This window comes from Streptomyces sp. NBC_01190, from assembly GCF_045039895.1.
In the GTDB taxonomy this organism is placed as follows: Bacteria; Actinomycetota; Actinomycetes; order Streptomycetales; family Streptomycetaceae; genus Actinacidiphila.
The window spans coordinates 6,460,686-6,518,356 of record NZ_CP108580.1 but is presented as its reverse complement, the minus strand read 5'-3'; the positions used below and the strand labels follow the sequence as shown (position 1 = coordinate 6,518,356).

At 72.4% G+C, this 57,671-nt stretch carries 47 protein-coding genes and 1 pseudogene (2 of these 48 cut by a window edge); 32 read left to right on the top strand and 16 right to left on the bottom strand.

All coding sequences use genetic code 11. The features are described 5' to 3' along the window. The 5 genes from OG519_RS27365 to OG519_RS27345 form a co-directional block, all read right to left on the bottom strand. Positions 1–587: the 5' portion of a dipeptide ABC transporter ATP-binding protein gene (locus OG519_RS27365; protein ID WP_405589179.1), read on the bottom strand. It extends 1,585 nt beyond the left edge of the window; the window shows 587 of its 2,172 coding nt (coding positions 1–587); it begins with the start codon at positions 585–587; its stop codon lies off the left edge, out of view. After that, positions 584–1,540, bottom strand: coding sequence for an ABC transporter permease (locus OG519_RS27360; protein ID WP_405589176.1), 957 nt, complete (start codon positions 1,538–1,540; stop codon positions 584–586). The genes OG519_RS27365 and OG519_RS27360 overlap by 4 nt, the downstream gene beginning before the upstream one ends. Then, complete coding sequence (locus OG519_RS27355) at positions 1,527–2,480, bottom strand: ABC transporter permease (RefSeq protein WP_405589173.1); 954 nt, start codon at positions 2,478–2,480, stop codon at positions 1,527–1,529. Before OG519_RS27355 ends, OG519_RS27360 begins: the two co-directional genes overlap by 14 nt. 10 nt (positions 2,481–2,490) lie before the next feature. After that, positions 2,491–4,326 carry an ABC transporter substrate-binding protein gene (locus tag OG519_RS27350; protein ID WP_405589170.1) on the bottom strand — a complete coding sequence of 612 codons (1,836 nt, stop codon included), beginning with the start codon at positions 4,324–4,326 and terminating at the stop codon, positions 2,491–2,493. A 251-nt stretch (positions 4,327–4,577) separates the two neighbouring features. Continuing rightward, positions 4,578–4,997: a BlaI/MecI/CopY family transcriptional regulator gene (locus OG519_RS27345; protein WP_405589166.1), complete on the bottom strand. Its 420-nt coding sequence runs from the start codon at positions 4,995–4,997 to the stop codon at positions 4,578–4,580. 169 nt (positions 4,998–5,166) lie between these two features. Here OG519_RS27345 and OG519_RS27340 point away from each other — a divergent pair, with 169 nt between their 5' ends. Beyond that, a complete protein-coding gene (locus tag OG519_RS27340; protein ID WP_405589164.1) occupies positions 5,167–6,222 on the top strand; it encodes an undecaprenyl-diphosphate phosphatase in 1,056 nt (351 codons plus the stop codon). Positions 6,223–6,255: 33 nt separating this feature from the next. On the opposite strand, the gene OG519_RS27335 is transcribed toward OG519_RS27340, so the two are convergent. Both OG519_RS27335 and OG519_RS27330 read right to left on the bottom strand, forming a co-directional pair. Next, positions 6,256–8,448 (bottom strand): BTAD domain-containing putative transcriptional regulator, encoded by a 2,193-nt coding sequence (locus OG519_RS27335; protein ID WP_405589161.1) that lies wholly within the window; start codon positions 8,446–8,448, stop codon positions 6,256–6,258. A 224-nt stretch (positions 8,449–8,672) separates the two neighbouring features. Next, the gene (locus OG519_RS27330; RefSeq protein ID WP_405589158.1) at positions 8,673–9,365 is read right to left on the bottom strand and encodes a hypothetical protein; all 693 of its coding nucleotides are present in this window, start codon (positions 9,363–9,365) and stop codon (positions 8,673–8,675) included. Positions 9,366–9,692: 327 nt separating this feature from the next. On the opposite strand from OG519_RS27330, the gene OG519_RS27325 reads away from it, so the two are divergent. Continuing rightward, on the top strand, positions 9,693–10,379 hold the full coding sequence (locus OG519_RS27325) for a hemerythrin domain-containing protein (protein ID WP_405589156.1): 687 nt from the start codon (positions 9,693–9,695) through the stop codon (positions 10,377–10,379). 107 nt (positions 10,380–10,486) lie between these two features. On the opposite strand, the gene OG519_RS27320 is transcribed toward OG519_RS27325, so the two are convergent. Continuing rightward, complete coding sequence (locus OG519_RS27320; RefSeq protein ID WP_405589153.1) at positions 10,487–11,242, bottom strand: lysophospholipid acyltransferase family protein; 756 nt, start codon at positions 11,240–11,242, stop codon at positions 10,487–10,489. Positions 11,243–11,450: 208 nt separating this feature from the next. Then, a complete protein-coding gene (locus OG519_RS27315; protein ID WP_405589151.1) occupies positions 11,451–13,730 on the bottom strand; it encodes a PIG-L family deacetylase in 2,280 nt (759 codons plus the stop codon). A 364-nt stretch (positions 13,731–14,094) separates the two neighbouring features. Here OG519_RS27315 and OG519_RS27310 point away from each other — a divergent pair, with 364 nt between their 5' ends. From OG519_RS27310 to OG519_RS27290, 5 genes are all read left to right on the top strand, one after another. Then, a complete protein-coding gene (locus OG519_RS27310; RefSeq protein ID WP_405589148.1) occupies positions 14,095–14,862 on the top strand; it encodes a phytanoyl-CoA dioxygenase family protein in 768 nt (255 codons plus the stop codon). A 238-nt stretch (positions 14,863–15,100) separates the two neighbouring features. After that, positions 15,101–15,529, top strand: a complete 429-nt coding sequence (locus tag OG519_RS27305; RefSeq protein ID WP_405589145.1) for an SRPBCC family protein — start codon at positions 15,101–15,103, stop codon at positions 15,527–15,529. A 439-nt stretch (positions 15,530–15,968) separates the two neighbouring features. Next, complete coding sequence (modA, locus tag OG519_RS27300) at positions 15,969–16,820, top strand: molybdate ABC transporter substrate-binding protein (protein WP_405589144.1); 852 nt, start codon at positions 15,969–15,971, stop codon at positions 16,818–16,820. Between the two features lie 92 nt (positions 16,821–16,912). Beyond that, entirely contained in the window at positions 16,913–17,713 is an 801-nt protein-coding gene (gene modB, locus OG519_RS27295) for a molybdate ABC transporter permease subunit (RefSeq protein ID WP_405593049.1), read from the top strand. Then, a complete protein-coding gene (locus OG519_RS27290; protein ID WP_405589141.1) occupies positions 17,710–18,810 on the top strand; it encodes a sulfate/molybdate ABC transporter ATP-binding protein in 1,101 nt (366 codons plus the stop codon). The genes modB and OG519_RS27290 overlap by 4 nt, the downstream gene beginning before the upstream one ends. A 144-nt stretch (positions 18,811–18,954) precedes the next feature. On the opposite strand, the gene OG519_RS27285 is transcribed toward OG519_RS27290, so the two are convergent. Then, positions 18,955–20,202, bottom strand: a complete 1,248-nt coding sequence (locus OG519_RS27285; protein WP_405589138.1) for a ThuA domain-containing protein — start codon at positions 20,200–20,202, stop codon at positions 18,955–18,957. Between the two features lie 252 nt (positions 20,203–20,454). On the opposite strand from OG519_RS27285, the gene OG519_RS27280 reads away from it, so the two are divergent. Further along, entirely contained in the window at positions 20,455–20,892 is a 438-nt protein-coding gene (locus tag OG519_RS27280; RefSeq protein WP_405589135.1) for a VOC family protein, read from the top strand. Between the two features lie 56 nt (positions 20,893–20,948). On the opposite strand, the gene OG519_RS27275 is transcribed toward OG519_RS27280, so the two are convergent. Both OG519_RS27275 and OG519_RS27270 read right to left on the bottom strand, forming a co-directional pair. Next, on the bottom strand, positions 20,949–21,644 hold the full coding sequence (locus OG519_RS27275) for a helix-turn-helix domain-containing protein (RefSeq protein WP_405593047.1): 696 nt from the start codon (positions 21,642–21,644) through the stop codon (positions 20,949–20,951). 353 nt (positions 21,645–21,997) lie between these two features. Next, positions 21,998–23,218: pseudogene (locus tag OG519_RS27270) on the bottom strand (YihY/virulence factor BrkB family protein); the annotation flags it as partial. Between the two features lie 18 nt (positions 23,219–23,236). Between OG519_RS27270 and OG519_RS27265 the strand changes: the two are divergent. The 18 genes from OG519_RS27265 to OG519_RS27180 all read left to right on the top strand — a co-directional run bounded on the left by OG519_RS27265 (position 23,237) and on the right by OG519_RS27180 (position 43,434). Further along, positions 23,237–24,889 (top strand): acyl-CoA dehydrogenase family protein, encoded by a 1,653-nt coding sequence (locus OG519_RS27265; RefSeq protein WP_405589132.1) that lies wholly within the window; start codon positions 23,237–23,239, stop codon positions 24,887–24,889. A 323-nt stretch (positions 24,890–25,212) separates the two neighbouring features. After that, positions 25,213–26,484: a GAF domain-containing protein gene (locus tag OG519_RS27260; protein ID WP_405589129.1), complete on the top strand. Its 1,272-nt coding sequence runs from the start codon at positions 25,213–25,215 to the stop codon at positions 26,482–26,484. 112 nt (positions 26,485–26,596) lie between these two features. Further along, on the top strand, positions 26,597–27,217 hold the full coding sequence (locus OG519_RS27255) for a GNAT family N-acetyltransferase (protein WP_405589127.1): 621 nt from the start codon (positions 26,597–26,599) through the stop codon (positions 27,215–27,217). A gap of 60 nt (positions 27,218–27,277) precedes the next feature. Beyond that, positions 27,278–27,361: a putative leader peptide gene (locus OG519_RS27250; RefSeq protein WP_322935262.1), complete on the top strand. Its 84-nt coding sequence runs from the start codon at positions 27,278–27,280 to the stop codon at positions 27,359–27,361. 155 nt (positions 27,362–27,516) lie between these two features. Continuing rightward, positions 27,517–29,241, top strand: coding sequence for a nitrite/sulfite reductase (locus tag OG519_RS27245; RefSeq protein ID WP_405589125.1), 1,725 nt, complete (start codon positions 27,517–27,519; stop codon positions 29,239–29,241). Then, positions 29,238–29,429 (top strand): hypothetical protein, encoded by a 192-nt coding sequence (locus OG519_RS27240; protein ID WP_405589123.1) that lies wholly within the window; start codon positions 29,238–29,240, stop codon positions 29,427–29,429. The genes OG519_RS27245 and OG519_RS27240 overlap by 4 nt, the downstream gene beginning before the upstream one ends. Then, positions 29,426–30,130 carry a phosphoadenylyl-sulfate reductase gene (locus OG519_RS27235; RefSeq protein WP_405589120.1) on the top strand — a complete coding sequence of 235 codons (705 nt, stop codon included), beginning with the start codon at positions 29,426–29,428 and terminating at the stop codon, positions 30,128–30,130. Before OG519_RS27240 ends, OG519_RS27235 begins: the two co-directional genes overlap by 4 nt. 20 nt (positions 30,131–30,150) lie before the next feature. After that, positions 30,151–30,774, top strand: coding sequence for an adenylyl-sulfate kinase (cysC, locus tag OG519_RS27230; RefSeq protein WP_405593045.1), 624 nt, complete (start codon positions 30,151–30,153; stop codon positions 30,772–30,774). Further along, positions 30,771–31,706 (top strand): sulfate adenylyltransferase subunit CysD, encoded by a 936-nt coding sequence (cysD, locus tag OG519_RS27225; RefSeq protein WP_405589119.1) that lies wholly within the window; start codon positions 30,771–30,773, stop codon positions 31,704–31,706. Before cysC ends, cysD begins: the two co-directional genes overlap by 4 nt. Positions 31,707–31,708: 2 nt before the next feature. Further along, positions 31,709–33,142 carry a sulfate adenylyltransferase subunit 1 gene (locus OG519_RS27220; protein WP_405589116.1) on the top strand — a complete coding sequence of 478 codons (1,434 nt, stop codon included), beginning with the start codon at positions 31,709–31,711 and terminating at the stop codon, positions 33,140–33,142. A 259-nt stretch (positions 33,143–33,401) separates the two neighbouring features. Further along, positions 33,402–34,547, top strand: coding sequence for an aliphatic sulfonate ABC transporter substrate-binding protein (locus tag OG519_RS27215; protein ID WP_405589114.1), 1,146 nt, complete (start codon positions 33,402–33,404; stop codon positions 34,545–34,547). 72 nt (positions 34,548–34,619) lie between these two features. Beyond that, a complete protein-coding gene (locus OG519_RS27210) occupies positions 34,620–35,414 on the top strand; it encodes an ABC transporter ATP-binding protein (RefSeq protein ID WP_405589111.1) in 795 nt (264 codons plus the stop codon). Further along, positions 35,401–36,384 (top strand): ABC transporter permease, encoded by a 984-nt coding sequence (locus tag OG519_RS27205; protein ID WP_405589109.1) that lies wholly within the window; start codon positions 35,401–35,403, stop codon positions 36,382–36,384. Before OG519_RS27210 ends, OG519_RS27205 begins: the two co-directional genes overlap by 14 nt. Beyond that, entirely contained in the window at positions 36,381–37,184 is an 804-nt protein-coding gene (locus tag OG519_RS27200) for a sirohydrochlorin chelatase (RefSeq protein WP_405589106.1), read from the top strand. Before OG519_RS27205 ends, OG519_RS27200 begins: the two co-directional genes overlap by 4 nt. A gap of 193 nt (positions 37,185–37,377) precedes the next feature. Beyond that, the gene (locus OG519_RS27195; protein ID WP_405589103.1) at positions 37,378–38,586 is read left to right on the top strand and encodes an acyltransferase family protein; all 1,209 of its coding nucleotides are present in this window, start codon (positions 37,378–37,380) and stop codon (positions 38,584–38,586) included. 221 nt (positions 38,587–38,807) lie between these two features. Further along, positions 38,808–41,129, top strand: a complete 2,322-nt coding sequence (locus OG519_RS27190) for an MMPL family transporter (protein WP_405593043.1) — start codon at positions 38,808–38,810, stop codon at positions 41,127–41,129. Between the two features lie 174 nt (positions 41,130–41,303). Next, entirely contained in the window at positions 41,304–42,317 is a 1,014-nt protein-coding gene (locus tag OG519_RS27185) for a sigma-70 family RNA polymerase sigma factor (protein WP_405589100.1), read from the top strand. 253 nt (positions 42,318–42,570) lie between these two features. Beyond that, entirely contained in the window at positions 42,571–43,434 is an 864-nt protein-coding gene (locus OG519_RS27180) for an aminoglycoside phosphotransferase family protein (RefSeq protein WP_405589097.1), read from the top strand. Between the two features lie 131 nt (positions 43,435–43,565). Here the strand turns inward: OG519_RS27180 and OG519_RS27175 are convergent, their stop codons facing one another. The 3 genes from OG519_RS27175 to OG519_RS27165 form a co-directional block, all read right to left on the bottom strand. Continuing rightward, entirely contained in the window at positions 43,566–46,619 is a 3,054-nt protein-coding gene (locus tag OG519_RS27175) for an alpha-L-rhamnosidase C-terminal domain-containing protein (protein WP_405589094.1), read from the bottom strand. A gap of 215 nt (positions 46,620–46,834) precedes the next feature. Further along, the gene (locus OG519_RS27170; RefSeq protein WP_405589092.1) at positions 46,835–47,551 is read right to left on the bottom strand and encodes a 3'-5' exonuclease; all 717 of its coding nucleotides are present in this window, start codon (positions 47,549–47,551) and stop codon (positions 46,835–46,837) included. A 99-nt stretch (positions 47,552–47,650) separates the two neighbouring features. Next, positions 47,651–48,901 carry an SAV2148 family HEPN domain-containing protein gene (locus OG519_RS27165; protein WP_405593041.1) on the bottom strand — a complete coding sequence of 417 codons (1,251 nt, stop codon included), beginning with the start codon at positions 48,899–48,901 and terminating at the stop codon, positions 47,651–47,653. Between the two features lie 157 nt (positions 48,902–49,058). Between OG519_RS27165 and OG519_RS27160 the strand changes: the two genes are divergently transcribed. From OG519_RS27160 to OG519_RS27135, 6 genes are all read left to right on the top strand, one after another. Continuing rightward, positions 49,059–49,229 carry a hypothetical protein gene (locus OG519_RS27160; RefSeq protein WP_405589089.1) on the top strand — a complete coding sequence of 57 codons (171 nt, stop codon included), beginning with the start codon at positions 49,059–49,061 and terminating at the stop codon, positions 49,227–49,229. 28 nt (positions 49,230–49,257) lie between these two features. Beyond that, on the top strand, positions 49,258–51,396 hold the full coding sequence (gene glgX, locus OG519_RS27155) for a glycogen debranching protein GlgX (protein ID WP_405589086.1): 2,139 nt from the start codon (positions 49,258–49,260) through the stop codon (positions 51,394–51,396). Between the two features lie 62 nt (positions 51,397–51,458). Then, the gene (gene treY / locus OG519_RS27150) at positions 51,459–53,981 is read left to right on the top strand and encodes a malto-oligosyltrehalose synthase (protein ID WP_405589083.1); all 2,523 of its coding nucleotides are present in this window, start codon (positions 51,459–51,461) and stop codon (positions 53,979–53,981) included. A gap of 358 nt (positions 53,982–54,339) precedes the next feature. Then, the gene (locus OG519_RS27145) at positions 54,340–54,879 is read left to right on the top strand and encodes a hypothetical protein (protein ID WP_405589080.1); all 540 of its coding nucleotides are present in this window, start codon (positions 54,340–54,342) and stop codon (positions 54,877–54,879) included. Positions 54,880–55,131: 252 nt separating this feature from the next. Then, entirely contained in the window at positions 55,132–56,871 is a 1,740-nt protein-coding gene (gene treZ, locus OG519_RS27140; RefSeq protein WP_405589077.1) for a malto-oligosyltrehalose trehalohydrolase, read from the top strand. Then, the gene (locus OG519_RS27135) at positions 56,868–57,107 is read left to right on the top strand and encodes a hypothetical protein (protein WP_405589075.1); all 240 of its coding nucleotides are present in this window, start codon (positions 56,868–56,870) and stop codon (positions 57,105–57,107) included. The genes treZ and OG519_RS27135 overlap by 4 nt, the downstream gene beginning before the upstream one ends. Before the next feature lie 45 nt (positions 57,108–57,152). On the opposite strand, the gene OG519_RS27130 is transcribed toward OG519_RS27135, so the two are convergent. Then, positions 57,153–57,671, bottom strand: partial view of a PPK2 family polyphosphate kinase gene (locus OG519_RS27130; RefSeq protein WP_405589072.1) — the 3' portion only. It continues 474 nt past the right edge of the window; 519 of the gene's 993 nt are visible here — the last part of the coding sequence; its start codon lies beyond the right edge, outside the window; the stop codon is at positions 57,153–57,155.

Here is a 57,671-nt window from a genome sequence, read left to right as displayed (position 1 = left end):
ATGGCGATCAGTACCCGCTGCCGCTGGCCGCCGGACAGCTGGTGCGGGTAGTCGCCGAGGCGTTCGCGGGGGTGCGGCAGACCGACCAGGCCGAGCACCTCGGTGGCCCGTTCGGCGGCTTCCCGCCGGGTGCCGCCGCGGTGCAGCAGTACGGGTTCCGCGACCTGGTGGCCGATCGTCTTGGTGGGGTCCAGGGAGGTCATGGGGTCCTGGAAGACCATGGCGATGTCGTTGCCGCGGACCTTGCGCAGCTCACGCTCGGGCAGCCCGACCAGCTCGCGCCCGTCGAGGACGACGGAGGAGCCGTCGACCAGCGCGCCGCCGGGTGGCAGCAGTCCCATCAGGGACAGGCCGGTCATGGACTTGCCGCAGCCGGACTCGCCGACCAGGCCCAGGGTCTCCCCCGCCTCCAGGGTGAAGGACACGTCCTCGACGGCCCGTACGGTGCCGCGGCTGGTTCTGATGTGGGTGGTGAGGTTCCGTACCTCAAGGAGGGGAGCCATGCCGTTCCTCGCGTTCTTGGCGTTCTTCGCGGTCGCGCCGGCCGCCGGCTCCCGCGCGGGGGCCGGCGGGCCGGGGGCGGTCACGGACCTTGCAGGCGGACGTCCAGGGCGTCGTGGACGGCGTCGCCGATGAGATTGAAGGCGATCACCGTGAGGATGAGGATCGCCGCCGGCGGATAGACCAGCCACCAGTAGCCGTCGTAGAGGTAGTTGAGGCCGTTGGAGAGCATGGTGCCCCAGTCGGCGTGCGGCGGCGGCAGTCCGAGGCCGAGGAAGCTGAGCGTCGACAGGGTGAGGATCGAGTCGGCGACGGTGAAGGTGGCGCTGACGATGATGACACCGGCCGCGTTCGGCACCAGATGGCGCAGCACCACGCGCCGCCCGGTGCCGCCCATCATTCGCGCGGCCTGCACGAACTCCCGTGTCCGCAGCGTCAGTACCTCACCTCTGACCAGGCGGGCCGCCGCGAGCCAGGAGAGCAGCGAGAGCAGGACGATGATCATCCACAGGCTCGGGGTGAACATCGTCACCATGATCAGCAGCAGCACCAGGCCGGGGATGGCGAGCAGGGTGTCGATGACCCGCATCATGACCGCGTCGACGATGCCGCCGACGTATCCCGCCACGGCGCCGTAGAGGGTGCCGATCACGGTCGTGGCGATGGCCACCGCGAAGCCGAGTTCCAGTGAGGACTGCCCGCCGGTCATCAGCCGCCCCAGCACGTCGTACCCGGAGGTGTCGGTGCCGAGCGGGTACGTGCCGCCGGGCGGCAGTTCCTCCAGGTCGAGCCGGACGGTGACCTGGTCGGTCCGGTGGAGCAGCGGTCCGATGAAGCAGAACGCGGCGATGACCACGACCATGCCGATGCCGACGAGCGCCCGGCGGTTGCGCAGGAACGCGGCGGCGAGCAGCCTTCCGGAGCCGCGCCCGGCGGTCGGCGTGCCCGCGGGCGGCGGTGGACCCGCGGCGGGTCGTCCGAGCGGCTCGGCCGGGTCCGGTGGTCCGGCCGCTGGCCGGCCGGCGTCATGCGTGGTCATAGCGGATCCGGGGGTCGAGGAGGCTGTAGGCGATGTCGGCGACGAGGCTGCCGACGACGGTGGCCACCCCGACCACCAGCGTCGAGCCGAGCAGGATCGGATAGTCCTTGCTGGTGGCGGCCTGGAAGAACAGCAGCCCCATGCCCGGGTAGTTGAAGACCGATTCGGCGATCACCGCGCCGGTGACGATGCCCGGGGCCGCGAGTCCGAGGACGGTGATGACCGGCAGCAGGGAGTTGCGCAGGACGTGCCGGAACAGCACCAGACGTTTGGGCAGTCCCTTGGCGCTCGCCACCAGCACGTAGTCCTGGGCGAGGGTGTTGATGGCCGAGGACCGCATGTAGCGGCTGAAGCCGGCCACGCTGACCAGGGTCAGCGTGACCACCGGCAGCACCAGGGCGCGCGGGTCGCCCAGGATCCCGGCGACCGACTCGGCCTGCGGCGCCTGGGACGGCAGCAGGTGGAGCTGCACCGAGAAGAGCGCGACCAGCAGCAGCGCGAAGAAGAAGTCCGGCATCGAGTACAGCACGAAGGCGACGATGGTGAAGGCGTGGTCGGCGACCCGGCCCCGCCGGACCGCCTGGTAGATCCCCATCGGCAGGGCGATCACCAGGGCGGTCAGCGTGGACAGCCCCAGCAGCACGGCGTCGCGCGGCACACGCTGGGCGATCAGTGTGGAGACCGGCTGGTGCAGCGAGTACGACGTGCCGAAGTCGCCCTCGCACGCCTGCTTCACGAAGGTGGCGAACTGCGCCGCCAGCGGCCGGTCGAGGCCGTTGGCGGCGTTGAACACCGCTATCCGCTCGGCGTTGGCCTTGGTCCCGAGGGTGGCTCGGGCGGCGCTGCCGGGTTCGAGGTGGATCAGCAGGAACGTCACCAGCATGACGCCGATCACCACCACGAGCGCCTGGCCGGTCCTGCGCAGAAGGTAGCTGGTCACAGCGGGCCCGTCATGACGTGTAGGACCAGTCCTCGAAGTTGAGCCCGCCACTGAACGGGTTGAGCGGCACGACGCCTTGCAGCTTGGTCCGGTAGACCAGGATGCTGCTGCGCAACGGGAGCCACAGCCAGGGCAGTTGCTGCGCGGCGTAGTCCTCGTAGTCGAAGAACGCCTGGGTCGAGGAACCGTACTCGGTGGCCTTGATCAGCGCGTCCATCTTCGGGTCGGAGTAGCCGCCGGAGTTGCCCGAGCCGCCGGTGTTGAAGAACCCGTCTCCGTTGGGGTAGAGCTCGTACGGTTCGTAGCCGAAGCTCGCCAACTGCCAGCCGCACCCGCCGGCCGGGTGGGACTTCGCGGTGCAGGTGCCGATCTGGCCGATCAGGGTGTTGAACGGCTCCGACTTGAGGTTGAGGGTGATGCCGGCGCTCGCCTCGGAGGATTTGATCGCCGCGTTCTGCTGGTCCGTGGTGGTCCGGCCGGAGGAGTAGAGCAGGTTGAAGGTGAGCGGCTGGCCCGCGGTGATGCCGGCGCCGCACTGGGCCGGACCGGTGCCGGGGCGCTGGCACGTCGAGGCGCCGCCGGGCACCACCTTCCAACCGTGCGACTGGAGCAGCGACTTGGCCTTCTCCGGCGAGAACGGGTAGGGCCCGCCCGCCTTTTCGAGCGCCGAGGCCCACGTGCCCTGGGCCTTGACCGGCACCGGTCCGTTGCCCGGGTCGGCGTAGCCGCTGTAGACCTTGGAGACGAGCTGCGGGCGGTTGATCAGCGACTGGAGGGCCTGGCGGATGTAGAGCTGGCGCAGCAGCGGCCCGGCACTGGAGTTGTAGAGGTTCGGAATGATCTCGGCGACGCCGGGGATGGCGACGCTCGCGATCGAGTACCCGCTCGACCGCAGCGCCTCCGCCTGCTTGACGTCGTTGAGCGGCAGTCCGGCCACGTCGAGGGAACTGCCCGAGCGCAGCGCGTTGATCTCCGGGGTGTCGGAGGTGAAGGGCGTCTCGACCAGCTTGTCGATGGCCGGCTTCGCGGGTCCTGAGTACTGCTTGTTGGGCACGTAGCTGTAGTAGCCGTTGCTGCGGAACTCCGAGAGCTGCCAGGGTCCGTCGACCACCTTCCACAGCGGGTTGGTGGCGAAGTCCTTGATCTTGGCGCCCTCCTTCTGGAGGAAGGAGTAGACCGCCTTCGCGCCCGCGGTGGTGGTGTCCTGGTCGCCGACGGCGCCGGTGGCGGAGGTCTTGTCCCAGGCGTGCTGGGGCAGCAGCGGGATGGTGGCGAGGACGTCGTCGGTGTAGAAGTCCGGGTTGTACGCCTGGGTGAGGTCCAGGACGACGGTGTGGGCGTCGGGTGTGGTGACCTTGGAGACGTCGTCGGGGAAGAGTCCCTGGATGTGGGACGCCCAGTTGGCGGCGTTGGCCTTGAGCAGGTTGTAGACGAAGGTGAAGTCCCGGCTGGTGACGGGCTTGCCGTCGGACCAGTTCCAGCTCTTGAGGTGGATGGTGAGCCACCGGTTGCCGCCGGAGTAGTCGAGGGAGGAGAAGAGGCTCTTCTCCTTGTTCACCACCGACTTGGCGCCGTCGCCCGAGTAGACGAGGTACGGCCACAGGTTCTCGCTGAGGTTGGCGTTGTAGCCGTTCTGGTTGGTCGCGGGGACCAGCGGGAAGATGAAGTCGGGCGACGCCCCCACCTCGGCGACGGTGACGGTCCCGCCGTGCTTGACCGGTCCCTTGGACGCGGTCGCGCTCTGTCCGCTGGCGATCGGGCTGTGACTGCCGCCCGTGCACGCCGCGGCGGCCATCGCCAGGACCACGCCCACGACGGCGGCCCTCGTTCGTCGGACAGCGCGCATGCGTCCGGACACCCTCACCGCTCCCACGACACCACTCCCAAAAACGCCAATAGCGAACGTACTGGTCAGGGGCACGACAATGTGCTTTCGGGGTCTACCCGCTGTCTCAGCGGTCCACCCCCGGGATCGTCCATCTTTTGATCAACAACAGCTTGGGGCGCGATTGTTGCGGGGCCACGACAGCGACATGTCACCCCTGGCGGCTTCCAGGAGTCCGCGCTCCTGGGCATCCGGCCGATGGCGGTGTTCGGCTAGTCGCGGCCCTCGGCGGTGGGGGCAGTGTCGGCGGCGTCAGCCGCGTCGGCGGCGAGGAGCTGGCGGAGGAGGTGTTCGTCGGCGGCCGGGAGGTTGGCGACGAAATGCGTCAACACCGCTTCGCGGTCCGGGAGTTCGTCCAGGACACCCTGCATACGGCGGGCCGCGAGGCCGGACTCGTCGGTGGCCGGGCTGTAGGCGTAGGCGCGGCCGCGCTGCGCGCGGTCGAGGAGCCGCTTGGTGTGCAGCCGGCTCAGCACCGTCACCACCGTGCTGTAGGAGAGCCGCCGGCTCAGCCGGTCGACCACTTCACCGGCGGTCAGCGGCGTCCCCGCCCGGTGGAGGGCCGCGAGTATGTCGGCCTCCAGCGCGCCGTTAGGCCGCTTGCGGCCCGGATCGTGGATGTCGTCCGGCATGCGTTTGCCATTCCTCCGGTCGTCTTCTAGATTCGCCATGAGCTTCTACACCGGTGTAGAAGTTCGCCCGCTCTGCCAGTGTGCCACGCCGCCCCGGCCGCGGGGTGCGCCGGGCTCGACCCCCAGCCCCATCGCGTACGGCTCGCTCCTACGTCCCCGAGGGATCCCCGTGTCCGATCTGTCCTACCTCCAGGCCGTGGTGATCGGCGGCCTCCAAGGGATCACCGAGCTCTTCCCCGTCTCCAGCCTCGGCCACTCGGTCCTCGTGCCCGCCCTGATCGGCGGCTCCTGGCAGCACCTGGTCACCGAGAACGCCGACGGCAACTCGTCGGGTTCCCCCTACCTCGCCTTCGTCGTCGCCCTGCACGTGGCCACCGCGCTCGCCCTGCTCGCCTTCTTCCGGCGGGACTGGGCCCGGATCATCCGCGCGTTCGGCACCACGCTGCGTACGCACAAGGTGCGGACGTCCACCGAACGGCTCGCCTGGCTGATCGTGGTCGCGACCGTGCCGGTCGGGCTGACCGGCCTGGTCCTGGAGCGCACCTTCCGCACCCTTTTCGCCAAACCGCTGGCCGCGGCGGTCTTCCTCACCCTCAACGGACTCCTCCTGCTCCTCGGCGAGCGGCTGCGCCGGACCTCGCAGGCCCGCGCTGTCACGGCGCCCGCGGTGGAGACCCTGGAGACCGTGTCCGTCGGCGACGGCCCGGTGCCGGCCGGGCCCACCGGGAGTCTCTACGGAGTGACGGACCGCCCGGCGGCCCAGCCGAGCCCGTCCGCCCCGCCAGCCCCATCAAAATCCTCAAGCCCCTGGGTCGACGGACTCCGCCCGGGAGCGCGCAGCCGGACCCTGGACACGCTCAGCTACAAGGAAGCGGGCGTCATCGGCCTCTTCCAGACCCTGGCCCTCTTCGCCGGCATCAGCCGCTCCGGCATCACCATGGTCGGCGGGCTGCTGCGCGGCCTGGACCACGAGGACGCCGCCAAGTTCTCCTTCCTGCTGGCCACCCCGGTCATCCTGGCCGCCGGCCTGCTGAAGCTGCCCAGCCTGACCGGCCCGGCCGCGGCCGACATCCACGGCCAGGTGCTGGCCGGCTTCCTCACCGCGGGTGTCGCCGCCTACGCGGCCGTCCGTTTCCTCTCCCGGTACTTCACCACCCGCACCCTCACCCCGTTCGCCGTCTACTGCCTGCTGGCCGGCGCGATCAGCATCGTGCGCTTCGCCTGACGGCCCGCCGGCGCACGGCTATCCACGCCCGGCTCAGCGGCCGGGAAGAGCGTTCAGGAACCAGCTCAGCCGCCATGCCTCGCCGTCCGCCCGGTGATCGGCCGCCCACTTGACCGTGGCGATCAGCACCGAGAGCTCGGCGTGCAGCCACGCCAGCGCCTGGCCCTCGTCCGCGAACGTCTCGGGTTTGACCTTCGGCACCCGCCGGCCGGCCGGCACCATCTGCCGCCTCGGACCGGTGGTGATCAGGCGGCTGGCGGCGTCCGCGGAGAACACGTAGTAGCTGAGCAGCCGGTCGACGGTCTCGGCCCGCTCCGCCTCGGTGTCGCCCGCCCGGCTCAGCTCGTCCCCATAGGCGCCGAGCAGGTCGTGGCAGGTGTAGCGGCCGGGGACGGGTTCGTCGAGCAGGTGGACCCGGCGCAGTTCGTCGAGCAGGATCCGGGCCCGGCGCACCGGGAGGTCGGCGGCCACCGCGGCCGCCGCCGGGGTGATCTCCGGGCCGGGGTGGAGGGAGAGCAGCCGGAAGAGGCGCGCGGTCTCCGGCGCGAGGGAGTCGTACGACCAGGAGAACGCGATCCGCGCGTTCTCCGACGGGTCCCCGCCGAGCGAGAGGGCGTCGAGGCCCTCGTGCGTGTCGCGCAGCGGTCCGCTGATCCGGTCGAGGCCGGCGCCGGGAAGGTGCGCGGTACGGGCCGTGACGATGGCGAGGGCGAGCGGCAGCCCGGCGCAATAGGCGATGATCTCGTCGGCCGCCTCCGGCTGGGCGGTGATCCGGCTGTCGCCGAGCGCCCGGACCAGGTATTCATGGGCCTCGGCGGTGTCGAAGGGCCCGAGGTGGACGTTGTGCGCCTGGTGCGCGACGGTCAGCCCGGGTATCTGGTTGCGGCTGGTGACCAGGGTCAGACAGCCGGGTGTGCCGGGGAGCAGCGGCCGGACCTGGTCGATGTCGCGGGCGTTGTCGAGCAGGAGCAGCACCCGCCGCTCGGCGACCGCGCTGCGGTAGAGCGCCGACCGGGCCGCCAGGGAGGCGGGGATCTCACCGGGCGGCACACCGAGGGCGCAGAGGAAATCAGCGAGCGCGTCGGCCGGTTCGACGGCGGCGACGTCGTCGACACCGTGCAGGTTGACGTAGAGCTGCCCGTCCGGGAAGTGCTCCTTGACCAGGTGCGCGGCCTGTGTGGCGAGCGTGGTCTTGCCGACGCCCGGCATGCCGTGGATCACGCAGGTGACGGCGGTGTCGGGGGCGGCCGGGTCCAGCGCCAGGGCGATCACCCGGTCGCAGGGCTCCTTCCGGCCGACGAACCGAGGCAGTGGCGCGGGCAACTGCGCCGGGGTGATCCGCGGTACGGCGCGAACGGCCCGCCGGTCGCCGGGGAGGCGGCCGAGGCCGTCCCGATGACGGATGAGGGCGGGATCGGCGGCGAGGACGCGCCGATGGGTCGCTTCCAGTCCGGGCGCCGGATCGACGCCGAGCTCCTCGCGCAGCAGCCGCCTGGTCTCGCGGAAGACGGCGAGCGCGTCGGCCTGCCGCCCGCTGCCGTACAGCGCCAGCATGTGCAGCTCGCGGAACCGTTCCACCAGCGGGTGCTCGGCGATGAGGCCGGTGAGTTCCGAGGCCGCGTCGGCGTACTGGCCGGAGTCGACCAGACACGCCAGCCACTCCTCGGTCGCCAGCAGCCGGTGGCTGTCGAGCCGGGCCCGCTGGGTGGCGGCGTACGGCCCGGCTATCCCCGCCAGCGGCGGCCCCGACCACAGCGCGAGGCCCTCCAGGTACAGGGCCGCGGCGGCGGCCGGGTCGCCCTCGTCGCGCTTGGTCCGCGCCTCGGTCACCAGACGTTCGAAGGCGGTCAGATCGAGCCGTACGGGGTCGGCGTCGAGCACGTATCCGCCGTCCTTCGAGCGGATCCGTGCCGCCAACGGCGGCCCGAGGCCCTTTCTCAGCTTGTGGATGTACGTGCGGACCAGGGCTCCGGCGGAGGGCGGCGCCTCAGCTCCCCACAGGCTGTCGACGAGCTGCTCGCTGGTGGCCCGCCCGCCGCGGCGCAGCAGAAGACAGGCCAGCACGGCGCGCACCTTCGCGTGGCCGATGTCCACCTCGACCCCGTCGCGCCAGGCCCGCACCGGGCCGAGCAGCGTGAACCACATCTCCTCGGCTGCGGACTCCCCGCCCGCGGGCGGGCGGGGGGAGGTCCCGGGCGGCGCTGTCGGCGCGGTGCGGTCGGGCATGGGACGGGTCCTCGGGAGCGGGAGCGGTTGTGCGAGCGGTCATGCGAGCGGTCACGCGCGTCATGCGCGGGACGTCGGCGAGGGGTCGGAGAAGCCGTACGCGGCTCCCGCGCTCACCGCGACGGCCGACGGGCTTCCATAGTGCACACGTGCGGGCGCCCAAGGCCAAGCGGCGGGGCGCCCCGCGCCGGGCCAGGTCCGAACGGGCGGATTCCGCCCGCCCGTCACGCTCTCCCGCGCGGCGGCGTGGCCGTCCCGTGCACGAGCCGCGCGTGCGTGGCGAACGCCTTCGCCGCCACCTGCTTCAGCACGGACTGGACGTCGGGGGGCATGTCCCGGATCATTCCGTCGATCACCCCGGGTCCGGCCTCGTACATCATCATGCCGAAAAGGAGTGCCACATCGTCGGGCGGCGTTCCGGCGACCTCCTGCTGCACGATTTCCGCCCATTCTGCCACCGTGATGTACTCCTCGACCAACGGCAGCAGCGACTCCTCCTGCGCGGTCGCATACGCGCCGACGCCGGCGTCCAGGCGGTCAGCCGCGACGGCCACCCGCTCACCGGCGGCGGATCGCAGGCGCCATTCCCCGACAGCGGCCAGCAGATCGGCGGTGAGCGCACGCATATACGTGTCATGCGCGGCCGTGGCGCGGAGGTCGTCCTTCTTTTCGTCCGGCACTCTGTCCAGCAGTCTCGGCCGCAGCGAGGCGTCCGAACCGTGCACGTGTTTCACCAGGGTCAGCACCACGAGTTCGATATGGCGCGCGACAATCTCCCGGCGCTCGTCGTCGCCCGGCGGAACGCCGCGCACGAGGGCCGGCAGGAGGCCGAATTCGCGCCGGAAGGTGGCATGGGCCATTCCCATCTCACGGAATTCGGCCGGCGGCTCGGTCTTCCGCGCCGCGTCTTTCGGCATCTCTCGTCCCCGTCACTCTCCGGCAGTGGATGACCCGTCTCCGTATCGACCCGGCAGGCCCGGGAGGCAGATCAGAGACATGGGCTCCTTGGCCCGGAACCCCATGCTAGGAGAGTCCGGCGCGGCTCGTGGCGGGGGGCGGCCGGTGCGTCGGGGCCATTGCGCGGCCGCTTCGCGGGGACGCACGGCGGATCTACAGATCCTCTACGCCGACGCGTGATCGTGGTTCGTATGCGCCGCCGGGCGCGCCGCCCCGCGGCGACGCGCGGCTCTCCCGGTGCTTTGCCCGAGGGCGCCTCATCACTTTCCAGAGGAAGAAATACCGCGATGAACGACACTCCGATGTTCGACCGGCGCGAGATGCTCCTCGTGCACGACATGCTCCGCCGCGAGATCGGCCTGCTGCCCCGTACCGTGCGGTCGATCGCCCCGGAGGACACCGAGCGGGTGCGGGTCGTCGGCGGCCACATCGCGACGGTGACCGGCCTGCTGCACCACCACCACGCCAGCGAGGACGAACTGCTCTGGCCGCTGCTGGAGAAGCGCTGCTACGACAGGATCTCCGGGACCGTGACCCTGATGGAGGACCAGCACCGGCGGGTCGACGCACTCGTGAAGGACATCGGCGGGAAGCTGCCCGCCTGGACCGCGGACCCCGCCCCGGTGTCGCGCGACGCGCTCGCCGACGCCCTGGACGAACTGCTCGTCGCGCTGAAGGAGCACCTCGGCGCCGAGGAGAGCCAGATCCTGCCGGTGATGGAGGAGCACATCACCGCCGACGAGTGGAACGCCGTCGTGCGGGAGGGAGCGGCCACCGCGGACCCCGCGACCATGCCGCTCATGTTCGGCATGGTCATGTACGAGGGGGACCCGGAACTGGTCGAGGCGGCGCTGGCCAACATGCCGCCCGAAGTCGGCCCGTTCATGCGGCAGACGGCCCCGCAGGCGTACGCCGCCCACGCCCAGCTCGTCTACGGCACGCCCACCCCGGCGCGCGGCACCGAACTCTCCTGAGAACTCGGCCGCTCCGGCGGATGCCGCGGCTCGCCGGGGCATCCGCCGGAGCGGCCCGGATTCGGCGGGCGGAGCCGGAGCCGGGGTCCATAAGCCGATGTCCACGGTCAGATCTCCGCGCGCGGCCGGTCGGGCCGGGCCGCGGGAGGCGCGGGAGGCGCGGGCAGATCGCCGGCGGCGGGGCGGAACGGCGCGGACTCGCCCCGTATCCCTTCGAGCAGTTCGGTGACGGCCGCCATCATCAGCCCGGTGATCTCGGTGAGCATCTCGGACGTGACGGGCCGGTCGTAGTAGGCCGACAGGTCGAGCGGCGGCCCCGCCACCACATGGTGGGTCTTGCGGGGGAAGAGGCTCGGCTTCTTCCCGTAGGGCGGAAGAACGAGGTGGGCGCCCCACTGAGCCACCGGGACGACCGGACATCGCGTCTCCAGGGCGACCCGGGCGGCGCCCGTCCGGCCGGCGGCGGGCCAGAAGTCGGGGTCGCGGGTGAGCGTTCCCTCCGGATAGAAGACGACGCCTTCACCGCGTTCCACCGCCTCCACCGCCGCCCGCAGCGCCCACCGGACGTCCCTGCTGTCCCGGCGGACCGGTATCTGGCCCAGCCCGCGCAGCATCGCCCCGATCAGGCCGGTGCGGAAGAGTTCGGCCTTGGCGAGGAACCGCGGCGCCCGGCCGGTGCTGTACTGGAACTGACCGTAGGCGACCGGGTCCAGATACGAGTTGTGGTTGACCACCGCGATGAATCCCCCGCTGCCCGGTATGTGCTCGCGGCCGTGCCAGTCCCGCCGCAGCAACAGGGCCAGGGGCGGACGCGTCACAGCGGCGGCCAGCCGGAACCCGAGGCCGATTTCACGATGCGGCATGCGAGAACTCCTTCGTACGGATGTCGTACTGATGTGCCGTATGGACGGCATCGACAGCGGCGACAACATTGCCAACGTGCGTGTTCGGAGGATGTCAGCCTCCCGCGCGGCGCGGTCGGGCGGTCCGGGGCGAGCGGCCGTGAGGCGAGGCCGGACACCGGCCGGACGCGGTGGCCACGGCGGGTACGGTCCGGGAGCGGGGCCGGCGCTACGCCGGGTTCCCGGTGGCCTTGGGCACGGGCGCGCCCGCCGCTCGGGCGGGCGTGGCATGGGCCGTGCGCACCGCGGCCGCCCACCGGGCCGGTGTGCCGTCGGTGACGCCGGCGCCGTAACGGGCCGTCCACAACTCCGCGTCGCTGCCGATGGCGAGCGCGACCGTATCGCCCTGGGCGTCCTGGACCAGGGCCGCCGCGTGCACGTGCAGGGCCGAACCGGGTGACCAGCGGCCCGGTGCCGGCAGCGCGGAAGCGACCGAGACGCTGCCCAGGCCGTTGCGGGTGGCCAGTAGGCCGCCGGGCGCCGAACCGGGGCCGGGCGCGGGGCCGGTGGCCGGCACCGCCACCCGTCCGAAGCCGCCGTCGGGGTCGCCCAGGCCGACGACCCGGCCGGTGTCGTCGCCCGCCGGCAGCTCGGCCAGTACGACCCGGGCGGTGCCCGGCTCGCGGTAGGCCAGCCGCAGCGAGCCGTCGGGCAGGGCGACCGCGGTGACCGGGCCGGCCGAACCGGGCAGCCCGGCGGGGCCGGTGAGCGCGAAGGGCGAGCCGGGACCGGGCGCGGACCAGTGCGCGATGCCGCGCTGCGCCGGGGCGAAGATGTGCGCGCGGCCGGCCGGGTCGACCGCCACGCCGAGCCCGTCGAGCAGGCGGACCCCCGACTCGGCGGCCCGCGGCAGCCGCGCCCAGGGCGCCCACCGGCCGGCCGCCGTCCGTACCCGGACGGCCACCCCGCCGGCCGCGTCGCGCACCGCCAGATACACCGTGCCGTCGGGAGCGACCGCCGCCTCCGGGTATCCCGTCTCCATCGACGCGACCGGGGTCGGCTCGCAGGAGCCGAGGCCGGTCCAGCCGGAGAAGAGCGGCCGGCCGCCGGGCGCCGTGCCGTACTGGGCCGCGGTGACCACCTCGCGGCGGTGGGCGCCCTTGCCGCGCGCGTCCGGCAGCAGGGTGCGGACGGAGAAGAGCCGCAGGGCCCCGCCCTTCCCCGCCACCACGCCGATCTGGCCCTCGAGTCCCGCGCCCGGCAGCGCCACCGGCCCGGCCCAGGTGCCGCCGCCGGTCTCGTACCAGAGCACGGCCTGCCCGCTGAGCAGGGCGAAGGCGGCGATCCTGCCGTCGGCCAGCGGGGCGGCCCAGGCGGCCGCGCCCGGCGCGCGGTACCGGGTGCTCTGCACCCACTTTCCGCGCAGCGCGCCGCCGCCGACCTTCAGATCGCCGCAGCCCGACGGATCGCCGCAGGGGCGGTGGTCGCTCCAGCCGTAGGCGTCCAGCAGGCTCGCCTTGTGCCGGACGGCCGGGGCGTCGAGGTTCCACGGCAGCCGGGCGTTGACGTAGCCGACGTAGTGCTCGACCGAGGCGCGGGGCGTGGGGTGGCTCGCCCAGTGGGACGCCAGCGCCTGTTGGACGAAGTACGTGGCGTGGGTGTGGTCCTGGTGGTCGAAGTAGGCAGGGCCGTGGCCCGGTGCGTATCCCTTGTGGCCGGTGTGGGCGGGATCGTGGTCCGGGTTGGGGTCGAGGGTGCGGACCACCGTCGGGCGGTACGCGCGCAGGACCGCCGCCAGGCACGCCACGATCTCGCCGCGGGTCAGCCGGGACGCGGCGTGCGGTACCGGCGAGTGCGCGGGCAGCAGTTGGGGCAGGGCGGGCACCGCGCCCTGCCACAGCCCCTTCAGGCTCACCGGGCGCCAGGCGGCGACGGCGCGGGCTTCGACCAGGGCGAGGAACAGCAGCCGGATCCGGGGCATGGCGCGCAGGGTGTGCAGTTCGGCGCCCCAACCCGGCACCGGGTACACGGCCTTGACGTCCCACGGGCTGGTCTCGTCGCCGGTGGCCATCAGCGCGTGCGCCCGGCGCAGCCCGTTGACGCGGGCGCGGGCGAAGGCGGGGCGGTCGCGCACGGCGAAGCGGGCGCGCGGGTCGTGCGGCCGGTAGTTGCGCCCGTCGGCCTCGCCGCTGGTCAGGCAGACGGTCAGCACCGCGTGGCCGGCCGTGATCTCCTGCTCGGCGTCCGGGTTCATGAAGTACAGGCCGTCGTCCGGGTGGGCGATGAACTGCACGACGCTGACGGTGGAATCGCGGATCCCGGCGATCAGGGGCAGGCCGCCCCCGACTGCGGGCACGTCGTCCGAGGCGCCGTCCGGCGCGCCGGCCCCCGCGGTCCCGCCACCCCGGAGCCGGACGCCGGCCAGCACGGCGCCCGACAGGCCGGCCGCCCCCGCGGCCAGCACACCGCGCCGGGCGATCTTCGAGCGCCGGTGCCGAGACTCCGTCATGCCTGCCTGACCTCCGGTCCGGCGACGACGTCCTGCCGCGCTGCGGGCGCGGCAGGGGCCGGGATCGCCGTCGACTTCCTGGCTGGGGGACGCGGACCGTCCACCGCCGACTTCCGCTTCGTTTGACGTGGATTCACCCGGTGTCGTTCGCCGCGAAAGGTCACGGTTCTGTCCCCGCCCGGGGGCCGGTGTGTCACGGACCCGCGGATCGCCGGGGAGCGGGGTGGTGGACCGGCGCGCGGGAGGGCGCGGAGCGGCGGATCATCGTGACCCTGCGTAGTGCTGACACGGTGGAAATCGGTTGCCCTCGCCCCTCGGCGCCCGGGATGCTGTTGCGCCGGTTGTCGAGTTCACGGAGTTGCCGATGTTGACCGATCAGGAAGTGGCGACTTTCGTCGAGGACGGGTTCGTCCGGCTGCCCGGCGCCGTGCCCCCGGCCATCGTCGACCGGTGCCGGGCCGAGTTGTGGGAGGCGAGCGGCTGCGCGCCCGACGACCCGTCGACGTGGTCGAAGCCGGTCATCCGACTGGGTGGTTTCGCCACCCCGCCGTTCCGCGAGGCGGCCAACACGGCCGCCCTGCACACGGCGTACGACCGGCTTGTGGGGGCGGGCCGGTGGAACGCGCCGCTGGGACTGGGCACTTTCCCGCTGCGCTTCCCCAGCGAGGAGGACCCCGGCGACGACGGGTGGCATCTGGACGCCGGCTTCTCCGGGTCCGGCGGGGAGTACCGGGTGAATCTGCGGTCGCGCGGGCGGGCGCTGCTGATGCTGTTCCTGTTCTCCGATGTCGGTCCTGACGACGCCCCGACCCGGATCCGGGTCGGTTCACACCTGGACCTCCCGCTGTTGCTCTCGGCGGCTGGGGACGAAGGGCTCGACTGGTTCGCGCTGTGCCGGGACGCGGTCCCCGCGAGCGCGGACCGCCCCGAGGTCGCGGCCACCGGAACGGCGGGCGATGTCTATCTGTGCCATCCGTTTCTCGTCCACGCCGCCCAGAGGCATCATGGGAAGGTCCCCCGGCTGCTGGCCCAGCCACCGCTCGCCCCGGTGGGCCCGCTCGACCTCACCGGTGCGTCGCCGACACCCGTGGAGCGGGCGGTACGGTCGGGCCTGGAGCGGCGCCGCCGCTGAGCGGCGGTGCGGGGCCGGGGCAACATCACTCCACGCCACTCCCGCTTAACGTGCTTCCTGACGGAACGTCATGGAAGTCGTCACCGATGTCTGCTACACGGACGCGCCACCGGACACACCGTCAGTGAACACGTCGTCACCCTCACGGTCGATCGGCCTTGTCGAAGATTCATCGATGTGTCATTATGTGACACATCATCGACGCATTATCGGCACAGCGGAGAGGAAGCGGCTGTCCATGAAATTCGAGAACCGCGTGGAGATCGCGAAGCCGGCCGGCGTGGTGTTCTCCTATCTGGCGGATCTGGGGAACTTACCGGCGTGGAACTACGCTATTAAAGAAACCGTCAAGCAGTCCCCGGGGCCGGTCGCGGTCGGGACGCTCTACCAACAGACACGTACCCTTCCGCACCCGATGACCGAAGAACTCCGGGTTACCGCCCTTGAGCCCGATTCGCTGCTCCGCATCACCGGCGGCTTCGGTCAGTTCACCGGTTCCTCCACGTATGAATTGACCGCGCTGAGCCCTTCCAGGACGCTGGTCACGAATTCGATGGACCTGGAAACGCGCGGGTTTCTCGCGGCCCTCGCCAGTCTGGCCACGGCGAGCATCAAATCGGCCGTCGGCGAGAATCTGGTCGTCCTCAAGGGAATTCTCGAACGCTGACCTCCGTCCGGGGGGCGCCCGCGCCTCCTTCGACTGAGGAGGGCGCCGGCCATCCCGGCGCCGTAAGGCCTTGCCACCCCGCGGGGACCGAAGTGTCCGTCCCCGTAAGGGTGGTTTCGGTATGTCTGGCCCCTGCTGCCGGCTCGACGCCGACGCACACCGCCCGACGTCCGCTCGACGTCCGCTCGACGTCCGCTCGACGTCCGCTCGACGCCAATTCGACACGGGCCCGACGTTCGCCCACCTCCGCTCGATGTCGGCGCCCGGACCGGCTCCCGCCAGGTGACCGCACAAGCGGCGACAGGACTCCTTACCGTTCGGTTATGCGAGGCCGCAGCCGACATTTACCTGGCAGATGCGGGGTTATCATCGCGGACACCGAGGTAGACCGAGGTAGGCGGATCCACGTCACCGAACGCGGCAGAGAGGCAGACATCCTGTGACCACCCGTTTCGTGCGGCGTACCACCACGTGCCTGGGGGTCGGCTCGGCCGCCCTGCTGGCGCTCACCGCCTGCTCCTCGGACACGGACCACTCCTCCGGCGCCCCGTCGGCCAGCGCGACCGGGTCCCCATCGGCCTCCGCGCCGGCGTCCGCGCCGAGTTCGCCGAAGGTGTCCGGCACGATCGTGGTGTTCGCCGCCGCCTCGCTGAAGGAGAGCTTCACCACTCTGGGCAAGGAGTTCCAGACCGCCAACCCCGGCACCACGGTGCGGTTCAACTTCGCCGGCAGCGACACCCTGGCGGCCAGCATCACCAGCGGCGCCCCCGCCGACGTATTCGCGGCCGCCAGCCCCAAGACGATGCAGACCGTCACGGACGCGGGCGACGGCAGCGGCACCCCGGACACCTTCGTGCGCAACCAGTTGGAGATCGCCACACTGCCGGGCAACCCGAAACACATCGCCTCGCTGAAGGACCTCACCAGGTCCGGACTGAAGGTGGTGCTCTGCGCCAAGACCGTGCCGTGCGGCGCGGCCGCGGACAAGGCGCTCACCGCGAGCAGCCTCCACCTCACCCCCGTGTCGTACGAGCAGGACGTCAAGTCCGCGCTCACCAAAGTGGAGTTGAAGGAGGCCGACGCGGCGGTCGTCTACCAGACCGATGTGAAGGCCGCCGGCGGCAAGGTGGCCGGGGTGGACTTCCCCGAGTCGGCGAAGGCGATCAACGCCTACCCGATCGTGGCGCTCAAGGACGCCCCCAACGCGACGGGCGCGCAGGCGTTCATCGCGCTGGTGGAGTCCGCGGCGGGCCGGAAGGTGCTGAACGAGGCGGGCTTCCTCAACCCGTGAGCCCCCGCAGCACCGAGGAGCGCACCGCCGCGGGCGCCGCGCCGAGGCCGTCGAAGGTCCCGGCGCGGCGGCCGGGCGGCCTCGGTCGGCGCTTGGGGGCAACGGGTCGCCGCGCCGGCGGCGCGCCGCTGCCGCTGCTGGTGCCCGCGCTGATCGGTCTGGCGTTCCTGCTGCTGCCGCTGCTCGCCCTGCTGATCCGGGCGCCGTGGCGCACCCTCCCCCGGCAGCTCGGCAGCGCGTCGGTCTGGCAGGCGCTGCGGCTGTCACTGGAGACGGCGACGACCGCGACCGCGGTCGCCCTGGTGCTCGGCGTGCCGCTGGCCTGGCTGCTCGCCCGCACCGTTTTCCCCGGCCGGCGGATCGTCCGGGCCCTGGTGACGCTCCCGCTGGTGCTGCCCCCGGTGGTGGGCGGTGTGGCGCTGCTGCTCGCGCTCGGCCGCAACGGCGTGGTGGGGCGGTTCCTCGACGCGTGGTTCGGCCTCACGCTGCCCTTCACCACCGCGGGGGTGGTGGTCGCCGAGGCGTTCGTGGCGATGCCCTTCCTGGTCATCAGCGTCGAGGGCACCCTGCGTGCCGCCGACACCCGCTACGAGGAGGCCGCGGCCACCCTCGGCGCCTCGCGGTTCACCGCCTTCCGCCGGGTCACCCTGCCGATGATCATGCCGGGGGTGGCGGCCGGCGCGGTCCTCGCCTGGGCCCGCGCGCTGGGCGAGTTCGGCGCCACCATCACCTTCGCCGGCAGCTTCCCCGGCCGCACCCAGACGATGCCGCTCGCCGTCTACCTCGCCCTCCAGGACGACCCGGCGGCGGCCATCGCGCTCAGCCTGGTGCTGCTCGTCGTCTCCGTCGCGGTCCTCGCGGCGCTGCGGGACCGCTGGACGGGATCGGTATGAGACCGCCCACGGGAGCTGCGGGTGCCAGGCCGGGCGCCGGCCTTGCCGCTCATCTCGTCCTGGACCGGGGAGCGTTCACGCTCGATGTGCGGCTGACGGTGGCGCCCGGTGAGGTGCTCGCCCTGCTGGGGCCGAACGGAGCGGGGAAGACCACCTCGTTGCGGGCGCTGGCCGGGCTCGCACCCCTGACCGGCGGCTACCTGCGGCTGGACGGGACGACGCTGGAGGAACCCGCCGCGCGGCGCCGGACGCCGCCGGAGCGCCGGCCGGTCGGGGTGATCTTCCAGGACTATCTGCTCTTCCCGCACCTGACGGCGCTGGACAACGTGGCCTTCGGGCCGCGCTGCCACGGCGCTTCCCGGGCCCGGGCCCGGGCGGTCGCGGCGGATCTGCTGGCGCGGATGGGGCTGGCCGACCACGCCGGGGTGAAGCCGCGCCGGCTCTCCGGCGGCCAGGCGCAGCGGGTCGCGCTGGCCAGGGCGCTGGCCATCGAGCCGCGGCTGCTGCTGCTCGACGAACCGCTGGCGGCGCTCGACGCCCTGGCCCGGCTGGACGTACGCGCCGAACTGCGGCGCCGTCTCGCCGCCTTCGAGGCGGTGGCGGTCCTGGTCACGCACGACCCGCTGGACGCGATGGTGCTCGCCGACCGGCTGGTGGTGATCGAGCACGGCCGGGTGGTGCAGGAGGGCACGCCGGCCGAGATCGCCCGCCGGCCGCGTACCGACTACGTCGCCCGGCTGGTCGGCCTCAACCTCTATCAGGGGGTGGCGGACGGCGCCACCGTACGGGTCGGGTCCGCTCTGGCGTTCACCACCACCGAGCAGGTGAGCGGGGCGGCCTTCGTGGCCTTCGCGCCGAGTGCGGTGACCCTGTCCGTACGGCGGCCGGAGTCGAGCGCGCGCAACGCCTGGCGGGCCCGGATCACCGGACTCGAGTCGCACGGCGACCGGATCAGGGTGGCGCTGGCCGGAGCCGCCGACGGACTGCCGCTGGCCGCCGATCTGACCACCGTGGCGGTCGCCGAACTCGGCCTGCAGACGGGCGCGGAGGTGTGGGCGCAGGTGAAGGCGGCCCAGACACACGCCTATCCGGCCTGATCGGGGCGGGCGCGGCGACCCCGCCCAGCCCGTGCTCCCGGCGGCGAGGGGTGTCGTCGGGGGCACGACGGACGCGGCGCCCGGGAGCCCCCGGGTGCCGCGTCCGTCGTTCAGCCCGTCCCGGACCGGGTCAGCCGGTCCTCGTCAACTCGGCAGCGTCCACTGCTGGTTGGCGCTGGTCCCGCAGGTCCAGATCTGGAGCCTGGTCCCGTTGGCCGAGCTGGGCCCGGTCGCGTCGAGGCACTTGCCGGATCCGGCGTTGACCAGCGTGCCGCCGCTGCTCGTCCACTTCTGCGCGGCGCTGCCGTTGCAGTCGTAGAGCTGCACCTTGGTGCCGTTGGCGGTGCCCGCGCTGGTCACGTCCATGCACTTGCCCAGGGCCTGGAGCGAACCGTCGGAAGCGACCGTCCAGTTCTGCGCGTTGGTGCCGTTGCAGTCGTAGAGCTGCACCGCCGCGCCGTTGGCGCTGCTCGCGGCCGCGAGGTCGACGCACTTGCCGCCGTAGCCGTGGATCGCCCCGGTGGGCTGGGCCGGCGGCGGGGTGACGGGCCCTGACTGGCCGGCCGCCCAGCGGATCTCCTGGATCAGCAGCTGGTTCTGCTGCGCGCTGGCGAAGGTGGACGACAGCGTGGTGTTGGTGGAGTAGTCCATCGCGTTGTGGCCGAAGTTGTTGTAGACCATCTTGTAGTTGCGGTTCGACCAGACGATCGGGTAATACCCGCTGTACCAGGTCTGGTTCGGGTCGGTCCCGATCGGGAAGGTCGACTGGTCCATCGAGGCGAGGATGTCGATGGCCGGGTTCTGCCGCAGATCGTTCTGCCAGCTGTACCACTCGCTGACCGACGAGGTGATGGTCGACGGGAGCCCGGCGGTGGCCGGGTGGTTGGGGTCCTCGATCTTCAGCGTCTCGGCGGTCGGGCCCCAACTGTTGCTCTTGAACGTGCCGGTGCCGAGGAAGGTGTTGTGATACCAGGACCAGTCGCTGGGCACCGCGTCGTTGTACGCCGAGACGTGGAAGCCGATCCAGCCGCCGCCGTTCTGCATGTACGTCTGGAAGGCGGTGCGCTCGGCCGCGGTCTGGGGATAGTTGTCCAGGAACATCACCACCTGGTACTTGGCCAGGTTGGCGGTGTTGAGCTGGCTCCAGTCATTGGTCGAGGTGTACGAGAAGCCGTACTGGGCGGCGTGCTGCGGGAACCAGGTGTTCGCCTCGTGCACGAAGCTGATGTGCGCGGCATCGTAGGTGCCGTCGTACAGGGCCAGCACCTTGACCACGGAGTCGGCCTGGGCCTTGTGCGAGGGCGCGGCCTGGAAGCCGAGCACCACGGCGAAGAGCGCCAACAGCCTTATCAGTGTGCGGGACCAGGGAGCCGCAGGGCGGGATCCGATCATGGGTGGGGGGCCTTCCTCATCGCGCCTGTGGGGGGGTGTACGCGTCAGTAGGGTGGATTCAAAGGTCTAGACTATGTTCATGTCAATGACCTAGGGTCGACTCTCCGGCCTTTCCAGCGCGGACGCCCGGTCAGTGAACTGATTTCCGTTCACCTCCTTGACTCGGTGCGGACCTTGCGGAGATCCTTCGGGCGTGGGCGGGTGTCCGTTTCCTTCACGACGCGCGGGCCCGTCCTGTCTAACGTGGACGGCATGACAGCACGCAGCGCAGTACCCCGTTTCGACATGATCGGCCTCACCGTGGCGGACATGGCCGCCTCACTGGCCTTCTACCGGCGGCTCGGTATCGACCTGCCCGCCGAGGCGGACGGCCGGCCGCATGTGGAGGCCGCGCTGCCGGGCGGCCTGCGGATCGGCTGGGACACCCAGGAGACGATCCGCTCCTTCGACCCCGGGTGGTCCCCGGCCACCGGCGCCCGGGTCTCGCTCGCCTTCGACTGCGGCACCCCGGAGGGCGTGGACGCGCTCTGGACCGAGCTGACCGAGGCGGGCCACGCCGGTCACCTCAAGCCGTGGGACGCCTTCTGGGGCCAGCGGTACGCGGTCCTGCACGACCCGGACGGCAACACCGTGGACCTCTTCGCGGCGTCCGGCGCGAGTTCCGGCGCGGCGGCCGGCCCGGAGGCGTAGGGCCGCTCGGACGGCGAGCGGGAGCGGGTGCTGAGCACGGTCCCCCGAACTGCCCGCTATTCCGCGAGCAGTTCGGTCAGCGGCACCCCGGTCAGCGCCCGTACCTCACGGGAAAGGTGGGGCTGGTCGGCGTAGCCGGACTCGGCGGCGACGGTCGCGTAGGGGGTACCCGCCCGGGCCAGGGTCAGCGCGCGCTGAAGGCGGAGCACCCGGGCCAGGGTCTTGGGCCCGTATCCGAACGCGGCCGCACAGCGGCGGCGCAACTGCCGCTCACCCAGCCCGGTACGGGCGGCCACCGCGGCGACGGGGTGGCCCGCGCCCAGGGCGGCGGCGACCGCGGCGGTCAGCGGGTCGGCCGGTCCGGCGGCGCGGATCCGCTGCCGCGCCCACGTCTCGAGGCCGGCCGCCGGGTCGGCGGCGATCCGCTCGGTCAGCAGCCGCGCGGCGGTCCCGGCCCACGCCGCGTCCAGCGGTACCCGTGAGTTCCGCAGTTCCCGGGCCGGGACGCTCAGCAGCGCGGGCCCCGCGCCGGGGGCGAACCGCAGCCCGGCGTACCGGCCGCCCGGCTTGTCGTCCGCGAGCTGCGCGACCGTGTCGGGCCCGGCGATGAGCAGCCCGCCGTCGTACCAGATCAGGTCCATGCAGCCGTCCGGCAGCACCCGGTACCGCCCGCCGCCACTGCCGCGGGTCCACACCGTGACCCCGGGCAGCCGCGTCTCCCGTTCCCGATATCCGTCGGCCATGTCCCCCATGGTGCAGGACATGGCGCAGACATGGCACACGGCGACCGGACGGTTCAGCGGTCCTGGTCCTCGCCCGGCCAGGGGGCGACGGCCGGCGGGTACGGCGGGGACGGCGACTGGGGCGGCGGGACCACGGGACGGGCAGGCGCTACCGAAGGCCCGGGATGGGCAGGATGCGCCGGAGGTTGGACGGGCGGGGCGGAACGCGGCTGCCGCGGCCCGGGCGGTGACCCGGCCGGGGGGTGTTCAGGGCTCGGGAACGCCGGCCGCCGCGGAGGCGGGCCCGCGGTCAACTCCTGCTCGGACCAGGCCAGCGGCCCCGCCCCTGACCACATATCGGGCCACGCGTCGCCGCCAGTACCCGGCCCGGTGTCCGCCCCCGGCCCCGGCCCCGGCACGCCACTTGTCCCCGGCTCCTGTTCCTGCCCCTGCCCCTGCCCCTGCTGGGGATAGAGCACCGGTCCCGGCCGCCGGGGCCGCAACCGGGCCCGTACGTCGCCCGGCGGCAGAAACCCGGCCCACCGCTCCGGGTACTCCGACGGCGCGTCGTCGAAGTCCGGGTGGTCCTCCTCGTTCTCCACCACGGCGAGGTCGGCGGCGGCCCTTGCCACCACCTTCGCGGCGGCGGCCTCCCGCAGCCGCGCGGTCTCCTCGCGGGCCGCCGCGGTGGCCAGCGAGGGCCACACCCGGTCCACCGCCGCGTTGACCGCCGCGCCGACCAGCACCGCGAACGCCGACACCCCGATCCAGAGCAGCACGGCGACCGGCGCGGCCAGCGATCCGTAGATGGTCGGGCCCTCGACGGTGTGGGTGAGGTAGATCCGTAGGATGAAGCTGCCGATCACCCACATGAGCAGCGCGACCAGCGCGCCCGGCACGTCCTCGTACCAGGGCGACCTCACCGGCACGGACACGTGGTAGAGCGTGGTGAGGAAGGCGATCGAGGCCAGTAGGACGCCGGGCCAGTAGAGCACGTGGACGACGCCCTCACCGCCGGGCAGCCAGTTGGTCACCGCGTCGGGGCCGGCCACCAGCAGCGGCAGCACCGCGGCGCCGAGCAGCAGCGCGACCACGTAGAGCACCAGCGACATCAGCCGGGTCTTGACGATGCCGCGGCGGCCCTCCAGGCCGTACATGATGGTGATGGTGTCCACGAAGACGTTCACCGCGCGCGACCCGGACCACAGGGCGATCAGGAAGCCCAGCGATATCAGGTCGGGTCTGCGGCCGTGGAAGACGTCGTCCACCAGCGGCTTCACCAGTTCGTTGACGCCCTTGTCGGAGAGCACGGTGGCGGACGCGGTGAGGATGCTGTGCCGGATGTGGTCGATGGTGTCGAGACCGATCACCGTGTCGACGTAACCGAGCGCGCCGACCAGGCCGAGCAGCAGCGGCGGCAGCGACAGCAGGACGAAGAAGGCGGCCTCCGCGGCGAGTCCGGTGACCCGGTACTCCATGCAGGAGTCGACGGTGTCCTTGAGCAGCAGCCAGGCCACCTTGCGCTTGGAAACGTTGCGATACAGGGCGCGGACCCTGCGCCACCGGTTCGGCCGCCGGTGGCTTCTTTCCTCTGCTGCTCGCACCCCCTTACGTTAGCTGCCATGAGCACCTCCACTCACACCGTCGAGAACCAGGTACCGCCGCTGGTGGGTCACGACGTCTACACCACCGACGCCGCCCTCACCGAGGCCGTGGCGCGGCACGCCGAGCCGGGCCGCCTCCCTGAGATCAGCGGGGAACTCGCGGAGCTCGGCCGGGCCGCGGGTTCGGCCCAGGCCCAGCTCTGGGCCACCGAGGCGAACACCGTCACACCGGTGCTGCGCACCCACGACCGCTACGGCCACCGGATCGACGAGGTCGACTTCCATCCCTCCTGGCACCGGCTGCTGGGCCACGCGGTCTCGGCGGGGCTGACCGACGCGTGGTCGCGGCCCGACGGCCATCTGCGCCGCGCCGCCGGCTTCCTGGTCTGGTCCCAGGCCGAGGCGGGCCACGGCTGCCCGGTCTCGATGACGCACGCGGCGGTGCCCGCGCTGCGCACCGATCCGGCGCTGGCCGCCGAGTGGGAGCCACGGCTGGGCGCGCGGACCTACGACCCGCGGCTGGCGGCGCCCGGCGCCAAACCGGGGGCGCTCTTCGGGATGGGCATGACGGAGAAGCAGGGCGGCTCGGACGTGCGGGCCAACACCACCAGGGCGCGGCCGCTCGCCGAGGACGGCACCTACGCCCTCACCGGTCACAAGTGGTTCTGCTCGGCCCCCATGTCGGACGGCTTCCTGGTGCTGGCCCAGGCGTCCGCGTCGGGGCGGGACGGCCTGACCTGCTTTCTGCTGCCCCGGGTGCTCGCGGACGGCAGCCGGAACGTCTTCACCATCCAGCGGCTGAAGGACAAGCTGGGCAACCGCTCGAACGCCTCCGCCGAGGTGGAGTTCGACGGGACCTGGGCGCGGCGGGTGGGCGAGGAGGGCCGCGGGGTGGCCACCATCATCGAGATGGTCGCGGCGACCCGGCTGGACTGCGCACTCGGCTCGGCGGCGCTGATGCGGCAGGCGGTCGCCCAGGCCGTGCACCACGCCACCTACCGGGAGGCGTTCGGCGGCCCGCTGGCGGACAAGCCGCTGATGCGCAACGTGCTGGCCGACCTGGCGCTGGAGTCGGAGGCGGCGACCACCACGGCGCTGCGGCTGGCCGCGGCCTACGACGCGGACACCGAACAGGAGCGCGCTTTCCGGCGGTTGGCGGTGGCCGTCACCAAGTTCTGGGTGACGAAGCGGTGTTCGGCGGTGGCGGCCGAGGCGCTGGAGTGCCTGGGCGGCAACGGCTACGTCGAGGAGTCGGGGATGCCCCGGATCTTCCGCGAGTCGCCGCTGAATTCGGTGTGGGAAGGCTCGGGGAACGTCCAAGCGCTCGATGTGCTGCGGGTGTTGGGGCGTGAACCGGCGGCGCTCAACGCCTTCCTCGCTGAGATCGGGTCGGCCCGGGGCGCGGACCACCGGCTGGACCGGGCCATCAAGGACCTGCTGGGTGAGCTCGCCGACCTGGCGGGGATGGAGGCGCGGGCCCGGCGGATCGTGGAGCGGATGGCGCTGGTGCTCCAGGGTTCGCTGCTGGTGCGGTTCGCGCCGCCCGCAGTCGCGGACGCCTTCTGCGCCTCGCGGCTCGGCGGTGACTGGGGGTCGACCTTCGGGACGCTGCCGCACACGGTCGACCTGGCCTCGATCGTGGACCGGGCGAGGGTCGAGGTGGCCGGCTGACCACGGCGGTGGGTCCGCGGCCGGGTGGGCGAGCCGGTGGCAGGGGTTGATGTGAGGGTGGCGCCGCGCCGACTCGGCACCACCCCCGGTCCCATGGGCCGGTCGGCACGCCACTCGCAGGACCGGTCTCCCGGGTGCGGTGACGCGACGTCACTCTGCGTCGAAGCCGCATAGTCTCGCAACGGTTGCAGCCCGTTGCAAGGGATGTGCGGCAAACCGGACAAGCCGGCCGCCGCGGCGGCACCATGGGACAGCACGGGACACCATCGGAGCAGTACCGGCGGTCATGCGGTACCGGCGGGCACTCAGGGGGCGGCGGCTCAGTGGCACATCTACCGATCGGGCCGGGACGGCCGGACCTGCCGGTCCCGCGCGCGTCGACCCATCTGCTCGCCTCGGTCCACGAGGCCACGCTGGCGGGTGGTGTGCCGCCCCTGCCGCCGCGCCGGGTGATCCGCGAGTCCTGGAACCGGATGCTGAACTCGGGACTCGACCCGGCCGCCGGGCGGCACAGCAAGCCGCTGGGCACCGACGAGATCGAGCAGCGCCGGCGGGCCACGCCGCTCCTGGAGATGCTGCCGGCGCTGCGCGACGGGCTGGTCCCGGTGGCGGACGCCGCCTGGCACATCATGGTGGTCAGCGACGCCGAGGGCCGGGTGCTGTGGCGGGACGGCAGCCTCGCGGTCCGCAAGAGCGCGGACCGGCTCGGCCTCGCCGAGGGAGCCCTGTGGACCGAGGACGTGGCGGGCACCAACGCGATCGGGACCGCGCTGATCACCCGTAGCCCTGTCCAGGTGCACTCGGCCGAGCACTTCGTCAGGACGCATCACGGCTGGACCTGCTCCGCCTCGCCGCTGCACGACCCGCGCGACGGGCGGCTGCTCGGGGTGGTGGACGTGAGCGGCCCGGCGGCGGGCGCGCACCCGGCCACCTTGTCGCTGGTGTCGGCGGTGGCGCGGGTGGCCGAGGGGGAGCTGCGGGCCAGGATGTGGACCGCGCTCGAGCGGCTGCGCTCGATCGCCGCGCCACTGCTGGCCCGCATCGAGGGAAAGGCGCTGGCCGTCGACCACAACGGCTGGACGGCCGCGGTGACCGGGATGCCGCCCGTGGACCGGGTCGGGCTGCCGGTGTCGGTGGAGGCGGGGCAGGTGTGGCTGCCGTCGCTCGGCCTGTGCGGGCTCGAACCGCTGCCGGGCGGCTGGCTGGTGCGGGTGAACGGGCGGGAGCGGGCGCCGGCGAGCCAGGTGGTGCTGGATCTGAGCCGGCCGCGCGGCGGGCTGGTGACGGTGTCGGGGCCCGCGGGCGGCTGGACCCAGCGGCTCACCCCGCGCCACGCGGAGCTGCTGTTCGTGCTGGCGGTGCACCGCTCGGGCCGGACGGCGGCCGAGCTGGCCGGCGACCTGTTCGGCGACCCCGGCCGTACGGTCACGGTCCGCGCCGAGCTGTCGCGGCTGCGACGCAACCTGGCCGGGGTGCTGGCGCACCGGCCCTACCGGTTCGCCGACGGGGTCGAGGTCCGGCTGATCCGCCCGCGCCGCCCGGCGGACCTGCTGCCGGGTTCCGCGGCGCCCGCGGTGCTGGCGGAGCGCGGATGACCGTGGCCGGCCGGCCCGGAGGCACGGCTGCCCACTGCTGCCCACGGGGTGCCCACCGCTGCCTGTGGGCGCGCATCGCGCCCCGGGTGGCGCTCGGCTTAGGGTGGCCGGCATGAGCGCCGAAGCCGTGACCACCTGGTTTCTCGAACTGACCGCGCCGGACGAACTGCGGCCCGCCCCCGTACCGGCCCCGGCCGGCGGCGTGCGGATCGTACGGGCCGGGGAGCCGTCGGGGGAGTTCGGGCGGTTCCTGTATACGGCGGTGGGCGGCGACTGCTCCTGGACCGACCGGCTGGCGTGGCCGCCGGAGCGGTGGCAGGCGCACCTGGAGCGGCCGGGCTGCGAGGTGTGGGTGGCCTACCGGCACGGCACCCCGGCGGGTTACATGGAGCTGGACGCCCAGGACGGCGGCGCGGTGGAGATCGTCTACTTCGGGCTGCTGCCGCGCTCGCGCGGCCTCGGCGTCGGCGGGCACCTGCTGTCCTACGGCGCGGCGCGCGCCTGGGACCTGGCCGAACGGCAGCCGGGGCGGCCGCCGACCCGGCGCGTGTGGCTGCACACCTGCTCGCTCGACGGCCCGTACGCGCTGCCCAACTACCGGCGGCGCGGCTTCCGGGTGACCCACAGCACCGTGGCGGGGCCGGTAGCCGGGTCCGCGGCGCCGTCCGTACCGCCGTCCACGCCATCCGCACCGCCGTCCGCGACGGAGGCCGAGTCTCGACATGTGGGATAAAGTGGTCCACATGGTGGATCCTGGTGGACTCCCCCGAGACCCGCGTGCCACGCTTTCGACATGTCACGCACTGGAATCGCCTTGGTAGGTCGGCCGCATGTCGACTTCTGCCGCGTTTCCAGCGCCATCTGTCCGGCGGCCTGACGGCTCCCGCGCCACACCGCTGTCCCCGTCGTCGTGGACGCGTGGCCCGCCCGTCGACCGGCCGAGCGTCGAGCATCCGTCCGCTCTTTCCCGGCCGTTGGGCACTCCCGCGCCGAACCGACCCGTATCCCTGCCTGCTCGAAGGACGCAACGCGATGGCTTCCAGCCCCGACCAGCCACAGACCCCCGAGGGGAGCACCCCCGAGCCGGGCGCCGCCGTGCGCCGCAAGGCCGGGCGGCACCGCGGTGAGGGCCAGTGGGCGATGGGCCACTTCACCCCGCTGAACGCCAACGAGCAGACGAAGAAGGACGACGACGGCCTCAACGTGCGGGCCCGGATCGAGACCGTCTACGCCCACCGCGGCTTCGACTCCATCGACGGCGCCGATCTGCGCGGGCGGATGCGCTGGTGGGGTCTTTACACCCAGCGCCGCCCCGGCATCGACGGCGGGCGCACCGCGATCCTGGAGCCGGAGGAGCTGGACGACCGCTTCTTCATGATGCGGGTCCGCATCGACGGCGGCCGGCTCACCGTCGCCCAGCTCAAGGTCATCGGCGAGATCTCCCAGGAGTTCGCCCGCGGCACCGCCGACCTCACCGACCGGCAGAACATCCAGTACCACTGGATCAGGATCGAGGACGTCCCGGAGATCTGGCGCCGGCTGGAGGCGGTCGGCCTGTCCACCACCGAGGCGTGCGGTGACACCCCCCGCGTGGTCCTCGGCTCCCCGGTGGCCGGCATCGCCGCCGACGAGATCATCGACGGCACCCCGGCGATCGACGAGATCAACGAGCGTTTCATCGGCAGCAAGGAGTTCTCCAACCTGCCGCGCAAGTTCAAGACCGCGATCTCCGGCTCCCCGCTGCTCGACGTGGTGCACGAGATCAACGACATCGCGTTCGTCGGGGTCGAGCACCCCGAGCACGGCCCCGGCTTCGACCTGTGGGTCGGCGGCGGTCTGTCGACCAACCCCAAGCTGGGCGTGCGGCTCGGCGCCTGGGTACCGCTCGCCGAGGTACCGGACGTCTGGGCCGGTGTGATCGGCATCTTCCGCGACTACGGCTACCGCCGGCTGCGCACCCGCGCCCGGCTGAAGTTCCTCGTCGCCGACTGGGGCGCGGCGAAGTTCCGCCAGGTGCTCCAGGACGAGTACCTGAAGCGGGAGCTGATCGACGGACCCGCGCCCGAGCAGCCGCGTCAAGTGTGGCGCGACCACATCGGTGTGCACCGGCAGCAGGACGGCCGCTACTACGTGGGCTTCGCCGCCCGGGTGGGCCGGATCGACGGCGCCACCCTCAGCAAGATCGCCGAGCTGGCCGAGGGCCACGGCTCGGGGCGGCTGACCACGACCACCGACCAGAAGATGATCGTGCTGGACGTCGAGGAGTCCCGGGTCGAGTCGCTGACCGCGGGCCTGGAGGCACTCGACCTCCAGGTCACCCCGTCGCCCTTCCGGCGCGGCACCATGGCCTGCACCGGTATCGAGTTCTGCAAGCTCGCCATCGTCGAGACCAAGGCCCGCGGCGCCTCCCTCATCGACGAACTGGAGCGCAGGCTCCCGGAGTTCGACGAGCCTGTCACCATCAACATCAACGGCTGCCCCAACTCCTGCGCCCGGATCCAGGTCGCCGACATCGGCCTCAAGGGCCAACTGGTCACGGACGCCGACGGTCAGCAGGTCGAGGGCTATCAGGTGCACCTCGGCGGCGGTCTCGGCCTCGACCCCGGATTCGGCCGCAAGATCCGCGGTCTGAAGGTCACCGCCGACGAACTCCCGGACTACGTCGAGCGGTTGCTCACCCGCTTCGGGAGCGAGCGCGCCGCGGGCGAGCGCTTCGCCCAGTGGGCGGCGCGGGCGGACGAAGAGGCCCTGTCGTGACGGAACGCGCCGCGCCGTTCTACTGCCCCTACTGCGGGGACGAGGACCTGCGTCCCTCCGAGGAAGGCCATGGCGCCTGGGAATGCCGGGCGTGCAACCGGGCATTCCGACTGAAGTTCCTCGGGCTGCTCGCCGACGGGTTCACCGCCGCGCGGCCCCAGGACCCTCAGGACGGAGGAGCCTCATGACCACCGCACCCCACACCGCCGACCAGCTGCGCCACCTCGCCGAACAGGCCGCGAGCGACCTGGAGGAGGCGCCCGCGCTCGACGTGCTGCGCTGGGCCGCCGACACCTTCGGCCCGCGCTTCTGCGTCACCTCCTCGATGGAGGACGCCGTCGTCTCCCATCTGGCCGCTCGGGCGATGCCCGGCGTCGACGTCGTCTTCCTCGACACCGGCTACCACTTCCCGGAGACCATCGGCACCCGGGACGCCGTGGCGGCCGTCATGGATGTCAACGTGCTGACCGCCACCCCGAAGCAGACCGTCGCGGAGCAGGACGCCGCGTACGGCCCCAAGCTCCACGACCGCGACCCGGACCGGTGCTGCGCGCTGCGCAAGGTCGCCCCGCTGGAGGAGGCCCTGCGCGGCTACGACGCCTGGGCCACCGGGCTGCGCCGCGACGAGTCGCCGACCCGGGCCGGCACCCCGGTCGTCGGCTGGGACGCCAAGCGCCGGAAGGTCAAGATCGCCCCGATCGCCCGCTGGACGCAGGCGGACGTGGAGGCTTACGTCGCCGAGCACGGGGTGCTCACCAACCCGCTGCTGACGGACGGTTACGCCTCGGTCGGCTGCGCGCCCTGCACCCGCCGGGTGCAGGGCGGCGAGGACGCCCGCGCCGGGCGCTGGGCCGGTCTCGGCAAGACCGAGTGCGGGATCCATCTGTGACAACACACCTGGAGGTCGGGATGGGCGCCGGGGCCACCGTCTGGCTCACCGGTCTGCCGAGCGCGGGCAAGACCACCATCGCGTACGCCCTCGCCGAGCGGCTGCGCGCTGAGGGCCGGCCGGTCGAGGTGCTCGACGGCGACGAGATCCGCGCGTTCCTGTCGGCGGGACTCGGTTTCAGCCGCGAGGACCGGCACACCAATGTGGAGCGGATCGGTTTCGTCGCCGAACTGCTCGCCTCACACGGGGTGCTGGTGCTGGTCCCGGTGATCGCTCCGTACGCGGACAGCCGCGAGGCGGTCCGCAAGCGCCACCGGGCGCGGGGCACGCGCTACGTCGAGGTCCACGTCGCCACCCCGGTCGACGTCTGCTCGGTCCGGGACGTCAAGGGCCTGTACGCCCGGCAGGCGGCCGGCGAACTCACCGGTCTGACCGGCGTGGACGATCCGTACGAGATCCCGGAGCGGCCGGACCTGCGGATCGAGACGCACGAGCGGACCGTCGAGGAGTCCGCGGCGGCCGTGCACGGGCTGCTCGCCGCGAGGGGCCTGGCCGGCGGCACATCGATCGAGCCGGGCGGGGCCGGCGCACCGAGCGCACCCGACGCACCCGGGGTACCGAGCGAAAGGGGCAGCTCCGTATGACGTCCGTCATCGCGAACGCCGAGGCCGTCGGCAGTCCGTACGTGCTGACGCACCTGGACGCGCTCGAATCCGAGGCCGTGCACATCTTCCGTGAGGTGGCGGGTGAGTTCGAGCGGCCGGTGATCCTCTTCTCCGGCGGCAAGGACTCGATCGTCATGCTGCACCTGGCGCTGAAGGCGTTCGCGCCCGCCCCGGTGCCCTTCTCGCTGCTGCACGTCGACACCGGCCACAACTTCCCCGAGGTGCTGGACTACCGGGACCGCACCGTCGCCGAGCACGGTCTGCGGCTGCACGTGGCGAAGGTGCAGGACTACATCGACGACGGACGGCTGCGTGAGCGCCCGGACGGCACCCGCAACCCGCTCCAGACCGTGCCGCTGACCGAGGCGATCCAACGCCACGGCTTCGACGCGGTCTTCGGCGGCGGCCGGCGCGACGAGGAGAAGGCCAGGGCCAAGGAGCGGGTCTTCTCGCTGCGGGACGAGTTCTCCCAGTGGGATCCGCGCCGCCAGCGCCCCGAGCTGTGGTCGCTCTACAACGGCCGGCACACGGCCGGCGAGCACGTCCGGGTCTTCCCGCTCTCCAACTGGACCGAGCTGGACGTCTGGCAGTACATCGCCCGGGAGCGGATCAGCCTGCCCGCGATCTACTTCGCGCACGAGCGGGAGGTCTTCGAGCGGGGCGGCATGTGGCTCACCGCCGGCGAGTGGGGCGGCCCCCGGGGACACGAACGCGTGCAGACCCGGCTGGTGCGCTACCGCACGGTCGGCGACATGTCCTGCACCGGCGCGGTCGACTCCGGCGCCACCACGCTCGACGCCGTGATCACCGAGATCGCCGCCTCCCGGCTGACCGAGCGGGGCGCGACCCGGGCGGATGACAAGCTCTCCGAGGCCGCGATGGAAGACCGCAAGCGCGAGGGGTACTTCTAACCATGACCAGCACCGCCGGTCCGCTCACCGCCGAGCAGTTGTCGGCCACCACGCTGCTGCGCTTCGCCACCGCCGGCTCCGTCGACGACGGCAAGTCCACCCTGGTGGGCCGGCTGCTGCACGACTCCAAGTCGGTGCTGACCGATCAACTGGAGGCGGTCGAGCGGGCGTCGCTCAGTCGCGGCCAGGACGCGCCGGACCTGGCGCTGCTCACCGACGGGCTGCGGGCCGAACGCGAGCAGGGCATCACCATCGATGTGGCCTACCGCTACTTCGCCACCGCCCGCCGCCGGTTCATCCTCGCCGACACGCCGGGCCATGTGCAGTACACCCGGAACATGGTGACCGGCGCCTCCACCGCCTCGCTCGCCGTGGTGCTGGTCGACGCCCGCAACGGCGTGGTGGAGCAGACCCGCAGGCACGCGGCGGTCGCCGCGCTGCTGCGGGTGCCGCATGTGGTGCTCGCCGTCAACAAGATGGACCTGGTCGACTACGCCGAGCCGGTGTTCGCCGCCATAGCCGAGGAGTTCACCGCGTACGCGGCCTCGCTCGGCGTGCCGGAGATCGTCGCCATCCCGATCTCGGCGCTGGCCGGTGACAACGTGGTGGAGCCGTCGGCGCACATGGACTGGTACGGCGGGCCGACCGTGCTCGAACACCTGGAGACGGTCCCGGTCAGCCACGACCTCACCGTCAGCCTGTCCGCGGCGGGGGCCGCCGCCCCCAGCCCGGCCCGCTTCCCGGTGCAGTACGTGATCAGGCCGCAGAGCGCGGAGCACCCGGACTACCGCGGCTACGCGGGCCAGCTCGCCTCCGGTGTGCTGCGGGTCGGCGAGCGGGTCACCGTGCTGCCCTCCGGCCGGACCACCACCATCAGCGGGATCGACGCGCTCGGGCACGCCGTGGACACCGCCTGGGCGCCGCAGTCGGTGACGGTGCTGCTCGCCGACGACCTCGACGTCTCCCGCGGCGATCTGATCGCGCCGACCGCGTCCGCGCCCGCGGTCACCCAGGACATCCGGGCCACCGTGTGCCACCTGCACGAGCGGCCGCTGCGGGTCGGTGAGCGGGTGCTGCTCAAGCACGCGACGCGGACGGTGAAGGCGATCGTCAAGGCGCTGCCGTACCGGATCGACCTGTCGTCGGGACTGGCGCGCGAGGAGGAGCCGGCGCAGCTCGCGGTCAACGACATCGGCCTGGTGGTGCTGCGGACCGCGGAGCCGCTGCCGATGGACGCCTACGCCGACTCGCGGCTGACCGGATCGTTTCTGCTGATCGACGCGGCGGACGGTACGACGTTGACCGCGGGCATGGCCGGCGAGGCTTTCGCCGCGCGGGAGCGGGACACCGAAGACCCCAACGACACCGCCGACCCCAGCAACGCCGCCGGGCAGGCGGCGCGGGCCGCCGCGCACAACGAGGGATGGGACTTCTGATCATGGGGACAGACGCTTTCTCGGGCTTCGCGAAGGAGGGCGGCCGCGTCGGCAGCGGCTCGCTCGGTTCCGGTACGGGCGGGGTGGCGCGATGTGTGCGCTGACGCCCCTGGTCACGGTCCGCGGCCGGACCGCGACCGCCGCCGTACGCCCCCGCCGCGCTGCACGCACTCCGCTGCACCGCTTTCGAAGACCTGACGACCTTCCGGCCGCGTCCTGACGGGACGCGACACGCCGGGCCTTACGAAAGGACACTTCCGTGTCTGCCCAGTACCGCCCCGCACTCCGCACCGCCCGTCGCCGCAGACTCGTCGCCGCGGCGGCCGCCCTGCCGATCCTCTTCGGCGCGCTGGCCGCCTGCGGCTACGGTTCCGACGACAAGAAGTCCGACAGCGACGACGCGAGCACCGCCCCCGCGGCCGCCTCGGGCGCCAAGAAGCTCTCCGCCGACGAGGTGCGGATCGGCTACTTCCCGAACCTGACGCACGCCACCGCGCTGGTCGGGCTCAAAGAGGGCTTCTTCCAGAAGGAACTGGGCGCCACCAAGATCAAGCAGGCCACCTTCAACGCGGGGCCCGCCGAGATCGAGGCGCTCAACGCCGGTTCGATCGACATCGGCTGGATCGGCCCCTCCCCCTCGATCAACGGATACACCAAGTCGAACGGCAGCAGCCTGCGGATCATCTCCGGCTCCGCCTCGGGCGGCGTCAAGCTGGTGGTCAACCCCAAGAAGATCAAGACCCTGGACGACGTCAAGGGCAAGAAGATCGCCACCCCGCAGCTCGGCAACACCCAGGACGTGGCGCTGCTCGCCTGGATCAAGTCCAAGGGCTGGAAGGTCGACGCGCAGAGCGGCAAGGGCGATGTGTCGGTGATCCGCACCGACAACAAGATCACCCCCGACGCGTACAAGGCCGGCTCCATCGACGGCGCGTGGGTGCCGGAACCCACCGCGTCCAAGCTGGTCAGCGAAGGCGCCAAGGTGCTGCTCGACGAGAGCACGCTGTGGCCGGACCAGAAATTCGTGATCACCAATGTGATCGTGTCGCAGAAGTTCCTGTCCGCTCACCCCGACGTGGTGGAGGCGGTGCTGCGCGGCTCGGTGAAGACCAACGCCTGGATCAACGCCAACTCGGACCAGGCGAAGGCCGACGCCAACGACCAGTTGAAGGCGCTGACCCAGAAGGCGCTGCCGGCCGACGTCCTCGACCCGGCGTGGAAGTCCATCCAGGTGCTTGACGACCCGCTGGCCAAGTCCGCGCAGGAGGAGGCGGACCACGCGGTGTCCGCCGGTCTGCTCAAGGCGCCCAAGCTCGACGGCATCTACGACCTGACGCTGCTGAACAAGGTGCTCAAGGAGCAGGGCCGCCCGACGGTGGACGCGGCCGGCCTCGGCAAGCAGTAGCCGTCCGAGCGCTCGGTCCGCGGCGGGCGGACCGGCGCGCCGTATCCGGAAAGGAACCAGGAGGTGACACCCATGGCCGACACCCTCACCGGCGCAGCCGTACGGAGCGGGGAGGCCGCCGCGTACGCGGCCCGGCTCGATCACGTGTCGAAGGCGTTCGGCAAGCCCGGCGCCCAGCAGCTCGTACTGGACGGCATCACGCTCGACGTGAGGCCCGGTGAGTTCGTCTGCCTGCTGGGCGCCTCCGGATGCGGGAAGTCGACGCTGCTGAACCTGGTCGCGGGTCTCGATGAGCCGACCGCCGGGAGCATCACCGCTCCCGGCGGCCGGCCGGCCCTGATGTTCCAGGAGCACGCGCTGTTCCCGTGGCTGACCGCGGGCAAGAACATCGAACTGACGCTTCGGCTGCGCGGCGTGCCGCGCGAGGAGCGGCGGCCGGAGGCCGAGCGGCTGCTCGCCCTGGTGCGGCTCGGCGGGGCGTACGGCAAGCGGGTGCACGAGCTGTCCGGCGGCATGCGGCAGCGGGTGGCGCTGGCCAGGGCGCTCGCCCAGGACAGCCAACTGCTGCTGATGGACGAGCCGTTCGCGGCGCTCGACGCCATCACCCGCGATGTGCTGCACGACGAACTGACCCGGATCTGGTCGGAGACCGACCTGTCGGTGCTGTTCGTCACCCACAATGTCCGGGAGGCGGTGCGGCTCGCCCAGCGCGTGGTACTGCTGTCGTCGCGGCCCGGGCGGATCAACCGCGAGTGGACCATCGACATCCCGCAGCCGCGCCGTATCGAGGACGCGGCCGTGGCGGACCTGTCCGTCGAGATCACCGAAGAACTGCGTGGGGAGATCCGTCGCCATGGCCAGCACTGAGACCGGCAGCGTGACCGGCGGCGGCACGGACGGCGGGGCCGACCCGGCGGGCTTGGCGGGATCGGCCGGCTCGGCGGATTCCCGCGCGGCGGACGCGCGGCGGGCGGAGGAGCTGGACCTGTCCGGGCTCGAAGCGGGCCTGGACGCGCTGGACACCATCGTCGTCAAGCGGGTGCCGCTGGGGCAGACGCTGCTGAAGAGGGTGCTGCCGCCGCTGAGCGCGGTCCTGCTGGTGCTGGTGGTGTGGCAGCTCGCGGTCTGGGGCAAGGTCACCGACCCCACCAAGCTGCCGAGCCCGCACGCGGTGTGGGAGGAGCTGGTCACCCGCTGGAACGCCGGCGACCTGTTCACCATCATCTGGACCAGCGTCGAGCGCGGCCTGCTGGGCTTCCTGGCCGCGCTGGCCATCGGCACCCCGCTGGGTCTTGTGGTGGCCCGGGTGCCGTTCGTTCGCGCCGCGATCGGCCCGATCCTGTCGGGACTCCAGTCGCTGCCGTCGGTGGCGTGGGTGCCGGCCGCGGTGATCTGGCTGGGTATCGAGGACTCGGCGATGTACGCGGTGATCCTGCTGGGCGCGGTGCCGTCGATCGCCAACGGCCTGGTGGCCGGCATCGACCAGGTGCCGCCGCTGTATCTGCGGGCCGGCCGGACCATCGGCGCGACCGGAGTGCGGGGTGCCTGGTTCATCCTGCTGCCCGCCGCCCTGCCGGGTTACGTCGCGGGCCTCAAGCAGGGCTGGGCGTTCTCCTGGCGCTCCCTGATGGCGGCCGAGCTGATCGCGTCCTCTCCCGACCTCGGCGTCGGCCTCGGCCGGTATCTGGAGAACATGCGGGAGGGCTCGGACATGGCCGGGGTCTTCCTCGGCATCCTGCTGATCCTGCTGGTCGGCATCGCCATCGACCAGATCGTCTTCAGCCCGCTGGAGCGCTGGGTGCTGCGCAGCCGGGGCCTGTCCGCGAGCAGCCAGTGACCCCTCGACCCACGGCCGGCCACCGGCCCCGCGGCCACGGCGCGCCGGGCGCGCCGCCCCCGCTGCTGGTCATCGCGCACGGCTCCCGCGACCCGCGGCACGCCGAGACGGTGCGCGCGCTGACCGGGCTGGTGGCGGCGACCCGGCCGGGGCTGCGGGTGGAGACCGCGTTCCTCGACTTCTGTGTGCCGTCGGTGGCGCAGGCGGTGGGGCGGCTCGCCGCCGACCGGGTACGGCACGCGGTCGCCCTGCCGCTCCTGCTCACCAGGGCCTTCCACGCCAAGACCGACATCCCGGCGGTGCTGCGCGCGTGCGCGGCGACGGCGCCCTCGCTGCGGCTGGCCACCGCCGAGGTGCTCGGCCCCTCGACCCTGCTGACGGCGGCTCTGGAGCGGCGGCTGCGGGAGTCCGGGCTGGCGGCCGCCGACCGGGGCTCGACCGGTGTGGTGCTGGCGTCCGCCGGCTCCTCCGACCCGGAGGCGCGGGCGGTCATCACGGAGATCGCCCGGCAGTGGCGGCGCACCGGCTGGCGCGCGGTCGTCCCCGCGTTCGCCTCCGCCTCGCCGCCGCGCACCGAGGACGCGGTACGGGCGCTGCGCGCGGAAGGCGTCCGCCGGATCGCGGTCGCGCCCTATGTGATCGCGCCCGGCTTCCTCCCCGACCGGATCGGCCACGGCGCCCGCGCGGCCGGCGCCGACATCCTCGCCCCCGTCCTGGGCCCGGCGCCGGAGCTGGCCCGCCTGCTGCTGGCGCGGTACGACGAGGCGCTCCACCCCGCCCGCCGCCCGGCGATCGCCTGAGGGCCGGCCGGGGACGGACCGACCTGCCCGGGTCCACCCGACGGACGCCCGGCGGACGCCCGGCGGTGACCGGGGTTCCGCCAAAAAGCCGTCGGAAAGCCGCCAGGAGGCAACCCTTTCCTCTGCTCACCGGTCACCTCGTCAACGGTTCCTGAGTTGGTCAGGTGACCCATGACGGTGAAGTGGTGAGGACATGGCGCAGGCCGAGCAGATACCGGGCAGCGGCCCGCCCGCCGCCCCTGACGGCGGCCGGAGCGCGGTGCCCGAGCGGGTCGCGGCGCGTCCGGCCGGGCGTCCGGCGGCGCGTCCGGCGGCGCACAAGGACCGGTTGGCCGCGCTGGACGGCCTGCGCTTCCTGGCCGCGCTGTCGGTGGTGCTCTTTCACTTCGTCGGCCAGACGCCCGCGGCCACGATCGACGTCTGGGGACGCCCGTACCAGGACCTTTTCCCCACCGCCCACCGCTGGTTCGCCTTCGGCCGGCTCGGCGTCGACCTGTTCTTCCTCATCAGCGGCTTCGTCATCTGTATGAGCGCCTGGGGACGCACACCCCGCGACTTCTTCATCTCCCGCGTCACCCGGCTCTACCCGATGTACTGGATCGCGATCACCGTCTCCGCCTGCGTCATCTATCTGACCGACGGTCCGTTCGGCCATCCCAACCCCAGGCTGCTCTTCGGCAACTTCACCATGCTCCAGACCCCGCTGGGCGTGGACGACCTGGACCCGGTCTACTGGACGCTCTGGCCGGAGCTGTGCTTCTACCTCACCTTCGCGGTCGTGGTGTGGAAGGGCCTCAGCTACCGGCGGGTGGTGATCTTCTGCGGGCTGTGGACGGTGGCCGCCGTACTCGCGCCCGCCGCCCGGATCCCGCTGCTCACCTTGCTGGCCAACCCCACCTCGGCCCCGTACTTCATCGCCGGGATGGCCTTCTACCTGATGTACCGCTACCGGTCGACACCGCTGCTGTGGGGCATCGTGGCGATGTCGTGGCTGCTGGCCCTGCACTTTCTGCTCGCCGCCAGCGGGGGCCGCAACAACTGGGGCACCTGGAGTCCTTGGCGGGGCTGGCTGGTCCTGGTGACGAGTGTGTTCTTCCTGCTGCTCGCGGCGATCGCGCTCGGCTGGACGCGGTGGATCAAAGGCCGCTGGCTGACCGTGGCCGGCACCATGACCTTCCCGCTCTATCTGACCCACGACACCATCGGCATCACGATCGCCCACACCTACGGCGACCGGGTCGACCCCTGGCTGCTGGTGGGCACGACGACCGCGGGACTGATCGTGCTGGCGTATCTGCTGCACCGCTTCGTCGAGCGCCCGGTGGCGGTGGCGATGCGGCGCTCGCTGAACTCCGCCGCCTTCACCCTGCATCCGCCGCAGCCGCGCGGCCGGCCGGACTGAGCGCGGCCGGCGCGTCGGTGTAGGGGGCAATCGCCGGCTGGGGGTGGGGTTTCCCCCACCTCGCGGGGGGTGGACCCCGGGGGTCGAGTCACCGGCAGGCCGGATGGGTCGGGGCGGGCGGCGCCCCTAGCGTCGTAGGTGGACGGAGCGGCAGTCGGCCGCCACCCACGACGATCCTTCGAGGGGGACCCGTGAGTCGCGCACGCGCACACGGCAGAAAGATGGGCATCGCGGCGGCGATGGGTGGCTGGAGCGCCCGCCACCGCTGGGCGGCGGTCGGCGGCTGGCTGCTCTTCGTCGTGCTGGCCATGGCCATCGGGCAGGCGGTCGGCCGGACCGATGTGGACGAGAACCGGGCGATGCCGGGCGAGGTGAAGCAGGCCGCCACCATCATCGACGACGCCGGGCTCGACAACGCGGCCGGCGAGATGGTCCTGGTCCAGACGACCGCCCACGGCGGCACCACGAGCGACCCGGCCTTCCGGGGGGCGGTGGCCGACGTCATCATCGCGGTCAAGGCGACCGGTCAGGTCACGGCGGTCACCTCCCCCTACGACACCGGCGCGATCTCCGCCGACCACCGCAGCGCGCTGGTGAGGTTCGACATCCGGGGCGCGGCGGACGACGCCGCGGACCGGGTGCGGCCGGTGCTGGACGCGGTGGGCACGGTCCAGGGTCACCACACCGGCCTGCGGATCGAGGAGTTCGGCGACGCGAGCGCCGACAAAACCCTGAACAGCGCCTTCGGCGACGACTTCAAGACCGCCGAGTATTCGGCGGTGCCGGTGGCGCTGGCCATCTTGCTGATCGCCTTCGGCGCGCTGGTCGCCGCGCTGCTGCCGGTGCTCCTGGCGATGACCGCCTTCCTCGGCGCCTCCGGCGTGGTGGCGCTGGTCAGCCACCGGGTCCCGATGAGCGACACCGCCAACTCGGTGATGCTGCTGGTGGGGCTGGCCGTCGGCGTCGACTACTGCCTCTTCTACCTGCGCCGGGAGCGCGAGGAGCGGCAGGCCGGGCACGACGCCGGCACCGCGCTGCGGATCGCCGCGGCCACCTCGGGACGGGCGGTGCTGATCTCGGGCGTCACCGTGATCGTGGCCATGGCCGGGATGCTCTTCACCGGCATCGGCGACTTCGAGGCGATGGGCGTGGCCACCATGATCGTGGTCGCCATCGCGATGTTCGGCTCGGTGACGGTGCTGCCCGCGCTGCTGTCGCTGCTCGGGCAGCGGGTGGAGAAGGGCCGTCTGCCGTTCCTCAACCGCCGGGCCGCGAAGGCCGGGGCGGTGCGGCCGGCCGGCGGCGGCCGCTTCTGGCGGACCGTGCTCCGCCCGGTGTTGCGCCACCCCAAGGCCGCCACCCTGCTGGCCGGCGGCGCCCTGGTGGCCATCGCGCTGCCCGCCTTCGGCATGCACACCGCGAATCTGTCGCTGGATCAGGAACTCGGCGGCGGTCTGCCGATCATCCAGACCTACCACCGGATCAACGCCGCCTTCCCCGGCGGACCCGACCCCGCGCATGTCGTGGTCAGGGCGGACGCGATCAACGCGCCCGGGGTACGGAAAGCCATCGCGGACTTCCGCGCCGAAGCGGTCTCCTCCGGCGCCAGCAAGGGCCCGGTCACCGTGGTCGTGCACAGCCGGCAGAACGTGGCCGAGATCGCCGTACCGCTGGCCGGCGGCATCGACCACGGCAGGGCCGAGGCCGATCTGGTCGCCCTGCGCGATCACGTCCGCCCGGACACGCTCGGCAAGGTCCCCGGGCTCCAGGCGCCGATCACCGGTGAGACCGCCGAGTCGATGGACTTCACCCACAAGATCACCAGCAGTGTGCCGCCGGTGTTCGCCTTCGTCACCGTCTTCGCCTTCCTGCTGATGCTGCTCTCCTTCCGGTCGCTGACGATCGCGCTGACCTCGATCGCCCTCAACCTGCTGTCGGTGGGCGCCGCCTACGGGGTGCTGACCATGGTCTTCCAGCACGGCTGGGGCGCCTCGCTGGTCGGCGCGACCGGGACCGGCGCGGTGGTGGCGTGGCTGCCGCTGTTCCTCTTCGTGATCCTGTTCGGGCTGAGCATGGACTACCACGTGTTCGTGGTGTCCAGGATCCGCGAGGGCCGGATGCGCGGGCTCAGCACCCGGGACGCCATCGAGCACGGCATCACCGGCACCGCCGGGGTGGTGACGAGCGCGGCGGTCATCATGGTCGCGGTGTTCGCGATCTTCGGCACCCTGTCGATGCAGAGCATGAAGCAGATGGGCGTCGGCCTGGCCTTCGCGGTGCTGATCGACGCCACCGTGATCCGCGGTGTGCTGCTGCCGGCCGTGATGACGCTGCTCGGCGAGCGCAACTGGTACCTGCCGCGCTGGATGGAACGGCTGCCCGACCTGACCCACGACGAGTCGGAGCTGCCCCGGCCCCCGGCCGCCGGGGAGCCCCACCCGGGCCGGCCCTACCCCGGCCACGGACCGGGCCGCGAGCCGGACGGCGGCCTGGGCTCGGATCCGGGCGACCGCTCCCACGGCCCCGTCCCCGACCGGGTCTGACCGCCCTCCGACCGTCCACGACCGCCCTCGACCGTCCCGACCGCCCCTCGATCAACCACGATCACCGCCCGACCAGCGAAAAAGCCCCGCGGGGCTGGCGGTTCACCCGATCGCAGTGCCCCTTCCCGGTTCGGGACAGGGGCACTGTCGGTGGCCGCCGCTACGGTGGTTTTCATGACCGTACGGGAGAGTGCGAGCGCCGCGGCGGGCCCGGGCGCCGACGAGGTGGAGCTGCGGCTTGAGGACCACCGGGTCGAGCTGACCGGGTACTGCTACCGGATGCTCGGCTCGGCCTTCGAGGCCGAGGACGCGGTGCAGGAGACGCTGGTGCGGGCCTGGCGCGCCTCGGGTCGCTTCGAGGGCCGCTCGAGTCTGCGCTCGTGGCTGTACCGGATCGCCACCAACGTGTGCCTCGACAGCCTCGACGCGGGCAAGCGCCGGGCCCGGCCGATGGACCTCTCCCCCGCCTCGCACGCCGACGCCGCCCTGCCGGCCACCACCGCGGAGTCGATGTGGGTGGAGCCCGTCCCCGACGTGCGGGTGGTGCCGTCGGCCGGTGATCCCGCCGATGTGGTGGTCGCGCGGGAGTCGATCCGGCTGGCGTTCGTGGCGGCGCTCCAGCATCTGCCGCCCCGGCAGCGCGCGGTGCTGATCCTGCGCGAGGTGCTGGCCTGGCGGGCGAGCGAGACCGCCGAGTTGCTCGGCACCACCGTCGCCTCGGTCAACAGCGCCCTGCAAAGAGCCAGGGCCACCCTCGCCGGGGCCGGCCTGGACACCTCGCGGGCGGCGCCGGCACCGGTGATGGACCAGGGGCGGCAGGCCCTGCTCGACCGCTATGTCGACGCCTTCGAGCGGTACGACCTGGACTCCCTGACCAGTCTGCTGCATGAGGACGCCACCTTGTCGATGCCGCCCTATCCCCTGTGGCTGCGCGGCCATGAGGACATACGCGGCTGGTTTCTCGGCACCGGGATCGGCTGCGCCGGGTCCCGGCTGCTGCCGGTGACGGCGAACGGTTCGCCGGGATTCGCCCAGTACCGGGTGAGTGACGACGGCGGCCACCGCCCGTGGGCGCTCCAGGTGCTGGAGATCTCCGGTGACCGGATCACCGGGCTCAACGCGTTCCTGGACACCGCGCGCCTCTTCCCCCTCTTCGGGCTGCCGTCCGAACTCCCCCGGCGCCCCTGACCGTTCGAGCCGCGCCGGCGGCCCGGGACCGCTCCGGGGGACTCGCGTCGACACCGGCGGGACCCGCGGCCGTGATCCGCGCCCCCCGAGCACGGATGCGCGGCGGATCACCGCGCAACCTGGCGCCCATCCCCCGCCGGTCAATGGGAGACTTGACGGGTCAGCCCGACTGACCGATGTCGCGGGCGGATGTGCCCGGAGCGGACGGCGGGCCGGACGGACCACGAACCGGCGGACGACTGAGAGGGGCGGCATGGCGGACGCGGTGTTCACGCGGGATCGGGCCCGGGCGGTACTGGATGCCGCCGGGCACCCGGCGGCCGAGCTGCTCTCCTTCGGGGAGAACGCGGTCTACGCCGCGGGCCGGCTGGTCATCAAGGTCGGCCGGGGCGCGGATCTGCTGGACCGGGCCCGCCGCGAGGTGCGGACCGCCGACTGGCTGGCCAAGCACGACGTGCCCGCGGTGCGGTCCGCGGAGTCCGAGGTGCGGCTGGTCGAGGGCCATCCGATCACTTACTGGCAGCGGCTGCCGGAGTCGCTGCGGCCGGCCGAACCCGTCGACGTGGCACCGCTGCTGCGGCTGGTGCACGCGCTGCCCGAGCCGGACTTCGGGCTGCCGCCACGTGATCTGCTCGGCGGTGTGGAGCGGTGGCTGCGGATCGCCGGCGAGGCGATCGACCCGGCCGACGCGACCTATCTGCGCCGCCGCAGGGACGCCTTCGCCGAGGCCGCCGCCGCGGTCGTCCCGCATCTGCCGCGCGGGCCGATCCACGGCGACGCCCTCCCCCGCAACGTCCATATCGGCCCGGACGGCCCGGTGCTGGTCGACCTGGAGACCTTCTCCTCCGACCTGCGGGAGCACGACCTCGTCGTCCAGGCGCTCAGCCGCGACCGCTACGGCGTCGACCAGGCCGCCTATGACGCCTTCACCACGGCCTACGGCTGGGATGTCAGGGAGTGGTCGGGCTGCGCGACCCTGCGCGGCGCCCGCGAGACGGCCGGCTGCGCCTGGGTCGCCCAGCACGCTCCCGCCAACCCCGATGCCCGGGTGGAGTTCCGCCGTCGGGTCGCCTCCCTGCGCGCCGACGACCCGACGGTGCGCTGGTACTCCTTCTGACGGCCGGACCCCACGGCACCCGCCGCCCGGCCGCCTTGTCCCTGACCCCCGCGCGGGGGTCAGGGACAAGGCGGCGGCCCGCCGGAGTACCGAGGCCGGGCAGGTGCTCGGCCGGGTGCTCGACCGAGTCGTCAGCCGGGCAGCAGATAGCAGGACTTCACCATGTTCGGCAGCGGATCACCGAACACCGCGTTGGCGCAGGCCGTCCCGCCGCTCAGCGACCTGGTGGTGAAGGTCCCGCCCGCGCCGTAGGCGACCGTGCGCGTTCCGCTGAAGGCGCACAGGCCGTTCTCCGCCGCGCAGTACGCCGACCCGCCGGGGCCGGTGCTGACCGGGCCGACATAGCAGGACTTCACGAAACCGAAGTCGGGGTCGCCGAGCGTCGCGTCGTCGCAGGAGGCGCCGCCGGTGACCGTGCGGAACCCGTAGACGCCGCCCGCGCCGTAGGCCACCGACTGGGTGCCGGTGAAGGCGCACCTGCCGTTCTGCTGCGCGCAGAGGGTGTAGCCGGCCGGCGCCGGGCCGCCCGGGTTCGCCGCGACCACGAAGGTGCCGGGCTGGACACCGGTGAGATAGACGTAGTCGGTGTCCTGGTGGGCGCCGCCGATCCCGGCGGCCGGGGTGAAGGCGCCGCCGCTCCAGACCACCTGCCCGTTGACCGCGACGACCGGACTGGCGGCGCCGTCGGTGGGAACGGCGATGGTGCCGCTGGTGCCCGAGGGCGCGGTGACGCTCATCGCGAACTGGCCGACCCCGCGCTCCGCCGCCCACGACACCTGCACGGCCCCGTGCGGGGTCGGCGCCTTTCCTTCGGCCCAGGCCAGGTCGCCGGGGTGCGGCCGCACCGACCAGGTGGCGTACCCGGGTGAGGTCGGCTGGATGCCGAGCACCGAGCCGGACAGGGCGCTGATCGGCGCGGTGGACCAGCCGTGGGCGAGGCTGGTGCCGGCGCCGAGGCCCGGGGTTCCGTCGGTGCCCGAGACGTTCTCCCACATGGTGCCGGTCGCGTAGCCGCTCGCCGTGATCATGTGGCCCCAGACGGTGGACAGCAACTGCTCGGCGTTGGCGGTGTCGTTGTTCGCCAGCCGGGCCAGCAGTTCGTAGCCGCTGATGAAGGGGCTGACCACCGGCCGGTCGGCGGTGTCGGCGGAGAAGGGCAGCGGGCCGTAGGCGCTCGTCCACAGCTTGGTCTTGACCGCCGCCAGGATCGAGGCGCTGTTGGCCGCGGGCGCGACCCCGTAGAGCACGGCGAGCGCGTTGGCGTCCTGGGCGACCCCGGTGGGCTGGGTGTCGCTGATGAGGTACAGCCCGGTGGCGCTGTTGAAGAGGTGGGCGTTGATCGCCGTCTTCAGTGCGGCCGCCTGCTGGGTGTAGGCGGCGGCCTGCGCGCTCTGGCCCGCCGCGGTGGCCAGTTGCGCGCCGTCGGTCAGTGCCCGGTAGTAGAGCACGTTGTACTCGGTGACCTCGCCGGTCTTGTCGGCGTCGTAGAAGTCCCAGTCGGCGCCGTCGTCACCGGTGGTGGTGAGCAGTCCGTTGCCGTCGAGCCGGCCGGCGTTCCAGGCGAGTTCGCTCCGGACGATCGGCCATTCCTGCTGGATGAAGGCGGTGTCGCCGGTGTAGAGGTAGTAGGACGCCAGGCCGAGCAGCCAGTAGATCGAGTACGAGGCGGAGTAGCTGCCGGTGGTGCCGGCGATCGGGGCGCCGGTGTGCAGGGGCGTCTGCGGTGGCTCGGCGCCGGCCACGAAGCCGCTGGAGAGCTGGTAACTGCCGAGGAGTTGCAGCGCTCCCCTGAGGTAGGCGGCGTTGCCGGTGGAGTAGAAGACGCTGGGGCCTTCGATGTTCATGTCCCCGCTCCAGATCGCCCGGTCGCGGGTGGCGCCGTCGAGGATGGACGGCAGCGCGTTGACGCCGGGGACGTTGAAGTCGGCCAGCGCCGCGGTGCCGCTCAGCGGGTTGCCGTAGAGGGTGGCGCCTGCGGCGGAGACCACGCTCAGATCGCGGAAGTCGGCCTCCTCGCCGTTGAACTCCCGCAGGCCCACCGTGCCGCTCGGGTAGGTCCGGGTGCCAGCCGGGAAGGCCGTGGTGTCGACGGTGGCGACCTTCGTCCGGTCGACGGAGACCGTGACCGTGCCGCCGGACGTGGTCGTGGTGACGGTGTGCCAGGTGCCGGTGGTCAGGCTGGCGGGCAGCGGGGCGGTGCCGACGCTGGTGTAGGTCCCGTCGTGCAGATCGAACTCCTGGAGGGTGTTCGGCGTGCCCGCGGTGTCGTTCGCGGCGTTCAGGATGAACACATAGCCGTTGTTCGCGTCCTGGCCGCGGACCACCCAGCCGGCCTGGTTGGCGACGATCCTGGTGTCGAAGGTGGTCGTGTAGTCGGTCCAGGTCGAGCCCTGCTTGAGCAGGCCGGCGTTGCCGCCGAAGTTGTCGAGCACGCCGCCGGTGACCGACCACGAGCCGGTGAGCGCGCCGGCCGGCGCGGAGTCGAGCTGCGCGGTGTAGGCGCTGTCGTACCAGATCCTGTTGAGCTCGTCGGAGCTGGAGACGAAGTAGCCCTGGTAGCCGTCGGCGGTGGTGCGGTCGGCGTTGTAGCGCAGGCCCGCCGCGCTCAGGGAGACGGAGCCGGGCGAGGTGAGGGTGATCTCCTCGTACCGCTCGCCGCCCTGCTCGTACCGGTTGGTGATGGTCCCGGGGGCGGCGACGGTGTACGCGTCGTGCCGGGCGGGGTCGCCCTGCGCCCAGGGGACGGCGCCGTCGCCGGTCGCGGTCAGATACCGCTGGGCCTCGCTGTAGCCCGCCTGGAGCGTGGGTGAGCCGGACTCGGCCTGGACGTCGAAGTAGGGCACCCCGCCGACGTTCTTGCCGTAGTCGAGCACGATCGTCGGGGTGGCGCCGCCCTGGGCCAGGGTCAGCGTGGCGGTGCCCGATCCGCCGCACACCAAGTTCTGCGCCCCGGTGACGGGGCCGGACGTGCTGGTCACCGTGGTCGGGCAGACCGTCGCACTGGACGGCGTCTCCACGTAGCTCTGCCAGTTCGGTGCGGTGGGCCAGGGGGTGCTCGCGGCCGGTTCCGCGGCCGAGGCGGTGGCGGCCGGCCCCCAGGCCGGCCCGCCGACGAGGAGGGCGAGGGCGCAGCTCAGGGCCGCGATGGCGCGGCGACGCCAGCGGACACGCCGTTCAGTGATCATGGTCAGCTCCGTGGGGAGAGAGAACCTGGATGAACCACCTGGGCGGCCGGCCGGTACCGCTGATAGGTGAATGAAACGTTTCAATCCGCTATAACGTCGATGACGTTATTGACTGGCGTGGCTCCGGTCAATGACTTGCGCAGTCCCGGCGGCCCCGAGGCCCCCGCGGCTACGGGCCTCTTCTGCCGGCCCGTCAGCCTCGGCGAGCCGCCCCCTCAGGAAAGGGCGACCTGGTCGGTGCGCAGCGGCCAGGACGGGTCCACATCGGGGTCGGCGGAGCCCTTCTTGCGGAGCCAGGAGGCGAAGTCCGCCGCCCACGCGGCGTACCAGTCGCGCTGGGCGGTGTGCAGGTCCAGGACATCGAGCCCGCCCGCCTGCGGATAGCGCGCGGCCAGCGCGCGGGCGACCCGGACCGCGGCCAGGGCGTCGGCGCCCGCGTCGTGCGCCCCGTCCAGCGTCACCCCGTAGACACCGCAGGCCGCCTCCAGGGTGCGCTTGCCCCGGCGGTACTTGTCCAGCGCGCGGTCCATCACCAGCGGGTCGAGCATCGGTCCGGCGAACCCGCCGGCCGCCACCAGCGGCGGCAGCGCGTAACGGCGCAACTCCCGGTCCAGCAGGGTGAGATCGAAGGGCGCGTTGTAGACGACGACCGGGACGGCCGCGGCCCAGTACCCCCGCAGGGCGTCGGCGACCTCCGCGACCACTTCGGGCGCCGGACGCCCCTCGGTCCTCGCCCGCTCGGTGCTGACGCCGTGTATCGCCGTGGTCTCCGCGGGGATCGGGACGCCCGGATCGGCCAACCAGGCCCGGTGCCGCACCGGTTCGCCGCTCTTCACCTCGGTGACCGCCGCGGTCACGATCCGCGCCTGCCGGGGATCCGTCCCCGTCGTCTCCAGGTCGAAGCCGACCAGCAGATCCTCGTGCCATGCCATGGCGAGTCCTTCCCACCTGATTCCCCCGTGCGTGCCTTGCTCCGCAATCATCACGCGGGGCACTGACAATCGGGGCACGGGGCAAGCCGTGCGGCGGTGTCAGGAGACGGGGCGGGAATCCGCCCAGATGCCCTCGAACTCCTCGCGGTAGACGTCGAAGAGTCCGGTCTCGGCGGGGCGGTCGCCGGCCACCACCCGCCGCGCGCCGCCGCGCAGCACCATCACCGGGACCTCCATGCCGCGCGCCCGCCGCAGATACGTCTGCACCACGCCGAGCCCCTCCGCGCTGTCCCCGTCGACGAGGTACGCGGTGAAACGCGGGGTCTCGTCGAAGACCTGGATCTCGAAGGCCCCCTGGTCGCGCAGCCGGGCCCGCACCCGGCGCATGTGCATGATGTTCATCTCCACCGACCGGCCCAACTCACCCCGCCCGAGTCCCAGTTCGCGCTCCCGGCGGCGGGTGGCGCTGCTGGCCGGGTTGAGGAAGAGCAGCCGGACCCGGCAGCCGGACTCCACCAGCCGGACCAGCCGTCGGCCGGAGAAGTTCTGCACCAGCAGGTTCAGCCCGATGCCGACCGCGTCCAGCCGCCGGGCGCCGGAGAAGAGGTTCTCGACCGGCAGTTGGCGCTGGAGCCTGACCCGGTCGGGGTAGACGCCGATGACGTCGGCGTACCGGTCGGCGACCAGTTCCTCCATGGCGTCCACCGGCAGCCGCTGGGCGGCCGTGCGGGCCGGTCCCGAGCCCAGCAGTTCCAGCACCCGGGCGCAGGCCCGTTCGGCCTGGTCGAGCACGGTCCTGGACAGCGCCCGGTTCCGGGAGACGACGTGCCGGGTCACCTCCAGCTCGTCCAGGGCGAGTTCGAGGTCGCGCCGGTCGTCGTAGTAGGGCTCGAAGCAGGGCCAGTGCTGGACCACCAGCTCCCGCAACTGGGGCAGGGTCAGAAAACTGAGCACGTTGTCGTCCGCCGGGTCGAGCAGGAAGCCCTTGCGCCGGCTGACCTCCCGTACCGCGACGGCCCGTTGCACCCATTCGTGTCCGGCGGGACCCGCCGCGGCGACCACCCACTCGTCACCGTGCACGGGTTCGTAGATCGGGCGCAGTACCGCGTTCACCACCGCGCGCAGCCGCTGTTCGACGAGATTGAGCCAGACATAGGCCCGCCCGGCCCGGCGCGCGCGGGTCCGCACCTCGGCCCACGCGTCGGCGTCCCAGTCCAGCTCGGCCCCGATTTCCAGGGGTGGCGCCACGGTGACCACGCTGGGCAGTCCGTCCGCGGGGGCACCTTCCCCGACGTGCCGGTCACCCTGCTCACCGCCGCCACCCGGGAGCATCAGACCTCCGGACGTCACCACGTCACCGCCTCCCGCCCCCGTCCACGATCAAGGAAGGGTACTGCGGTGCGGGGGGCGTCGCAGCCGTATCGACCCTACTTGACTACTACCGGACAACCTCATCACGCTTGCGATCGCCGCCTGTTGTCTCCGGGTCACTTTCGGCCGGAGCCGGATGGCAGGATGCTCCCTCCCCCTCGCCAACCCGGCCAACCCGGCCAACCCGGCCAACCCGGCCAACCCGGCCAACGCAACCAACGCAACCAACGCAACCAATGTCGCCGACATCACCGCCCGCCCCGACATCGCCGCCATGACTTCCGGGTATGCCGAACGGAAGGTGTAGTCCGGTTACGGAGTGGAAGAGTCATCACATGCAAACCTGGCCGGGTCATTCCTATCCTCTCGGCGCGACCTTCGACGGGGCGGGCACCAATTTCGCGGTGTTCTCCGAAGTGGCGTCGCGGATCGAGTTGTGCCTGCTGCACGACGACGGCTCCGAGACAGCCGTGGAGTTGCGGGAGGCGGACGCCTTCGTCCGCCACGCCTATCTGCCGGGGGTGATGCCCGGGCAGCGGTACGGCTTCCGGGTGCACGGTCCCCACGATCCGGCGAACGGGCACCGCAGCAACTCCGCCAAGCTGCTCCTGGACCCGTACGCCAAGGCCATGAGCGGCAATATCGACTGGGACGAGGCGGTCTACGGTTACCGCTTCGGCCAGCCCGACTCGCGCAACGATCTCGACTCGGCCCCGCACACGATGGCCTCGGTCGTGGTCAACCCGTACTTCGACTGGGCGGACGACCGTCCGCCCAGGATCGAATACCACAAGACCGTCATCTACGAGGCCCACGTCAAGGGCCTGACGATGTCCCACCCGGGCCTCCCGGAGGAGATCCGCGGCACCTACGCGGCGCTCGCCCACCCGTCCGTGATCAGCCATCTGGTGGAACTCGGCGTGACGACGCTGGAACTGATGCCGGTGCACCAGTTCATCCAGGACCACCGCCTGGTGGACGAGGGGCTCGTCAACTACTGGGGCTACAACACCATCGGCTTCTTCGCCCCGCACCACGACTACTGCTCGCTGGGCGACCGCGGCCAGCAGGTGCTGGAGTTCAAGACGGCGGTGCGCGCGCTGCACCGGGCCGGTATCGAGGTGATCCTCGACGTGGTCTACAACCACACCGCGGAGGGGAACCACCTCGGCCCCACGCTGTCGATGCGCGGCCTGGACAACGCGTCGTACTACCGGCTGACCGGCGACAAGCGCTATTACATGGACACGACCGGCACCGGCAACAGCCTGCTGATGCGCCATCCGCACGTGCTCCAGCTCATCATGGACAGCCTGCGGTACTGGGTGACCGAGATGCACGTGGACGGTTTCCGCTTCGACCTGGCGGCCACCCTGGCCCGGCAGTTCCACGAGGTGGACCGGCTCTCGGCCTTCTTCGACCTGGTCCAGCAGGACCCGGTGGTCTCGCAGGTGAAGCTGATCGCCGAGCCGTGGGACGTCGGCGACGGCGGCTACCAGGTCGGCAACTTCCCGCCGCTGTGGACCGAGTGGAACGGCAAGTTCCGCGACACCGTACGGGACCTGTGGCGCGGCGAGAGTGCCACCATCGCCGAGTTCGGCTCCCGGCTCACCGGCTCCTCCGACCTCTACCAGGACGACGGCCGGCGCCCGCTGGCCTCGATCAACTTCGTCACCTGCCACGACGGTTTCACGCTGCGCGACATGGTGTCGTACAACGACAAGCACAACGAGGCCAACGGCGAGGGCAACCGGGACGGCGAGAGCCACAACCGGTCCTGGAACTGCGGCGTCGAGGGCGAGACCGACGACCAGGGCGTGCGGGCGCTGCGCGGTCGGCAGATGCGCAACTTCATCGCCACCCTGATGCTCTCCCAGGGCGTCCCGATGATCTCGCACGGCGACGAGTTCGGCCGCAGCCAGCAGGGCAACAACAACGTGTACTGCCAGGACAACGAGCTGTCCTGGCTTCCCTGGCCGGGCAAGCGGGGCACCTCGGACGAGAACGACGAGGCGCTCCAACTGCACGAGTTCGTCAAGAGCATGGTGTGGCTGCGCCGGGACCACCCGGTCTTCCGCCGCCGCCGCTTCTTCCACGGCGGCCCGACCAAGGGCGCCGGCGGCGAGCTGTCCGACATCGCCTGGTTCACCCCGGCGGGTCAGGAGATGACCCAGGACGACTGGCAGGCGGCGCACGCCCAGACGTTGGTGGTGTTCCTCAACGGCAACGCGATCTCCGAACCGGGAACGCGCGGCGAGACGATCACCGACGACTCCTTCCTGCTGATGTTCAACGCGTCGTTCGAACCGCACGAGTTCGTGGTGCCGGAGGCCCACGGCGACGGATGGTACCTGGTGGTGGACACCGAGCGGCCGGACGGAGTGCCGCCGGGCACCGGTGAACGGGTCCAGCCGGGCGATCGGCTGCTGCTGGCCGACCGCAGCGTGGTGGTGCTCCAGCGGCCGGCCGACTGAGCCGGCGCGAGGGAGACGAACAGCACGCGCCGACGACCTCGATCCGGGGTAGACAAGACCCCATGACCGCAGACTCCGTGACACCCGGCTCGACGTACCGGGTGCAGTTGCAGCCCGATTTCACCTTCGCCGACGCCGCGGCGGCGGTGCCCTATCTGGCCGACCTGGGCGTGACCCATCTGCACCTGTCCCCGGTGCTCGAGGCGGTACCCGGCTCCACCCACGGATACGACGTGGTGGACCACAGCCGGGTCCGTACCGAACTGGGCGGCGAGCAGGGGTTGCGCGCGCTGTCCCGTACCGCCCGGGAGCACGGCCTCGGGCTGGTACTGGACATCGTGCCCAACCACATGGCGGTGCCGGTCCCGCAGCACCTCAACCCCCAGCTCTGGGCGGTGCTGCGGGACGGCCCGTCCTCCCGCTACGCGTCCTGGTTCGACATCGAGTGGTCGGCCCAGGACGGCAAGGTGCTGCTGCCGGTGCTGGGCGAGCCGCTGGCGGACGCGCTGAGCGGCATGTCGCTGGTGGACGACGAGGCCGCCGGCGGCCGGGCGCTGGCCTACTACGACCACCGCTTCCCGCTGCGCCCGGGCACCGAGGACCTGCCGCTGCCGGAACTGGTGGCCGCGCAGCACTACCGCCCGGCGTACTGGCGGGACGCGCGGACCGAGCTGAACTACCGCCGCTTCTTCACCATCTCCGATCTGATCGCGATCCGGGTGGAGCACCCGGAGGTCTTCGAGGCCAGTCACGCGACGGTGCTGCGGCTGCTGCGCGAGGGGGTGGCGGACGGCCTGCGGATCGACCACCCGGACGGGCTCGCCGACCCGGCCGGCTATCTGCGGCGGCTCGCCGAGGCGAGCGGCGGCCGGTGGACGGTGGTGGAGAAGATCCTCCAGCGCGACGAGTGGCTGCCCGCGGACTGGGCGTGCGCCGGCACCACCGGGTACGACGCGCTCGACCGTATCGACGGGCTCTTCACCGATCCGGCGGGGGTCGCCGAGGTCAGCGACTTCTACCGCGAGTTCACCGGGATCGAGGACGATCTCGGCGGCCGGTGGGCGCCGACCGTGGGCCGGGCGGCGCGGCGGGTGGTGACCCACGACCTGGCCACCGAGGTCTCCCGGCTGCGCCGCACCGCCGAGCGGGCCCGCGCCGCCCTTCCGGGTGAGGCGCTCTTCCCGCCCGAACTGCTCACCGAGGCGCTCCAGGCGCTGTTGGTCCGGGTGCCCGTCTACCGCGCGTACGTCGTCCCCGGCGTCCCGGCCACGCCGGAGGACACCGCGATGCTGGAGCACGCGACCAGGGAGGCCCGGGAGGCGAGCGCCCCTGAGCTGTGGCCGGCGCTGGACTTCGTCCGGGACCTGGCGCTCGGCCGGGCCGGCGGCGACCCGGAGCAGGCCGCCGCCGTACAGGCCGAGGTCACCGCCGAGCCGGCTGACCCGGCTGACCCGGCTGACAGGGCCGACACGCCCGACACCGCGGACTTCATCGCCCGCTTCGCCCAGGTCGCCTCCGCGCTGCACGCCAAGTCCGTCGAGGACGCGGCCTTCTACCGGTATGTGCCGCTGCTCTCGCTCTGCGAGGTGGGCCGTGATCCGGCCGAGCCGGACACCACACCGGCCGAGTTCCACGCGTACTGCGAGCGGCTGGGCCGCGAACGGCCCGGCTCCGGCACCGTGCTGTCCACCCACGACACCAAGCACAGCGCGGATCTGCGGCTGCGCCTCGCGGTGCTGACCGAGGTGCCCGGCGCCTGGCGGGAGTGGCTCGGGAAGCTCGCGGCGCCCGGCGCCGAGCCGGCGCCCGACCGGCACACCGCCTACACCGTCTTCCAGACCGGCGTCGGCCTCGACTCCGGCCACCACGACCGGCTGGTCGCGGCAGCGCTGAAGGCGGTCCGCGAGGCCGGTCTGCACACCACCTGGACCGAGCAGGACGCGGCCTACGAGCAGGCCGTCGCCGACTTCGCCGGGCGCGGGCCGGGCGGCGCCCAGGTCGAGCAGGTCAAGGACTTCGCCCGCGGCCTGGCCGACTACGCGGCGGCGAACGTCCTCGGCGCCGCGCTGCTGCACCTGACGATGCCCGGCGTGCCCGATGTCTACCAAGGCACGGAGTGGCCGGTGCGCACCCTGGTGGACCCGGACAACCGCGAGCCGATGAACGGCCCCGTCGCCGGCGTCGAGCGGTCCGGCAGCCACGACACGCTGCGCGGCCTGCTGGCCGGCCGGGCGCCCGGCTCCTTCGACGAGGCCAAGCTGCGGCTGACCGCCGTCGCCCTGCGGCTGCGCCGCGACCATCCGGAGTGGTACGGCCCCGGCGCCGCGTACGATCGGCTGGCGGCGGCCGGACCGGCGGCGGAGCACTGTGTGGCCTTCGTCCGCGGCGGCGGCGCGCTGACCGCGGTCACCCGGCTGTCGCGCCGGCTGGAGGACGCGGGCGGCTGGCGTGACACCGCGCTCACCCTGCCGCCGGGCCGCTGGCGGGAACAGCTCGGCGGGGGTACCTACGAGGGCCGGGTACCGCTGGCGGAGCTGCTGGCGGACTCCCCCGTGGCCCTGCTCACCGAGGTCACGCGGAGTTGAGGTGCTGACCTCACTGTGACCTCGCTGACGTCTCGCCGACGTCGCCGGACGCGCCGAGCTGATCCTTCGGCGGCTGTCCGTCCGCGCCGATCCGCCGGATCTGGCGTTCGGTCGGCACGGTGATCTCGTCGAGCCCGTCGAGCCCGTCGAGCCGGTCGAACGCGTCGAATCTATCGAATCCCGTCGAACCCGCGGTGCCCCGACAGGCGCCGCGGGTCGGGCGTTCTCCCCGAGCACGGCCCGGCGCTTTCCGGCCACCCCTCGTCCGTCGCTTTCCGCCAGGAGTGGGAGCGCGCCGGGCGAGGCGCGGCCGCGGCGGGACGATCGATTGTCAGACCCCGCTGTTACGTTCCGTGGCATGACGACCATCGAGACGGATACGGATTCGCTGCTGGGGCGGCTGCTCGGCATCCCGGAGGCCGAGGAGTTCCTCGCCTGGCCCGGTGACTTCGAGCCCTCGCGGGCCGGGCACGGCGAGGAGATACGGCTGCGCTCGGGCGCTCCGCTCCAGGCCATCGCCGGGGACAGCGGCGGCGGGACATATTACCAGGTGGGCGTCGGGCACGGGACCGACCGACCGGTGCTCTACGCCAGTTCGGAGGGCGAGGGCGGCCTGATCGCCGAGTCGCTGCCCGAGGCGCTGGAGCTGCTGATCGGCCTGCCGTACTGGCAGGACTGCCTCCCTGGGCGCGATTTCCCGCTGGTCGAGCTGGAGGCCGAATACCGTTCGACCTTCCCCGATCTGGACCGGCGCCGGGACCGGGTGGCGGAGCTGCTCGGCCTCGGTCGCCCGGCCGCGCCGGCTCTGGTGGAGCGGCTGCACACCTCGGTCGGCCGCAGCTTCCCGGAGTATCTGCCGGTGGCCGCCTCGGGGGAACCCTTCACACCGCTGAGCTGACGGTTCGGCGCCGCGTGGTGGACAGGGCCGAAGCGGGGTAGTCGTCGCTCGGGGGCGGGCAGGACCGGGCCGGGCGGTACCGGTCCTGGGCGGGACCGCCGGGATTTCGGCCGGATCAGGCCACGGCCCGGGCATGGAGGTGCCCGGGGCATGGGCATGCATAGGGCCGGGATTCCGGTACCACCCGGCACGACCCGATAGAACCGCAGCAGAAACCGATCGCCGACCGATCGCATCAGACGGGAGCCGTGCGTGCTGTTCGAGGTATGGGCACCCAATGCCCAGCAGGTGGAGATCTCGATCGAGGGCCGATCGGAGACGCTCCGCCCCGACCCGTCGCGCGCCGGCTGGTGGCAGGCCGACCTGCCGGCCGCCGACGGCGCCCGCTACGCCTATGTGCTCGACGGCGGGCCCGCGCTGCCCGACCCGCGCTCGCGCCGCCAGCCCACCGGCCCGGACGGCCCCAGCGCCGTGGTGGACCATGACCTCTTCCGCTGGCAGACGCCCTGGCCGGGCCGCGGCCTGCCGGGCGCGATCCTCTACGAACTGCACGTGGGCACCTTCACCCCCGAGGGCACCTTCGACGCGGCGATCGAACGCCTCCCGTATCTGGCCCGGCTCGGCATCACCCATGTCCAGATCATGCCGGTCTGCCCCTTCCCCGGCACCAACGGCTGGGGATACGAGGGGGTTTCGCTCTGGGCGGTGCACGAGCCCTACGGGGGCCCGGAAGCGATGAAGCGCTTTGTCGATGCGGCGCACCAGCACTCCCTGGGTGTCGTACTCGACGTGGTGCACAACCACTTGGGGCCCTCCGGCAACCATCTGCCGAAGTTCGGTCCGTACTTCACCGATCTGCACAACACGCCCTGGGGCGACGCGGTCAATCTCGACGCGCCCGGCTCGGACGAGGTGCGGGACTTCCTGATCGGCAGCGCCCTGTCCTGGCTGCGGGACTACCGGCTCGACGGCCTGCGGCTCGACGCGGTGCACGCGCTGGTCGACACCCGGGCGCTGCACTTCCTGGAGGAGCTGTCCACCGCGGTCGACGGGCTCTCGGCGGCGCTCGGCCGCCCGCTGTTCCTGATCGGCGAGTCCGATCTCAACGACCCGCGCACCACCGCGCCCCGCGAGGCCGGCGGTCTCGGCCTGCACGCCCAGTGGAGCGACGACTTCCATCACGCCGTGCACACCGCGGTCACCGGCGAGGCACAGGGCTACTACGCCGACTTCGCCGCCGCCGGCCCCGGCGCGGTCGCCAAGGTCCTCACCCACGGCTTCTTCCACAACGGGAGCTGGTCGTCCTTCCGCGGCCGGCACCACGGGCGCCCGCTGGACACCAGCGAGGTGTCCGGGCACCGGCTGCTCGCCTACAGCCAGACCCACGACCAGATCGGCAACCGCGCCACCGGCGACCGGCTGACCCTCGACCAGCTCGGCGCCGCCGCCGCGCTCGTCCTCACCGCGCCCTTCACCCCGATGCTCTTCATGGGTGAGGAGTGGGGCGCGGCCACCCCCTGGCAGTTCTTCACCGACCACGGCGACCCGGAACTGGCCGCGGCCATCACCCGGGGCCGGCGGCGGGAGTTCGCCTCGCACGGCTGGGCCGAGGAGGATGTGCCCGACCCCCAGGACCCCGCCACCCGCGACAACTCCGTCCTGGACTGGGCGGAGCCGGAGAAGGCCGCCCACCGGGAGCTTCTCGACTGGTACCGGGCGCTGATCGCGCTGCGCCGGGCCGAGCCGGCGCTCACCGATCCGCGGCTGGACACGGTGGCCGCGACCGCCGGGGGCCGCACCCTGGTGGTGGCCCGCGGCCCGTTCCGCGTGCTGGTCAACTTCTCCGACACGGCGGCCCAGATGCCGCTCGACGTTCCCTGCCAGGTCGTGCTGGCTCGCCCGGAGTGCAAGCTGCTGCCTGGCCCGGCCGTGCGGTTGCCTGCCCGCGGGGCCGCCGTGCTGCGGGCCGAGAGCGTTACGGTGGAAGCATGACCGCGACAGATCGAGCAGACCAGGATGCCCGGGAGATCCGGGCGGCGCGGGACGCCGGGAGTCCCGCGGCGACAGCGGCACCGGACGCCTCGCGGCGCCCGGCCGAGGACGGCGCGGCGCTCGCCGACTGCGTGCTGTGCGGCGAGCCGACGGAGTATCCCGCCAGCACGCGTGGCGCGACGCTGTGCCCGGTGTGCGCGTGGCAGGAGGCCCAGCGCACCGCGTGCTCCGGCTGACCGGACCCGGCGGACCGGGCGGGCACCCTGCCGAAGGGTGCCCGCTCAGGTCGTGGCCAGCAGCAGACGCCGGTTCTCGGCCACGTCGAAGTCCGCCTCCGGGTAGGAGGGGGCGAGTTCTTCGAGGTGTTCGAGCAGCAGTCGGCTGATCGCCCAGTTGCGGTACCACTTGTGGTCGGCCGGGACCAGGTACCAGGGGGCGTTCTCGGTCGAGCAGCGTTCCAGCACCGTCTGATAGGCGGCCTGATAGGCGGGCCACAGCTCCCGGTCCTCGATGTCGCCCGGGTTGAACTTCCAGTGCTTGGCCGGCTCGTCGAGCCGGGCCAGCAGCCGCCTGCCCTGCTCCGGATAGCCGATGTGCAGAAAGACCTTGACCACGGTGACGCCCTCGTCGGCGAGCGACCGCTCGAAGCGGTCGATGGTCGCGTAGCGGCGGCTCCAGACGGCGCGCGGTACCAGCCGGCGCACCGGGGCGACCAGGACGTCCTCGTAGTGCGAGCGGTCGAACACCCCGATCTCGCCGGCGTGCGGCAGCGCGTTGCGGATCCGCCAGAGGAAGGGGTG

Coding starts and splice junctions, on each gene's coding strand:
- OG519_RS27180 (WP_405589097.1), top strand. CDS start 42,571: ATGGCGGACGCGGTGTTCACGCGGGATCGGGCCCGGGCGGTACTGGAT.
- OG519_RS27320 (WP_405589153.1), bottom strand. CDS start 11,242: ATGCCGCATCGTGAAATCGGCCTCGGGTTCCGGCTGGCCGCCGCTGTG.
- OG519_RS27285 (WP_405589138.1), bottom strand. CDS start 20,202: ATGATCGGATCCCGCCCTGCGGCTCCCTGGTCCCGCACACTGATAAGG.
- OG519_RS27235 (WP_405589120.1), top strand. CDS start 29,426: ATGACCACCGCACCCCACACCGCCGACCAGCTGCGCCACCTCGCCGAA.
- OG519_RS27350 (WP_405589170.1), bottom strand. CDS start 4,326: ATGCGCGCTGTCCGACGAACGAGGGCCGCCGTCGTGGGCGTGGTCCTG.
- OG519_RS27210 (WP_405589111.1), top strand. CDS start 34,620: ATGGCCGACACCCTCACCGGCGCAGCCGTACGGAGCGGGGAGGCCGCC.
- OG519_RS27360 (WP_405589176.1), bottom strand. CDS start 1,540: ATGACCACGCATGACGCCGGCCGGCCAGCGGCCGGACCACCGGACCCG.
- treY (WP_405589083.1), top strand. CDS start 51,459: ATGACCGCAGACTCCGTGACACCCGGCTCGACGTACCGGGTGCAGTTG.
- OG519_RS27330 (WP_405589158.1), bottom strand. CDS start 9,365: ATGCCGAAAGACGCGGCGCGGAAGACCGAGCCGCCGGCCGAATTCCGT.
- OG519_RS27135 (WP_405589075.1), top strand. CDS start 56,868: ATGACCGCGACAGATCGAGCAGACCAGGATGCCCGGGAGATCCGGGCG.
- cysD (WP_405589119.1), top strand. CDS start 30,771: ATGACGTCCGTCATCGCGAACGCCGAGGCCGTCGGCAGTCCGTACGTG.
- OG519_RS27220 (WP_405589116.1), top strand. CDS start 31,709: ATGACCAGCACCGCCGGTCCGCTCACCGCCGAGCAGTTGTCGGCCACC.
- OG519_RS27275 (WP_405593047.1), bottom strand. CDS start 21,644: ATGGGGGACATGGCCGACGGATATCGGGAACGGGAGACGCGGCTGCCC.
- cysC (WP_405593045.1), top strand. CDS start 30,151: ATGGGCGCCGGGGCCACCGTCTGGCTCACCGGTCTGCCGAGCGCGGGC.
- OG519_RS27250 (WP_322935262.1), top strand. CDS start 27,278: ATGTCACGCACTGGAATCGCCTTGGTAGGTCGGCCGCATGTCGACTTC.
- OG519_RS27185 (WP_405589100.1), top strand. CDS start 41,304: ATGACCGTACGGGAGAGTGCGAGCGCCGCGGCGGGCCCGGGCGCCGAC.
- OG519_RS27160 (WP_405589089.1), top strand. CDS start 49,059: ATGGCAGGATGCTCCCTCCCCCTCGCCAACCCGGCCAACCCGGCCAAC.
- OG519_RS27245 (WP_405589125.1), top strand. CDS start 27,517: ATGGCTTCCAGCCCCGACCAGCCACAGACCCCCGAGGGGAGCACCCCC.
- OG519_RS27145 (WP_405589080.1), top strand. CDS start 54,340: ATGACGACCATCGAGACGGATACGGATTCGCTGCTGGGGCGGCTGCTC.
- OG519_RS27265 (WP_405589132.1), top strand. CDS start 23,237: ATGAGCACCTCCACTCACACCGTCGAGAACCAGGTACCGCCGCTGGTG.
- OG519_RS27335 (WP_405589161.1), bottom strand. CDS start 8,448: ATGCCCGACCGCACCGCGCCGACAGCGCCGCCCGGGACCTCCCCCCGC.
- OG519_RS27345 (WP_405589166.1), bottom strand. CDS start 4,997: ATGCCGGACGACATCCACGATCCGGGCCGCAAGCGGCCTAACGGCGCG.
- OG519_RS27310 (WP_405589148.1), top strand. CDS start 14,095: ATGTTGACCGATCAGGAAGTGGCGACTTTCGTCGAGGACGGGTTCGTC.
- OG519_RS27290 (WP_405589141.1), top strand. CDS start 17,710: ATGAGACCGCCCACGGGAGCTGCGGGTGCCAGGCCGGGCGCCGGCCTT.
- OG519_RS27325 (WP_405589156.1), top strand. CDS start 9,693: ATGAACGACACTCCGATGTTCGACCGGCGCGAGATGCTCCTCGTGCAC.
- OG519_RS27195 (WP_405589103.1), top strand. CDS start 37,378: ATGGCGCAGGCCGAGCAGATACCGGGCAGCGGCCCGCCCGCCGCCCCT.
- OG519_RS27170 (WP_405589092.1), bottom strand. CDS start 47,551: ATGGCATGGCACGAGGATCTGCTGGTCGGCTTCGACCTGGAGACGACG.
- OG519_RS27205 (WP_405589109.1), top strand. CDS start 35,401: ATGGCCAGCACTGAGACCGGCAGCGTGACCGGCGGCGGCACGGACGGC.
- OG519_RS27305 (WP_405589145.1), top strand. CDS start 15,101: ATGAAATTCGAGAACCGCGTGGAGATCGCGAAGCCGGCCGGCGTGGTG.
- OG519_RS27315 (WP_405589151.1), bottom strand. CDS start 13,730: ATGACGGAGTCTCGGCACCGGCGCTCGAAGATCGCCCGGCGCGGTGTG.
- OG519_RS27255 (WP_405589127.1), top strand. CDS start 26,597: ATGAGCGCCGAAGCCGTGACCACCTGGTTTCTCGAACTGACCGCGCCG.
- glgX (WP_405589086.1), top strand. CDS start 49,258: ATGCAAACCTGGCCGGGTCATTCCTATCCTCTCGGCGCGACCTTCGAC.
- OG519_RS27280 (WP_405589135.1), top strand. CDS start 20,455: ATGACAGCACGCAGCGCAGTACCCCGTTTCGACATGATCGGCCTCACC.
- OG519_RS27175 (WP_405589094.1), bottom strand. CDS start 46,619: ATGATCACTGAACGGCGTGTCCGCTGGCGTCGCCGCGCCATCGCGGCC.
- OG519_RS27190 (WP_405593043.1), top strand. CDS start 38,808: ATGGGCATCGCGGCGGCGATGGGTGGCTGGAGCGCCCGCCACCGCTGG.